Source organism: Nocardioides sp. AX2bis (assembly GCF_902506435.1).
In the GTDB taxonomy this organism is placed as follows: domain Bacteria; phylum Actinomycetota; class Actinomycetes; order Propionibacteriales; family Nocardioidaceae; genus Nocardioides.
Map to the genome: position 1 here is coordinate 1,816,244 of NZ_LR733215.1, position 57,671 is coordinate 1,873,914.

At 74.1% G+C, this 57,671-nt stretch carries 46 protein-coding genes (2 of these 46 running past the window's edge); 29 read left to right on the plus strand and 17 right to left on the minus strand.

Annotation, left to right across the window (positions count from 1 at the left end; translation table 11 throughout):
- Window positions 1-1,647: the 5' portion of a M4 family metallopeptidase gene (locus GV155_RS21035; protein WP_160007147.1), read on the minus strand. It extends 1,383 nt beyond the left edge of the window; the window shows 1,647 of its 3,030 coding nt (coding positions 1-1,647); it begins with the start codon at window positions 1,645-1,647; its stop codon lies off the left edge, out of view.
- 391 nt (window positions 1,648-2,038) lie between these two features.
- Between GV155_RS21035 and GV155_RS08695 the strand changes: the two genes are divergently transcribed.
- Together GV155_RS08695 and GV155_RS08700 are read left to right on the plus strand one after the other, a co-directional pair.
- Window positions 2,039-4,708 carry an FtsK/SpoIIIE family DNA translocase gene (locus GV155_RS08695; protein WP_201300112.1) on the plus strand — a complete coding sequence of 890 codons (2,670 nt, stop codon included), beginning with the start codon at window positions 2,039-2,041 and terminating at the stop codon, window positions 4,706-4,708.
- Window positions 4,705-6,474, plus strand: coding sequence for a helix-turn-helix domain-containing protein (locus GV155_RS08700; protein WP_160007149.1), 1,770 nt, complete (start codon window positions 4,705-4,707; stop codon window positions 6,472-6,474). Before GV155_RS08695 ends, GV155_RS08700 begins: the two co-directional genes overlap by 4 nt.
- Before the next feature lie 201 nt (window positions 6,475-6,675).
- Here GV155_RS08700 and GV155_RS08705 read toward each other — a convergent pair whose 3' ends face one another.
- Together GV155_RS08705 and GV155_RS08710 are read right to left on the minus strand one after the other, a co-directional pair.
- A complete protein-coding gene (locus GV155_RS08705; RefSeq protein WP_236554189.1) occupies window positions 6,676-7,398 on the minus strand; it encodes a response regulator in 723 nt (240 codons plus the stop codon).
- Window positions 7,395-9,041 (minus strand): sensor histidine kinase, encoded by a 1,647-nt coding sequence (locus tag GV155_RS08710; protein WP_201300113.1) that lies wholly within the window; start codon window positions 9,039-9,041, stop codon window positions 7,395-7,397. The genes GV155_RS08705 and GV155_RS08710 overlap by 4 nt, the downstream gene beginning before the upstream one ends.
- A 186-nt stretch (window positions 9,042-9,227) precedes the next feature.
- Between GV155_RS08710 and GV155_RS08715 the strand changes: the two genes are divergently transcribed.
- The 8 genes from GV155_RS08715 to GV155_RS08750 all read left to right on the plus strand — a co-directional run bounded on the left by GV155_RS08715 (window position 9,228) and on the right by GV155_RS08750 (window position 20,339).
- Window positions 9,228-10,262, plus strand: coding sequence for a Bug family tripartite tricarboxylate transporter substrate binding protein (locus tag GV155_RS08715; protein ID WP_160007153.1), 1,035 nt, complete (start codon window positions 9,228-9,230; stop codon window positions 10,260-10,262).
- Window positions 10,259-10,789, plus strand: coding sequence for a tripartite tricarboxylate transporter TctB family protein (locus GV155_RS08720; RefSeq protein ID WP_160007155.1), 531 nt, complete (start codon window positions 10,259-10,261; stop codon window positions 10,787-10,789). The genes GV155_RS08715 and GV155_RS08720 overlap by 4 nt, the downstream gene beginning before the upstream one ends.
- Window positions 10,789-12,339 (plus strand): tripartite tricarboxylate transporter permease, encoded by a 1,551-nt coding sequence (locus GV155_RS08725; RefSeq protein ID WP_160007157.1) that lies wholly within the window; start codon window positions 10,789-10,791, stop codon window positions 12,337-12,339. The genes GV155_RS08720 and GV155_RS08725 overlap by 1 nt, the downstream gene beginning before the upstream one ends.
- The gene (locus tag GV155_RS08730; RefSeq protein WP_160007159.1) at window positions 12,336-12,788 is read left to right on the plus strand and encodes a universal stress protein; all 453 of its coding nucleotides are present in this window, start codon (window positions 12,336-12,338) and stop codon (window positions 12,786-12,788) included. Before GV155_RS08725 ends, GV155_RS08730 begins: the two co-directional genes overlap by 4 nt.
- Window positions 12,789-12,862: 74 nt before the next feature.
- Window positions 12,863-14,308, plus strand: a complete 1,446-nt coding sequence (gene rimO / locus GV155_RS08735) for a 30S ribosomal protein S12 methylthiotransferase RimO (protein ID WP_160007161.1) — start codon at window positions 12,863-12,865, stop codon at window positions 14,306-14,308.
- A complete protein-coding gene (gene pgsA / locus GV155_RS08740) occupies window positions 14,305-14,931 on the plus strand; it encodes a CDP-diacylglycerol--glycerol-3-phosphate 3-phosphatidyltransferase (RefSeq protein WP_160007163.1) in 627 nt (208 codons plus the stop codon). Before rimO ends, pgsA begins: the two co-directional genes overlap by 4 nt.
- A 206-nt stretch (window positions 14,932-15,137) precedes the next feature.
- A complete protein-coding gene (locus GV155_RS08745; protein WP_160007165.1) occupies window positions 15,138-19,820 on the plus strand; it encodes an ExeM/NucH family extracellular endonuclease in 4,683 nt (1,560 codons plus the stop codon).
- Between the two features lie 186 nt (window positions 19,821-20,006).
- A complete protein-coding gene (locus GV155_RS08750; RefSeq protein WP_160007167.1) occupies window positions 20,007-20,339 on the plus strand; it encodes a helix-turn-helix domain-containing protein in 333 nt (110 codons plus the stop codon).
- A 119-nt stretch (window positions 20,340-20,458) separates the two neighbouring features.
- Here the strand turns inward: GV155_RS08750 and GV155_RS08755 are convergent, their stop codons facing one another.
- The 6 genes from GV155_RS08755 to GV155_RS08780 all read right to left on the minus strand — a co-directional run bounded on the left by GV155_RS08755 (window position 20,459) and on the right by GV155_RS08780 (window position 29,856).
- A complete protein-coding gene (locus GV155_RS08755; RefSeq protein ID WP_160007169.1) occupies window positions 20,459-21,166 on the minus strand; it encodes a hypothetical protein in 708 nt (235 codons plus the stop codon).
- A 359-nt stretch (window positions 21,167-21,525) separates the two neighbouring features.
- Complete coding sequence (locus GV155_RS08760; RefSeq protein ID WP_160007171.1) at window positions 21,526-22,329, minus strand: DNA-formamidopyrimidine glycosylase family protein; 804 nt, start codon at window positions 22,327-22,329, stop codon at window positions 21,526-21,528.
- Complete coding sequence (locus GV155_RS08765) at window positions 22,322-27,187, minus strand: Lhr family ATP-dependent helicase (protein WP_236554193.1); 4,866 nt, start codon at window positions 27,185-27,187, stop codon at window positions 22,322-22,324. Before GV155_RS08765 ends, GV155_RS08760 begins: the two co-directional genes overlap by 8 nt.
- 59 nt (window positions 27,188-27,246) lie before the next feature.
- On the minus strand, window positions 27,247-27,918 hold the full coding sequence (locus GV155_RS08770) for an NUDIX hydrolase (RefSeq protein ID WP_328820792.1): 672 nt from the start codon (window positions 27,916-27,918) through the stop codon (window positions 27,247-27,249).
- Entirely contained in the window at window positions 27,915-28,523 is a 609-nt protein-coding gene (locus GV155_RS08775) for an isochorismatase family protein (RefSeq protein WP_160007173.1), read from the minus strand. Before GV155_RS08775 ends, GV155_RS08770 begins: the two co-directional genes overlap by 4 nt.
- Window positions 28,524-28,533: 10 nt before the next feature.
- Window positions 28,534-29,856: a nicotinate phosphoribosyltransferase gene (locus tag GV155_RS08780; RefSeq protein ID WP_160007175.1), complete on the minus strand. Its 1,323-nt coding sequence runs from the start codon at window positions 29,854-29,856 to the stop codon at window positions 28,534-28,536.
- Between the two features lie 233 nt (window positions 29,857-30,089).
- Between GV155_RS08780 and GV155_RS08785 the strand changes: the two genes are divergently transcribed.
- From GV155_RS08785 to GV155_RS08800, 4 genes are read left to right on the plus strand one after another with little or no spacing between them, the layout of a single operon-like run.
- The gene (locus GV155_RS08785; protein ID WP_160007177.1) at window positions 30,090-30,284 is read left to right on the plus strand and encodes a DUF3046 domain-containing protein; all 195 of its coding nucleotides are present in this window, start codon (window positions 30,090-30,092) and stop codon (window positions 30,282-30,284) included.
- Window positions 30,281-31,591 (plus strand): MFS transporter, encoded by a 1,311-nt coding sequence (locus GV155_RS08790; protein ID WP_160007179.1) that lies wholly within the window; start codon window positions 30,281-30,283, stop codon window positions 31,589-31,591. The genes GV155_RS08785 and GV155_RS08790 overlap by 4 nt, the downstream gene beginning before the upstream one ends.
- The gene (locus tag GV155_RS08795) at window positions 31,588-32,436 is read left to right on the plus strand and encodes an S-methyl-5'-thioadenosine phosphorylase (RefSeq protein ID WP_160007181.1); all 849 of its coding nucleotides are present in this window, start codon (window positions 31,588-31,590) and stop codon (window positions 32,434-32,436) included. Before GV155_RS08790 ends, GV155_RS08795 begins: the two co-directional genes overlap by 4 nt.
- Complete coding sequence (locus GV155_RS08800; protein ID WP_160007183.1) at window positions 32,433-33,488, plus strand: NAD-dependent epimerase/dehydratase family protein; 1,056 nt, start codon at window positions 32,433-32,435, stop codon at window positions 33,486-33,488. Before GV155_RS08795 ends, GV155_RS08800 begins: the two co-directional genes overlap by 4 nt.
- A gap of 6 nt (window positions 33,489-33,494) precedes the next feature.
- Here the strand turns inward: GV155_RS08800 and GV155_RS08805 are convergent, their stop codons facing one another.
- Window positions 33,495-34,916, minus strand: a complete 1,422-nt coding sequence (locus GV155_RS08805; protein WP_236554195.1) for a hypothetical protein — start codon at window positions 34,914-34,916, stop codon at window positions 33,495-33,497.
- 144 nt (window positions 34,917-35,060) lie between these two features.
- On the opposite strand from GV155_RS08805, the gene GV155_RS08810 reads away from it, so the two are divergent.
- The 11 genes from GV155_RS08810 (at window position 35,061) to GV155_RS08860 (ending at window position 43,429) form a co-directional block, all read left to right on the plus strand.
- A complete protein-coding gene (locus GV155_RS08810; RefSeq protein ID WP_160007185.1) occupies window positions 35,061-35,717 on the plus strand; it encodes a glycosyltransferase family 2 protein in 657 nt (218 codons plus the stop codon).
- A complete protein-coding gene (locus tag GV155_RS08815; protein WP_201300114.1) occupies window positions 35,714-36,487 on the plus strand; it encodes a TIGR04282 family arsenosugar biosynthesis glycosyltransferase in 774 nt (257 codons plus the stop codon). The genes GV155_RS08810 and GV155_RS08815 overlap by 4 nt, the downstream gene beginning before the upstream one ends.
- Complete coding sequence (locus tag GV155_RS08820) at window positions 36,484-37,212, plus strand: class I SAM-dependent methyltransferase (protein ID WP_236554201.1); 729 nt, start codon at window positions 36,484-36,486, stop codon at window positions 37,210-37,212. The genes GV155_RS08815 and GV155_RS08820 overlap by 4 nt, the downstream gene beginning before the upstream one ends.
- Entirely contained in the window at window positions 37,209-38,378 is a 1,170-nt protein-coding gene (locus GV155_RS08825) for a molybdopterin-dependent oxidoreductase (protein WP_160007187.1), read from the plus strand. Before GV155_RS08820 ends, GV155_RS08825 begins: the two co-directional genes overlap by 4 nt.
- Window positions 38,375-38,836 (plus strand): hypothetical protein, encoded by a 462-nt coding sequence (locus GV155_RS08830; RefSeq protein ID WP_160007189.1) that lies wholly within the window; start codon window positions 38,375-38,377, stop codon window positions 38,834-38,836. The genes GV155_RS08825 and GV155_RS08830 overlap by 4 nt, the downstream gene beginning before the upstream one ends.
- Window positions 38,837-39,031: 195 nt before the next feature.
- The gene (gene recA / locus GV155_RS08835; RefSeq protein ID WP_160007191.1) at window positions 39,032-40,084 is read left to right on the plus strand and encodes a recombinase RecA; all 1,053 of its coding nucleotides are present in this window, start codon (window positions 39,032-39,034) and stop codon (window positions 40,082-40,084) included.
- Between the two features lie 76 nt (window positions 40,085-40,160).
- Window positions 40,161-40,826, plus strand: coding sequence for a regulatory protein RecX (locus GV155_RS08840; protein WP_236554203.1), 666 nt, complete (start codon window positions 40,161-40,163; stop codon window positions 40,824-40,826).
- A gap of 63 nt (window positions 40,827-40,889) precedes the next feature.
- A complete protein-coding gene (locus GV155_RS08845; protein ID WP_160007195.1) occupies window positions 40,890-41,375 on the plus strand; it encodes a phosphoribosyltransferase in 486 nt (161 codons plus the stop codon).
- A 31-nt stretch (window positions 41,376-41,406) separates the two neighbouring features.
- A complete protein-coding gene (locus tag GV155_RS08850) occupies window positions 41,407-42,276 on the plus strand; it encodes a polyphosphate kinase 2 family protein (protein ID WP_236554205.1) in 870 nt (289 codons plus the stop codon).
- A complete protein-coding gene (locus GV155_RS08855) occupies window positions 42,273-43,046 on the plus strand; it encodes a hypothetical protein (RefSeq protein ID WP_236554207.1) in 774 nt (257 codons plus the stop codon). Before GV155_RS08850 ends, GV155_RS08855 begins: the two co-directional genes overlap by 4 nt.
- Complete coding sequence (locus GV155_RS08860) at window positions 43,043-43,429, plus strand: DUF3037 domain-containing protein (RefSeq protein ID WP_160007199.1); 387 nt, start codon at window positions 43,043-43,045, stop codon at window positions 43,427-43,429. Before GV155_RS08855 ends, GV155_RS08860 begins: the two co-directional genes overlap by 4 nt.
- 72 nt (window positions 43,430-43,501) lie before the next feature.
- Here the strand turns inward: GV155_RS08860 and GV155_RS08865 are convergent, their stop codons facing one another.
- The 3 genes from GV155_RS08865 to GV155_RS08880 form a co-directional block, all read right to left on the minus strand.
- Window positions 43,502-44,245, minus strand: coding sequence for a sirohydrochlorin chelatase (locus GV155_RS08865; protein ID WP_160007201.1), 744 nt, complete (start codon window positions 44,243-44,245; stop codon window positions 43,502-43,504).
- A 67-nt stretch (window positions 44,246-44,312) separates the two neighbouring features.
- Window positions 44,313-45,059 carry a phosphoadenylyl-sulfate reductase gene (locus GV155_RS08870; protein ID WP_160007203.1) on the minus strand — a complete coding sequence of 249 codons (747 nt, stop codon included), beginning with the start codon at window positions 45,057-45,059 and terminating at the stop codon, window positions 44,313-44,315.
- A gap of 193 nt (window positions 45,060-45,252) precedes the next feature.
- Complete coding sequence (locus GV155_RS08880) at window positions 45,253-46,989, minus strand: nitrite/sulfite reductase (protein WP_160007207.1); 1,737 nt, start codon at window positions 46,987-46,989, stop codon at window positions 45,253-45,255.
- A 354-nt stretch (window positions 46,990-47,343) separates the two neighbouring features.
- Here GV155_RS08880 and GV155_RS08885 point away from each other — a divergent pair, with 354 nt between their 5' ends.
- On the plus strand, window positions 47,344-48,801 hold the full coding sequence (locus tag GV155_RS08885) for a glycine hydroxymethyltransferase (protein ID WP_160007209.1): 1,458 nt from the start codon (window positions 47,344-47,346) through the stop codon (window positions 48,799-48,801).
- A gap of 134 nt (window positions 48,802-48,935) precedes the next feature.
- Here GV155_RS08885 and GV155_RS08890 read toward each other — a convergent pair whose 3' ends face one another.
- Window positions 48,936-49,934 (minus strand): GNAT family N-acetyltransferase, encoded by a 999-nt coding sequence (locus GV155_RS08890; protein WP_160007211.1) that lies wholly within the window; start codon window positions 49,932-49,934, stop codon window positions 48,936-48,938.
- A 5-nt stretch (window positions 49,935-49,939) separates the two neighbouring features.
- Complete coding sequence (locus tag GV155_RS08895) at window positions 49,940-51,619, minus strand: acyl-CoA dehydrogenase family protein (protein ID WP_160007213.1); 1,680 nt, start codon at window positions 51,617-51,619, stop codon at window positions 49,940-49,942.
- A gap of 18 nt (window positions 51,620-51,637) precedes the next feature.
- Here GV155_RS08895 and GV155_RS08900 point away from each other — a divergent pair, with 18 nt between their 5' ends.
- Window positions 51,638-52,726: a YihY/virulence factor BrkB family protein gene (locus GV155_RS08900; protein ID WP_201300115.1), complete on the plus strand. Its 1,089-nt coding sequence runs from the start codon at window positions 51,638-51,640 to the stop codon at window positions 52,724-52,726.
- 78 nt (window positions 52,727-52,804) lie between these two features.
- Window positions 52,805-53,866 carry a potassium channel protein gene (locus GV155_RS08905; RefSeq protein WP_160011058.1) on the plus strand — a complete coding sequence of 354 codons (1,062 nt, stop codon included), beginning with the start codon at window positions 52,805-52,807 and terminating at the stop codon, window positions 53,864-53,866.
- A 215-nt stretch (window positions 53,867-54,081) separates the two neighbouring features.
- Here GV155_RS08905 and pgm read toward each other — a convergent pair whose 3' ends face one another.
- Together pgm and glgC are read right to left on the minus strand one after the other, a co-directional pair.
- A complete protein-coding gene (gene pgm / locus GV155_RS08910; RefSeq protein ID WP_160007215.1) occupies window positions 54,082-55,740 on the minus strand; it encodes a phosphoglucomutase (alpha-D-glucose-1,6-bisphosphate-dependent) in 1,659 nt (552 codons plus the stop codon).
- On the minus strand, window positions 55,737-57,023 hold the full coding sequence (gene glgC / locus GV155_RS08915) for a glucose-1-phosphate adenylyltransferase (RefSeq protein ID WP_160007217.1): 1,287 nt from the start codon (window positions 57,021-57,023) through the stop codon (window positions 55,737-55,739). Before glgC ends, pgm begins: the two co-directional genes overlap by 4 nt.
- 75 nt (window positions 57,024-57,098) lie before the next feature.
- Here glgC and glgA point away from each other — a divergent pair, with 75 nt between their 5' ends.
- A protein-coding gene (gene glgA, locus GV155_RS08920; protein WP_160007219.1) for a glycogen synthase crosses the window boundary here: on the plus strand, window positions 57,099-57,671 show its 5' end (the start). Its footprint extends 621 nt past the window's final position; the window shows 573 of its 1,194 coding nt (coding positions 1-573); the start codon lies at window positions 57,099-57,101; the stop codon falls past the right edge of the window.

The window sequence follows — 57,671 nt, forward strand, 5'->3', positions numbered from 1 at the left end:
GCCGTAGCAGGTGGGGCTCCACATGTCGCGGATCGCGCCGCCGAAGGCGGTGGACTTCTCACCCACGAGCCAGCGGAACGAGCTGGTGCGCTCGCCGCCGGCGTCCTTCATGGTCACGTTGACGGTCTCGCCGCCGGTGAGGGCGGTACGGATGGCCTCGCGGTCGGTGAGACCGATCGAGACGGTGGTGACCAGGGTCTGGTCGTCGCCGGACATCCCGATCGGGGCGTCGTCGCGGTTGCCGATGATCAGCGCGGCCGCGCCCTCCTCGGTGGCCATCTCGGCCTTCTCGGTGAAGGCGCACAGGCCGCGGTCGACCAGCACGACCTGGCCGGTGACGTCCTGGTCGTAGGGCGAGCAGCCGTCGAGGGCGGTCCCGCCGCCCGCCTCCACGGCGTCGGTGGGGGCGACGACGTCGCCGGTGATGCCCTGGGCGGTGAGCTGCTTGCCGAACGACGCGCCGCCGGTGAGGCAGTCACGGGCGATGGAGCTCGGCGAGTTGATCGTGAGCACCGGCTTGGCCGGCGAGTTGGTGGAGCACGTGTCGACCGGGCGCGGGGAGGTGATGTCACCCTCGCCCTCGTCCTCGCGACCGTTGATCAGGTCGAGGGTCTCGCCGAAGACGTCTGAGTAGCCCTCGTTGAGCGCACCCGGCTGCCACTGGTAGATCAGGCCGTGGGTGTACTCGGTGTAGGCGTGGCCCCACTCGTGGGACACGACGTCGTCGGAGGTGACGCCGTCGCAGTAGTTGGTCGTCGTGCCGTTCCAGTTCGCGTTCGGGCACGAGATGGCGGGGTCGTTGTTGATGGTGCGCATCGTCGCGCCGGCGCCGTCGTAGCTGTCACGGTCGAAGGCGTTCTTGAACAGCCAGTACGACTCGCCCGTGGAGCGGACGAGGTTCTCCTGGTCCTGGTTCAGGTCGCCCGGCAGCGGGTCGCCCTCCTCCCAGACCAGCTCCAGGTTGCGGTCCTGGTCGGCCTCGTAGAGCTCGCGCTCGAGCGCTCCGTGGATCAGGGAGTAGCGGTTGAGGATCTTGCCGGTCTGCGCGTCGACGAAGACCATGTCGCGCACGTTCGCGTCGTTGCCGACCTCGATCGAGTACGCCAGCTCGTTCTCGCCGCCGGCGACGCCCTGGGCCAGGCCCGAGCGGTAGACCAGCAGGGAGGGGTCCTTGGCCTCGATGCCGGCGACCGAGCCGGCCTTGCCCTCGTCGTCGGTGGGCGGCTGCGCCTTGACCATCGCGACCGCGGCCCGACCGGCCTCGGCGGCCGAGAGCGCCGGGTCGGTGCTGAGGCCCTCGACCGGCACGAGCTCGCCGTTGACGGCGGTGAGGTCGCCCTGGTCGTCGAGGTGCGCCTTGAGCATGGAGCCGAAGACGGGGACACCGTCGTACTCCTGGGTCCAGGTGACGACGGTGCCCAGCTTGTCGCGGGTGACGCCCTCGCGCACCAGCTGCTCGCTCGGGGCACCGAAGGCCGGGGCGAACTCGTCGACGTAGGCCTCGGCCTTGGCCACGGCCGAGACCGCGGAGTCGGCGGCCGTGCCGGGCAGCAGGTCGCTGCCGGCGCCGGCGGCGCGGATGAAGCTGATCTTGCCGGTGGCGCGCTCGTCCGAGACCCGGACCTGGCCGCTGGCGTCGTCCTGCATGCGCTGGACGAGCGTGCGGTCGGGTGCGGTCGGTGCCGCGGTGGCCGTGAGCGGCGACACCGCCGTGAGCCCTGCCCCGAGAACGGCGAGGGCCAAGCCCTGCCTGAGGATCTTCACGTGTTGTTCCCTCCGAGTGGGTGTGGTGTGCGGTCCGGGGTCGCCGTTCCGCCAGTCGCACCCTAAGGACGGGGGAGGGATTGGTCCATACCTCTGCGTAACAAGTCGGTGTCACCCCGACGTCACCAGCGCGTCGACGCGACGACACCGTCGCGTGGTCGCCCTGTGGGGCCTCCGTGGACGGATCGGTGGTCCCGGGACCGTCCGACCGGTCCCAAGACACGCACTCCTGTGGTCCGTGGGACGCATGTGACGCAGAACTAGGGTGTCGACCATGGCGACCCGTACGTCTTCCCCGCCGGGGTCGCGGAGCAAGAGCACGTCCTCGTCCACGTCGACCAGCACCAGCCGGTCCACGAGTGGCAAGGGCTCCTCGACTCCTCGTACCCGGAGCACGCGGAAGCCCCCCAGCCCCTCCTCCCGCTCGACCTCCCGCTCGACCCCGAAGAAGCGGCCCGCCCCCCGTGCGGTCCGCTCCGGACCGAGCCCGGTCGTGCGCGTGGCAGGCGTCGGGGCCCGCGGGGTCGCGGCCACCTGGAGCGCGGTGGCCGGCGGCGTCGGCGCCGCCGCCCGCGGGGTCGGTCACACCGCCCGCGACCTCGAGCCCGAGCACCGTCGCGACGGAGCCGGCCTCGTCCTGCTCGGCCTCGCGCTGGTCTCGGCCGCCGCGGTCTGGTTCGAGGTGCCCGGTGGCGCGATGGAGCTGGCCCGCACCCTGGTCACCGGCAGCGTCGGGCAGGTCGGCTGGCTGGTGCCGCTGGCCCTGGTCGTCGCCGGGTGGCGCGTCATGCGCGACCCGGTCCGCAACGGCCCCGCCGGCCGGCAGGTCATCGGCTGGTCGGCGCTGTCCTTCGGCGTGCTCGGCGTCGTCCACGTCGCCGCCGGCGACCCGCAGCCGCTGGCCGGCGACACCTCGCCGCTGCGCCAGGGCGGGGGAGCGGTCGGCTACGTCGTCGCCTCGCTCCTGCTCGACCTGCTCCGTACCCCGTTCGTCGTGGTGCCGGTGCTGCTGCTGCTCTGCTTCTTCGGCGTCCTGGTCATCACCGCCACGCCGGTCTACCGGGTGCCCGAGCGCCTCGCCGACCTGCGCGACCTCCTCCTGGGCCGCGGCCCGGTCGACGAGGACGGCCTCGACGACGGCGCCCCCACCCAGCCGATCCGCACCCGCCGGACGGCCGCCGAGATCGACCCCGACGCGGGCGACCCGCCGTACGACAGCCCGGTCCTCTCCGACCGCGAGATCCGCAAGCGGGCGAGAAAGGCCGCGCCCGCGGAGGACGCGCCCTACGACGTCGACGCGGACTCCGAGGACACCCAGCTCGGGATGCCGCCCACCCCGGACGAGGCGCCGGCGGCGCGCACCCCGCGCCGCCGCCCCGCGCCGGCTCCGGACCCCGAGCCCGAGCAGGCCGAGCTCGTCCCGCCGCCGCACGCCGACCTGCCGGCCCGCGTCGAGCAGCTCGCGCTGTCCGGCGACGTGGTCTACAGCCTGCCGACCAGCGAGGTCCTCAAGCCCGGCTCGGTCCACAAGGCCCGCTCCAAGGCCAGCGACGCGGTCGTCGACCGGCTGACCCAGGTCCTCGACGAGTTCGCGATCGACGCGCAGGTCACCGGCTACACCCGGGGCCCCACGGTGACGCGCTACGAGGTCGAGCTCGGCCCCGCGGTCAAGGTCGAGAAGGTCACCGCGCTGAGCAAGAACATCGCCTACGCCGTCGCCTCGGCCGACGTCCGGATCCTCAGCCCGATCCCGGGCAAGTCCGCGATCGGCATCGAGATCCCGAACCTGGACAAGGAGATTGTCTCGCTCGGCGACGTCCTGCGCTCCAACGTCGCCCGCAACGACCACCACCCGATGGTCGCCGGGCTCGGCAAGGACGTCGAGGGCGGCTTCGTGGTCGCCAACCTGGCCAAGATGCCGCACCTGCTGGTGGCCGGCGCGACCGGCTCGGGCAAGAGCTCCTTCATCAACTCGATGATCACCTCGGTGCTGATGCGCTCCACGCCCGACGAGGTCCGGATGATCATGGTCGACCCCAAGCGGGTCGAGCTGAACGCCTACGAGGGCGTGCCGCACCTGATCACCCCGATCATCACCAGCCCGAAGAAGGCCGCCGAGGCGCTGGCCTGGGTCGTGCGCGAGATGGACCTGCGCTACGACGACCTCGCCAACTTCGGGTTCCGCCACATCGACGACTTCAACAAGGCCGTGCGGGCCGGCAAGGTCGAGCTGCCCGCGGGCAGCGAGCGGGTGCTCGCGCCGTACCCGTACCTGTTGGTCATCGTCGACGAGCTGGCCGACCTGATGATGGTCGCCCCGCGCGACGTCGAGGACGCGGTCGTACGGATCACCCAGCTGGCCCGGGCCGCCGGCATCCACCTGGTGCTGGCCACCCAGCGCCCCTCGGTGGACGTCGTGACCGGCCTGATCAAGGCCAACGTGCCGTCGCGGCTCGCCTTCGCCACCTCGTCGCTGGCCGACAGCCGCGTCATCCTCGACCAGCCGGGGGCCGAGAAGCTCGTCGGCCAGGGTGACGGGCTGTTCCTGCCGATGGGCGCCTCCAAGCCCGCGCGCATCCAGGGTGCCTGGGTGACCGAGGCCGAGATCGCCCAGGTCGTGGCCCACTGCAAGACCCAGCTGCAGCCGACGTACCGCGAGGACGTCACCGTCCCCGCGGCCGCCAAGCGTGACCTCGACGACGACATCGGTGACGACCTGGACCTCGTGGTCCAGGCGATCGAGCTCGTCGTCTCCACGCAGTTCGGCTCGACCTCGATGCTCCAGCGCAAGCTGCGCGTGGGCTTCGCCAAGGCCGGGCGCCTGATGGACATCCTCGAGAGCCGCGGGGTGGTGGGCCCCAGCGAGGGGTCCAAGGCCCGCGACGTCTTGGTCAAGCCCGACGAGGTCGACGGCGTCATCGCCATCATCCAGGGGGAACAGTGAACGACGTGCAGCTGATCGAGTCCGGGGTCGAGGACGGCCAGGGCCGTGCCGAGGTCGAGGTGCGCCGCCGCGGCGCGGTCACCGGGGCGGTCGGCGTCGCCGGCTGCATGGTCGCCCTGGCCTGGCTGGCGCGGGCGATGGCCTCGGGCGCGCCGCTGGACTGGGCGCTGTGCCTGGCGATGGGCGCGGTCGGGATCGTGAACCTGCTCGCCTTCGTCGACGCCCGCACCCCGGTGCTCGTGGCCGACGACCAAGGCGTGCGGGTGCGCCGCGGGCAGACCTGGCACGGCCTCACCTGGGACCAGGTCGACCGCGTCGAGCACCGCCCCCGCCGAGGGCCCGCCCGCGACGGCTCGCTGTCCTTCGTGGGCGCCGCCGCTGACGACGACCCGCTCACGGTGCCGCTGAGCCTGACCACCCGCGTGGTCGGCACCGACGACCTGCCCGGGGCCCTGCGTGCGCTGGCCGACGGTGCGACCGAGGTGGTCGAGCCCGTCGCCGAGCCGGTCGAGCCGGTCGCGGTGCAGGTCGACGAGGAGCCGGACGAGCAGGACGTGGCCGAGCACGACCTGGTCCAGGAGGACGACGACCAGGACGACGTGCAGGACGAGGCCCGCGAGGGCCTGGCCGCACGGCTGCGACGCTGGGTCGACGAGCGTCGTCCGGTGCGCGCCGAGCGCGAGGACGAGGACGAGGTTGCGGAGGGTGCCGGCGCCGGGGACACGGGTCGCCCGGGTTCCCGACGCGACGACGCGGGGCTGCCGGCACCGACGCCGACCGTGGTCGCCAGCAGCACGCCGCTGCCGTGGCGCGACCTGTCCAGCGGCACCCGTGCCGACGTGGTGCTCGGCGCGGCTGCGCTGCGGCTCGACACCTCCGAGACCGACGACGAGGACGACCGCCCCCGTCTGCCCGAGGCCCGCGAGCTGCGTCGCGACGGCAGCGTGAACCTGGTCGAGGAGACCTCGGTGTGGGGCGACCGGGTCCGCCCGATCGCCAAGCCCGGCGAGGCCGTCGCCCCGCTGGTCCTCGACGACTACGCACCGCTGCCGGTCGTCGACCCGGTGATCGGGCCCGAGCTCGCCGCGGCCCGTACCCGGCTGGGCCTCAGCGTCGACCAGCTGGCCGACCGCACCCGGATCCGCCCCCACGTGATCGAGTCGATCGAGGTCGACGACTTCGCGCCCTGCGGCGGCGACTTCTACGCCAAGGGCCACCTGCGCACCCTGGCCCGCGTGCTCGGCACCGACTCGGCCCCGCTGCTGGCCACCTACGACGAGCGCTACGCCGACGCGCCGATCGACGCGCGCCGGGTCTTCGAGGCCGAGCTGGCCACCGGCGCCGGCGGCTCGATCCGCGGCACCCGCGGCGGCCCGAACTGGTCGGTCCTGGTCGCGGCGGCGATGACCCTGATCCTGGTCTGGTCGGTGGCCCGGCTGGTCGTCGACCGCCCGGCCGACCTGGCCCCCCCGACGCCCCGGCTCAACAACAGCGGTGGCGTCGACAACGGTGCGTCCACCGGCACGGGCGCGGCGGTGCCGGTCGAGCTGACCGCCGCCGGGGGCGGTGCCCAGGTCACCGTGCGGAGCGGCTCGCAGGTCGTCTTCGACGACCAGCTGGCCTTCATGCAGACCATCCAGCTCGACGTCGCCCCGCCCGTCCGCATCGGCTCCTCCGACGGCGGCCTGCTGGTCACCGTCGACGGCACCGAGGAGGGCCCCCTCGGCGCCACCGGTCAGCAGGCCGAGGACGTCTTCGTCCCCTGACCCGGGGTGTCCCCGGCTCACCGACCGCCCCGTGCGCCCCACCTGTCCCAGGAATCCCCGCCTGAGCGGTGATCCCCGGTGTTCGCGTGCCTTGCAAGGCGCGCGAAGTCCGGGAATCCCCGCCCGAGCGGGGATTCCTGGGGCTACTGGGACTGCCGGTGCTGTCGGGGCGGCGTACGGGTGCTGGCCCGGTCAGCCTGGTCAGGCGCGGCGGTAGCGCCGCTCGGGGCGGCCGCTGCCGCCGTACTGCAGCCGCACCAGCGCCTGGCCGTCGGCCACGAAGTGCTCGAGGTAGCGGCGGGCGCTGACGCGGGAGACGCCGACCAGCTCGGCGCACTCGGCGGCCGACCGTTCGGCGCCGTCGTCCAGGGCGGCCAGCACGGTGCCGGCGGTCTCGCGGCTCAGCCCCTTGGGCAGCGGGGCCGGGGTGGTCCGCGCACCCGGTCCGAACGCCGCGTCGATCTGCTCCTGCGCGGGGCGCGAGGACCCGTCGAGCGCGGCGCGGGCCGCCCGGAAGGCCTCGAGGCGCCACAGCAGGTCGTCGGCCTCGAACGGCTTGACCAGGTAGTGCGCCGCCCCGCCGGCCACCGCGGCGCGCACGGTGTCGGCCTCGCGGGCGGCGGTCACCATCACCACGCCCACGTCGTTGCCGGTCGCGCGCAGCCGGCGCAGCACCTCGATGCCGTCCACGTCCGGCAGGTGGACGTCCAGCAGCACCAGGTCGGGCGCGAGCCGCTCGACCTCGGCCAGCGCCGCCTCGCCGGTCGCGACGACGCCGACCACCCGGAACCCGGCGGCCCGCTCCACGAACCGGGTGTGGATCGAGGCGACCATGAAGTCGTCGTCGACCACCAGCACGCTCAGCTCGCGCCCGCTCGACGGTGGTGGCGTCGGCGGGGGCGGCGGTGCGGCGGGGGTGCTCACGGGGTGACGTCCTCGAGGTCGGGCAGGCGCGCGGCGAAGACCGCGCCGCCCGCATTGTGCACCGCGACGGTCCCGCCGCGCCGCCCGCAGACGACCTGCACCAGCGCCAGGCCGACACCGCGGCCGCCGGCCTCGGACGGCTTGGTGGAGAAGCCCCGGTGGAAGACCTGCTCGCGGTCGCCCTCGGCGACCCCGGGGCCGGAGTCGGCGACCTGGACGACCACCACGGCCGGGCCCTCCGCGCCTGCCTCTTCGCGCCGCAGCAGCACCTCGACACGCGCGTCGGGGGCGGAGGCGACGGCGTCGACGGCGTTGTCGACCAGGTTGCCCAGCACCGTGCCGACGTCGGCCGACAGGTCGGCGCCGAGCCGGGGGAGGGCGGTGGCGGGGTCGAGGACCAGCTCGACGCGGCGCTCGGCGGCCAGGCTGGTCTTGGCGATCAGCAGGGCCGCCACGGCCGGGTCGTCGACCCGGGCCAGGACCCGGTCGCTGATCTCGGCGCGACGCCGGTTCAGGGTGCCGAGGAAGGCGCCCAGCTCGTCGTAGGCCTCCAGCTGGACCAGCCCCGAGATCGTGTGCAGCTGGTTGCTGAACTCGTGCGTCTGCGCCCGCAGGGTCCCGGTCACGCTCTCGCGGGCGCTGAGCTCGCTGCGCAGCGCGAGCAGGTCCGTACGGTCGCGCAGCGTGGTGATCGTGCCGATCCGCCGCCCGCCCGCCTCGACCCGGTTGCGGTTGGTCACCAGGGTGCGCCCGTCGACCACCAGCACCACGTCGAGCAGGTCCCCGGTGCCGGCCAGCACCTCGCGTACCGGCGGGGACACGTCGAGGTCGGCCAGCGCACGGCCCTGCGCGTCCGGCGGCAGCCGCAGCAGGTCGCGGGCGCTGTCGCTGACCACGGTCAGCACCCCGTCGTCGTTCACCGCGACCACGCCCTCGCGGATCGAGGTCAGCAGCGCCTCGCGCTGGTCGGCCAGGGCCGCGATCTCGGCCGGCTCCAGGCCGCGGGTACGGCGCCGGATCAGGCGTGACAGCAGCAGGGACCCGGCGAGGCCGAGGGCCAGCCCGCTGCCGAGCACCACCAGCACGTCCGTCCGGGTGGCCGACAACCGCTCGGTCAGCGGGGGATAGGTCTCGGTCACGACCGCGATGCCGACCTGTCGCGGGGGGCGGCCGGGGCGGTCGGGGGTGAAGGCGCGTGCCCCGCCGTAGACCGGCACCGCAGCGGCGATGGTGCGCGCCCCGCGGTCCACGAGGTCGCCGGTCCAGGTGCTGCCGCGCGTCGACGACCCGTCGCCCAGGACGAGCGTGTCCCCCTCGCGGGTCGGGTCGGTCGAGGCGAGCACGACCCCGACCGGGTCGGTGAGGTAGACGGTGGTCGCGCCGACGTCGTCCTGGCGCTGGGTGACGTAGAAGGCCAGGGAGCCCGTGGGCAGGTCGCCACGGCCGCGGTCCCGCGCGGCCAGCGCGTCCTGGACGGCGGCGGTGTTGGCCAGCACGGCCGCGCCGGCGCGCAGCCGCGCGCCCCGGGTGTCACGGAAGTCGGCGTCGCTCTGGCGCACCGAGACCACGCTCGTGACCGCGACGACCAGCACCAGCACGACCAGCTGCAGCAGCAGGAACTGGCCGGCGAGGGTCCGGGGCACCGGCACGCGTAAGCGCTCCGGGCGCGCGCGCCGGTCCCGCCCACCGGCGGTCCCCTCCACCCGCTCACCGCGTGACCACAACGTCCACAACCTCCTTTGCTTGCCTAATCGTGACGGCCGCCACAGCGTGCGTGACGATCGACACGTCCACTCGCTGCACCACCGTGCACCACCTCCGGGAGAGACATGTTCCCTGCACCACCGTCCCGCCGCCCCGCCGGGCGCGCCGGCCGACCTGCGCGACGCCGGCTGCGCGGCGCGGCCGCCGCGCTGGCGGCGCTGGCCCTGCTGACCTCCGCCTGCGGGGTGACCCGCGGCGACGACAGCGCGGACCTCGAGATGTGGATCCCCAACAGCCCGGGCGGCGGCTACGACCAGACCGGCCGGGCCGCCGTCGGCGTCATGGAGCAGGAGGAGGTGACCGGGGGCGACTTCCAGGTCACCAACATCCTCGGCGCCGGTGGTGCCGCCGCGATGACGCAGCTGATGAGCCAGGAGGGCAACGAGCGGATCCTGATGACCATCGGTCTCGGCGTCGTCGGCTCGACCTACTCCTTCGCCGCCGACGCGCGGCCCCAGGACGCGACCGCGGTGGCGCAGCTGATCGAGGAGCAGGAGGGCGTGCTGGTCCCGGCCGAGTCGCCGTTCGAGACCATCGACGACCTCGTCGACGCCTGGGTCGCGGACCCGTCGTCGGTCGTCGTCGGTGGCGGTTCGTCGCCCGGCGGCCCCGACCACCTCTTCCCGATGCAGCTGGCCGAGACGATCGGCATCGACCCCAAGGAGGTCCGCTACGTCACCTACGACGGCGGCGGGCCCCTGACCAGCGCCCTGCTCGGCAACAAGATCCAGGTCGGCTTCTCCGGCCTGAGCGAGTTCGAGGGCCAGATCGCCGCGGGCGACCTCCGGGTGCTGGCCGTCTCGGGCGAGGAGCGCCTCGACGGCGAGGCCGTCAGCGACGTGCCCACCCTGACCGAGTCGGGCATCGACCTGGTCTTCATCAACTGGCGCGGCGTCCTCGCCCCGCCGGGCATCTCCGAGGAGCGCCGCGACGAGCTGATCGCGTACCTCACCGAGATGCACGACTCCCCGGAGTGGCAGCAGACCCTCGCCGACAACGGCTGGATCGACGCCTTCCGCACCGGGGACGACTTCGAAGCCTTCCTGCTGGAGCAGGACGAACGCGTCGCGTCGACGCTCGAGGAGCTGGACCTGCTGTGAGCACCCACACCGAGGAACCCCGTACGGGCCCCGCGCCCGAGCCCGCGGGCGGGGTGGACAAGGCGCAGTACGGCCTGGCCGCGCTGCTCGTCGTGGTCGGCCTCTACACCGTCTACGACGCCACCACGCTGCGCGTCGGCTTCGGCGACCCGGTCGGCCCGCGCGCCTTCCCGTACGTCGTCGGCACCGTCCTGGCCGTGCTCGGCGTCCTGCTGGCCCTGGCCACCGCCCGCGGCTCCCGCGGGGAGCTGGAGGGCGGCGAGGACGTCGACCTCGCGCAGGGCTCGGACTGGGTCACCGTCGCCAAGCTGGTGGGGGTCATCGCCTTCACCATCGCCACCGTCGACCTGCTCGGCTGGGCGATCACCGGCGCCGTGCTCTTCGCCGGCGGCGCCTGGGCGCTGGGCAGCCGCACGCTGGTGCGTGACGTCATCGTCGGCCTCGTCCTGGCCGTCGGCAGCTGGTACGCCTTCTACGTCGGCCTCGGCATCCCGCTGACGCCCGGTCTGCTGGACGGGGTGCTCTGATGGGTGACTTCGACCTCCTGCTCGGCGGTCTGGCGGCCGCGGCCACGCCGGAGAACCTGATGTTCGCCGCGATCGGGGTCCTGCTGGGCACCTTCGTCGGCGTCCTGCCCGGCATCGGCCCGGCCATGGCCGTGGCGCTGCTGCTGCCGGTCACCTTCGGCCTCGAGCCGACGCAGGCGTTCATCATGTTCGCCGGCATCTACTACGGCGGCATGTACGGCGGGTCGACCACCTCGATCCTGCTCAACACCCCCGGCGAGTCCGCTTCGGTGATGACCGCGCTCGAGGGCAACAAGATGGCCAAGAAGGGCCGAGCCGCGCAGGCCCTGGCCACCGCGGCCGTCGGCTCGTTCGTCGCCGGCACCATCGGCACCCTGCTGGTGGCCTTCTTCGCCCCGCCGCTGGCCAAGGTCGCCGTCGAGATCGGCGCCCCGTCGTACTTCGCGATCATGGTGCTGGCCCTGGTGATGACCACCGCGGTGCTCGGCTCCTCGGTCCTGCGCGGGTTCGTCGCGCTGTTCCTCGGCCTCACCATCGGGCTGGTCGGGCTCGACCCGAACACGGCCCAGGCCCGGATCAGCCTCGGCCAGGCCCAGCTCATCGACGGCCTCGACATCGTCGTGGTCGCGGTCGGCATCTTCGCCCTCGGCGAGGCCCTCTGGGTCGCGGCCCACCTGCGACGGACCCCGCTGCAGATCGTCCCGGTCGGGCGCCCCTTCATGGGCCGCGCGGACTGGGGCCGCTCGTGGAAGCCGTGGCTGCGCGGCACCGCGCTGGGGTTCCCGTTCGGCGCGATCCCCGCCGGCGGCGCCGAGCTGCCGACCTTCCTGTCGTACGTGACCGAGCGCAAGCTGGCCAAGAACGACGAGTTCGGCAAGGGCGCCATCGAGGGCGTCGCCGGTCCGGAGGCGGCCAACAACGCCTCGGCGGCCGGGATGTTCGTGCCGATGCTCGCCCTCGGCCTGCCGGTCACCGCGACCGCGTCGGTCATGCTCGCCGCCCTGCAGGGCTACGGCATCCAGCCCGGCCCGCAGCTGATGACCGACCAGGCCGACCTGGTCTGGACGCTGCTGGCCAGCCTCCTGATCGGCAACTTCCTGCTGCTGGTGCTGAACCTGCCGCTGGCGCCGGTCTGGGCGCGGCTGCTGCGGATCCCGCGTCCCCAGCTCTACGCCGGCATCCTGTTCTTCGCCTGCCTCGGCGCCTACGCCACCAACCTGGACCCGTTCGACATCGGTCTGCTGCTGGTCTTCGGCCTGCTCGGGCTGATGGTGCGTCGCTTCGGCCTGCCGGTCCTGCCGCTGATCCTCGGCGTCATCCTCGGCCCGCTGATGGAGGAGAAGCTGCGCGAGGCGCTCTCGCTCTCCGACGGCGCCTGGAGCGGGCTGCTCGCCGAGCCCCTCGGGATCGGCGTGTACGTCCTGATCGGTGTGCTGGTCGTCCTCCCGCCGCTGCTCAAGCGCCGGGCGGCCGCCCGCGGCACCACGCCGCTGGACCTGGCCCACCCGACCGACCCGACCGACCGTGACGAGGAGAGGGTGTCCCGATGAGCACCGACAACACGCAGCCCGGCACGACACCCGGCACGGCCCCCGGCCCGGTCGTGGTGGCCTGGACGCCCGACGAGTTCGGCGCCGTCGCCCTGGAGCACGGCCTGGCCGAGGCCGCCGACCGTGGCAGCCGCGTGGTCGTGGTCAACGCGACCAAGGGCGACGCGCTGGTCGACCCCCGCTACGCCTCCGACGAGGCGGTCGGCCGGCTCCGCGAGAGCGTCGCCGGCCAGGACGTGGAGGTCCGCCAGTCCACCGGGGCCGACGTCGCCGAGCAGGTGCTCGCGGTCGCCACCGAGGTCGGCGGGTCGCTGGTGGTGCTCGGGATGCGCAAGCGCACTCCGGTCGGCAAGCTGCTGATGGGCAGCGTGGCCCAGCGGGTCCTGCTCACCGCGGACTGCCCCGTGCTGGCGGTCAAGCCGGGCCAGTCGACCCCGGCACGCGGCTGAACGTCACACCGGGGGACCGGCCCGCGGGGCGTGGGTTCGGCCCCGGCGGGGTGGGCGCGCCATACTTGGCGACGATGACGACGCCCACCACCGCCCCCGCGGTCGCCCCTGACCCGCCGGCCGACGAGCAGGAGCTCCACGCCGTGGCCGTGGTGACCCTCGGCTGCGCGCGCAACGAGGTCGACTCCGAGGAGCTGGCCGGCCGCCTCACGCAGGGCGGGTTCCGGCTGGTCTCCGACCCCGCCGACGCCGACAGCGTCCTGGTCAACACCTGCGGTTTCGTCGAGGCCGCCAAGAAGGACTCCGTCGACACCCTGCTGCAGGCCGCGGACCTGAAGGAGAACGGCCGCCCGAGCACCGTCGTCGCGGTCGGCTGCCTGGCCGAGCGGTACGGCGCCGACCTCGCCGAGTCGCTCCCCGAGGCCGACGCGGTCCTCGGCTTCGACGACTACCCCGACATCGCTGCGCGCCTGCGCGGGATCGTGGCGGGGGAGCGGCCCGCCGCGCACGTCCCGGCCGACCGGCGCCGGCTGCTGCCGATCAGCCCCGTCGACCGGGCCGCCGCGGCCCCGGCCCGGGTCGAGCGCACCCGCCTGGAGACCGGCCCGCTGGCCTCGCTGAAGCTCGCCAGCGGCTGCGACCGGCGCTGCACCTTCTGCGCCATCCCGTCCTTCCGGGGCAGCTTCGTCAGCCGCCGGCCCAGCGACGTCCTCCACGACGCGCAGTGGCTGGCCGGCGAGGGCGCCCGCGAGCTGTTCCTGGTCTCGGAGAACTCCACCTCCTACGGCAAGGACCTCGGCGACCTGCGCCTGCTCGAGTCGCTGCTGCCGACGCTGGCCGCGACCGACGGTGTCGAGCGGGTGCGGGTCTCGTACCTCCAGCCCGCCGAGACCCGGCCCGGGCTGGTGGAGGCGATCGCGACCACGCCGGGCGTGGCGCCGTACTTCGACCTGTCCTTCCAGCACGCCAGCGCCACGGTCCTGCGCCGGATGCGACGCTTCGGCGACCCCGAGTCGTTCCTCGGGCTGCTCGAGCAGGTGCGTTCCCACGCGCCGCTGGCGGGGATCCGCTCCAACGTGATCGTCGGCTTCCCCGGCGAGACCGAGCAGGACCTCGAGACGCTCACCGACTTCCTGGTCGCCGCGCGCCTCGACGTCGTCGGCGTGTTCGGCTATTCCGACGAGGACGGCACCGAGGCCGAGTCCTTCACCGACAAGCACGACGAGGACGAGGTCGCCGCGAGGCTGGCCCACGTCACCGACCTGGTCGAGCAGCTCACGGCCCAGCGCGCCGAGGAGCGCCTCGGCGAGGTGGTCGAGGTGCTCGTCGAGCACGTGGCGGTCGAGGACGGCGAGCTCGTCGTCGAGGGCCGCGGCGCCCACCAGGGCCCCGAGGTCGACGGGCTCTGCCGCGTCGAGGACCACTCCGGCGACCTGCGCGTCGGCGACCTGGTCACCGGCACGGTCGTGGCCAGCGAGGGCGCCGACCTCGTCGTGGCCTCCGCGGGGACGGTGCGATGAGCACCACCACGCCCCAGGTCAGCAACTGGAACCTGCCCAACGCGCTGACGACGTTCCGGATCCTGATGGTGCCCTTCTTCGCCTGGGCGCTGCTCGTCGACGGCGGCGACTCCGTGCTGTGGCGCTGCGTGGCGTGGGTGCTGTTCGCGGTCGCGATGATCACCGACAAGATCGACGGCGACATCGCCCGGGCGCGCGGCCAGGTGACCGACTTCGGCAAGATCGCCGACCCGATCGCCGACAAGGCCCTGACCGGGATGGCCTTCATCGGGCTGTCCATCCTCGGCGACATCTGGTGGGCCGTCACCGTCGTGGTCCTGCTCCGCGAGTGGTCGGTGACGCTGCTGCGCCTCTCGGTGCTCAAGCGGGTGGTGATCGCCGCGGCCGACCTGGGCAAGTGGAAGACCACCTTCCAGGCGCTCGCCCTGGGCGGGCTCTGCCTGCCTCTGCGCGACACCGACCTGGCCGGCTGGCTCCAGACACCGGGCGAGGTCCTCTTCTACGCCTTCCAGGCCTGCCTCGTCGTGGCCGTCGCGCTCACGCTGTGGTCGGGCTACGAGTTCTTCCGCGGGGTCTGGCAGCAGCGCCACGAGCTCCGCGGGCCGCGCGCCGCAGCCCACTGAGCGGCCCACCGGGCGGCCGACCGGGCGGCCCACCGAGCGGCCCGGGCGGGTCAGTCGTTCACACAATCGTTGCCTAGATCGACGTTCCCGCGTGGTCCAGACCGGGTTAGGGTCCTAGCGCCTTCCCCCTCACCCTCTGGTCGACCGAAAGGTCTCTTTCTGTGTCCTCGCGCACCCCGCGTCACCCGAGTCGAAGGCGGGGGCTGGTGGCCTCGGTCACCGGGCTCAGCGTCGCCGTCTCGCCCCTCGTCCTGGGCCTCTCCTCACCGGCGGCGGCCAACCCGCTCGGTGACGACCTGGTCATCTCGGAGGTGTACGGCGGTGGCGGCAACTCCGGCGCCACCTTCACCCACGACTTCGTCGAGCTCTACAACCCCACCGACGCGGCGATCGACGTCGACGGGCTGTCGGTGCAGTACCGCAGCGGCACCAACAGCGGCGCCGGCGTCACGCCCCTGACCGGGGAGGTCGCCCCCGGCGGCTACTACCTGGTCCAGCAGGCCCAGGGCAGCGGCGGCAGCACGCCGCTGCCGTCGCCCGACGCCACCGGCACACAGGCCATGAGCGGCGGCTCCGGCATCGTCGCGCTCGTCGAGGGCACCGAGCCGGTCACGCTGAGCCCGACCGCCCCCACCGGCGGCTCGCTGGTCGACCTGGTCGGGTACGGCAGCGCGACGGTCTCCGAGGGCGACGTCGACGCCCCGGGCCTGACCAACACCACCTCGGCCTCGCGCGACGCCGACGGCACCGACACCGACGTCAACGGCGCCGACTTCACCGCCGGCGCGGTCGCGCCGGTCTCCTCGGGCGGCGAGCCCGAGCCCCCGCCGCCGGTCGGGGACGTCACGGTCGCCGAGATCCAGGGCACGGGCACGCAGAGCCCGCTGGTCGGGCGCGAGGTCACCACCTCCGGCGTCGTCACCGCGCTCTACGACGGCACCTACAACGGATTCTTCCTGCAGACCGCCGGCACCGGCGGCGCCACCGACGCCACGCCCGGCGCCTCCGACGCCGTCTTCGTCTACGGCGGACCGGACTTCGACGGGGCCGGGCTCGCGCTCGGCGACTCCGTCGAGGTCACCGGTCAGGTCGGCGAGTTCGGCGGCGCCACCCAGGTCACCGTCACCGCCGCCGGGATCGCGCCCGTGAGCCCGGCGCTGGCGCCGGTCACCCCGCTCGCCGCGGCGTACCCGACGACGACCGCGGACCGCGAGGCGCACGAGGGCGAGCTGCTCGCGCCCACCGACGACTTCACCGTCACCAACGTCTTCAGCACCAACCGGTACGCCGAGATCGGCCTGGCCACCGGCGACCGCCCGCTCATCCAGCCGACCGAGGTCGCCGACGCCGGCAGCCCCGAGGCCGACGCCGTGGCGGCCGACAACGCCGCCCGGGGCGTCGTCCTGGACGACGGCGCGAGCATCGACTTCCTTCCGTTCAACGGCGGCGACAACCAGGACGTCCCGCTGCCCTGGCTCTCGCAGCAGAACCCGGTCCGGGTCGGTGCGGCGGCCGAGCTGGTCGCCCCGGTCGTCCTGGACTACCGCAACAACACCTGGAAGCTGCAGCCCCAGGAGCAGGTGACCGACGAGGGCCGCGACGTCGCGACCTTCGAGAACACCCGCCCGGAGAACGCGGAGCCGGCCGACGTCGGCGGTGACCTGTCGATCGGCACGTTCAACGTGCTGAACTACTTCAACACCACCGGTGCCCAGTTCGAGTCCAACGGCGGCCGCTGCACCTACTACCTGGACCGCGACGACGACCCGGTCTCGGTCAACTCGTGCACGCCCGACGGCCCCCGCGGCGCGGCCGAGCTGGGCGACTTCCGTCGCCAGCAGGCCAAGATCGTCGAGGCGATCAACACCATGGACACCGACATCGTGTCCCTGGAGGAGATCGAGAACTCGGTCAAGCTCCTCAAGGAGACCGACCGCGACGACGCCGTCAAGGCGCTGGTGTCGGCCCTGAACACCGACGCCGGCACCCGCCGCTGGGCCTACGCGGCCTCGCCGGCCGCCGCCGACCTGCCGCCGTTGGCCGAGCAGGACGTCATCCGCAACGCGTTCATCTACGACCCGACCACGGTGCGCCCGGTGGGCGCGTCCGAGGTGCTCGTGGGCTCGGCGGCGTTCGCCTCCGCGCGCGAGCCGCTGGCCCAGGCCTTCAAGCCGGCCGGTGCCGGCCGGGCCGACGTGTTCGCGGTGATCGTGAACCACTTCAAGTCCAAGGGCTCCGGCACGCCGGACCCCGACGGGCAGGGAAACGCCAACGACGAGCGCGTGGCCCAGGCCGCGGCGCTGGCCGACTTCGCCAAGGAGTTCTCGGTCGACCGCGGCACCCGCAAGGTGTTCCTCACCGGTGACTTCAACTCCTACTCCGAGGAGGACCCGATCCAGCTCCTCGAGGGGGAGGGGTTCTCGAAGCTCGAGTCCGACACCCCGGGCGAGTACAGCTACAGCTTCAGCGGTCTGTCCGGCTCCCTGGACCACGTCCTGGCCAGCCCCGCCGCACGGCGGATGGTGACCGGGGTGGACATCTGGGAGACCAACGCCAACGAGTCGGTGGCCTTCCAGTACAGCCGTCGCAACTACAACGCGCGGCAGCTCTTCAGCCCCGACGTGTTCGCTGCCTCGGACCACAACCCCGAGGTCGTCGGGCTCAGCACCAGCCCGAGCAACGCCACCGAGGTGCAGCTGCTGACCACCAACGACTTCCACGGCCGTCTCCAGGCCGACGGGACCATCGCGGGTGCTGCGGTGCTCTCCGGGGCGGTCAAGCAGCTTCGCTCGGAGAACCCGAACACCGTGTTCGCCGCCGCCGGTGACCTGATCGGGGCGTCGACCTTCGCCTCCTTCATCGCCGAGGACAAGCCGACGATCGACTCGCTCAACGAGGCCGGCCTCGACGTCTCCGCGGTGGGCAACCACGAGTTCGACCAGGGCTACGACGACCTCACCGGTCGCGTGCTGGCGCCCGAGTCCGCCGAGAACCCCAACGGTGGCGCGGAGTGGGAGTACCTGGGCGCCAACGTCCGCTTCAAGGACGACGGCTCCCCGGCCCTGGACGGCACCTGGATCCAGGACTTCGGCGGCACCGAGATCGGCTTCGTCGGCGCGGTCACCGAGGACCTCCCGTCCCTGGTGTCCCCGACCGGCATCGAGCAGCTCGAGATCACCGACGTCGTCGACGAGACCAACGCGGCCGCGGCCGACCTCAAGGCCGAGGGTGCCGACGTCGTCGTGCTGCTCGTCCACGAGGGCGCGCCCGGGACCGACTGCACCACCTTCGACGACGACCCGTCCTCGAAGTGGGGCAGCATCGTGACCGGCGTCAACGACGACGTCGACGCGATCGTCTCCGGCCACACCCACCTGGCCTACGACTGCTCCCTGCCCGTCGAGGGCTGGGCCGACCGCGACGTCACCGAGCGTCCCGTCGTCTCGGCCGGCCAGTACGGCACCAACCTCAACCGGATCCGCTTCGAGGTCGACTCGTTCACCGGTCAGCTGCTGGACGTCGAGCAGGACCTCCTGCCGCTGGCCGGCAACTACCCGGCCGACCCGGCCGTGACGAAGATCGTCGCCGACGCGGTCGCCGAGGCCAAGGTGCTCGGCGCCGAGCAGCTCGGTGACATCACCGGCACCTTCAGCCGGGCCAAGCTGGCCGACGGCACCACCGACAACCGCGGTGGCGAGTCGACGCTGGGCAACCTGGTCGCCGAGATCCAGCAGTGGGCGACCGAGGCCGACAACCGGGGCGCCGCGCAGGTCGCGTTCATGAACCCCGGCGGTCTGCGGGCCGACCTCACCGGGCTGATCGAGCAGGGCTCGCCCCGCCCGGTCACCTACGAGCAGGCCGCCACGGTCCAGCCGTTCGCCAACACGCTGGTCAACCAGCAGATGACCGGTGCGCAGATCAAGGCGGCCCTGGAGCAGCAGTGGCAGCCCGACGGCGCGTCACGGCCGTTCCTGAAGCTCGGGATCTCGGAGGGGTTCACCTACACCTACGACCCCGAGGCCGCCCGCGGCGAGCACGTCCTGGACATGCGCCTGGACGGCGAGCCCGTCGACCTGGCGACGTCCTACTCGGTCACGGTCAACTCCTTCCTGGCCGGCGGGGGTGACGACTTCGCGGCCTTCCGCGAGGCCGCCGCGACCGGGAGCCCGCAGGACACCGGCGTGACCGACCTGCAGGCCACGGTGGACTTCCTCGAGGAGTTCGCGACCGAGCAGCCCCTGGCCGTGGACTACTCCCAGCGCGCGGTCGGCACCCAGCTGTCCGCCGCCGAGGTCGCCCCGGGCGACACGCTCACCCTCGACCTGTCGTCGCTGTCGATGACCGGCCGGGGCGACGTGACCGACGACGAGGTGACGGTGCTGCTCGACGGCACCGAGCTGGCCACCGCGCCGGTGGTCACGCAGCCGCAGACCGCGCTGCCCGGTTACGACGAGGTCGGCACCGCCACGGCGGAGGTGACCCTGCCCGACGCCGTCGAGGCCGGCACCGCCGAGCTGACGGTCGTCGGGGAGGAGACGGGCACCGAGGTGGTCGTCCCCGTGCAGGTCACCGGTGACGGGGGCGAGCCGGGTGACCCGGCCACGCCGACGATCGCGGTCGACCACCAGCCCAGGCCGGTGATCGCCGGGGAGACCCGGGCGCGTCTGTTCGTCGACGTCACCGCCGAGGGTGCCGAGGCGAGCGGCCAGGTCCGCGTCAAGGTCCAGGGCCGCACCGCGCGCCTGCTCGACCTCGACGAGACCGGCAGCGTCGTCACCCGGCTGGGCCGCTTCGGCCAGCCGGGCGCCAAGACGGTGCGGGTGGTCTACCTCGGGGACGAGGACGTCGCTCGCGGCGTCGTCGAGCACACCATCCGGGTGCGCCGCTAGAGCAGCGCCGCACAGCGGTAGGGAGCAACAGCAGGGGGTCGGCGTCCGCGCCGGCCCCCTGTGCCGTGCCCCGAGGGGGCCCGGGGGGTGAGCCGGGCGAGCAGGAAGAACGGGGGACCTTGTAGCGTTGAGTCCCACGAGCCGGTCACCGCAGCCCAGCCCGCCGACCACCGAGGGGAGAACGTCATGGTCTTGTTCCGCCGCTTCCTCGGCGACGTGCTGCGCGGACACCGCGTCGAGCAGGGGCTGACCCTGCGTCAGCTCTCGCAGGAGGCCCGCGTCAGCCTCGGCTACATCTCCGAGATCGAGCGCGGTCAGAAGGAGGCGTCGTCGGAGCTGCTGGCCTCGCTGTGCGGCGCGCTGGACCTGCCGCTCTCCGACGTCCTGCGCGACGTCTCCGACGCGATCGTGCTGGAGGAGGCCGCGACCCGGCCCGTGCCGCTGCCGGTCACCGTCAAGGTCCCGGTCCGCGTCCCCGCCCCGGGCACCGCGCCCGACGTGGTCGCCTCCGCCGCCTGACGCCGAGATGACGCTCGCGGACAGCCGAGATGACGGTTGCGGACAGCCGAGATGACGCTCGCGGCGCGTCGAGGTGACGCTCGCGGCGCGATGACTGCCGGGCGGAGTCCCTCCCGGCGTCACCGGTCGAGCCAGGCGAACCCGAGGCCGTAGCCCCGGTCGCTGCGGATGGTCGTCGAACACTCCGAGTCGATGATCGTCACCGCGCGGCGGGTGCCGGTCCGGTCCTCGACGACGGCGGTGTAGGTCTGGTCGGGGCTGCCCGCGCAGTCGACGACGCCCCCGGCGATCGCGTGCAGCCCGATCCGGGCGCGCTCGGCCTCCTCGACGGGCAGGTCCCGGATGCTCGGCTCGTCGTCCTCGGCGCCGCGCGGCCAGGTGCAGAGGATTCCGCGTACTGCCGGCAGCGGCATGACCATCGGGGCACGCCGACCGAGCAGGTAGCCGGTGTCGAACGAGGCTGACGGACCGTCGACGTCGACGCTGTCGGGCCTGCGCTGGTTCTCCGGGCAGACGAGCGGGAGGCCGCTGGTGGCGTCGCCGAACTGGTCGGCGTACTGGCGTCCGAACGCTGCCATCAACGTCCCGTACACCCCGAGCGCGTCGGGGCCGCCGACCCACGCTCCGCTGGTGGGCACCTGTCCGGCGCAGTCCGGGTCCGTGTGCCCGACGACGGTGGTGACGCCTCCGCCGGCGTACCCGAACTGGACCCGGTAGGTGCGGCCGTGGAACCTGCCGCAGCGGGCCGGTGCCGGGAGGTCTCGCTCGACGAGCTCGGTCAGGACGGCGAGGTCCTCCACGTGCGTGGTCAGGGCGTCGGACGGCACCTCGGCCGGCGCCGTACGTCCCTCGGGCCCGGGGCAGAACCTCGCCCAGAGCGGCGTGCCGTCGATGCTCTCCCGCGTCGCATCGGCGGTGTCAAGGCACGCGTCGGGAGCCGGGCCGCCGGACGAACGGGTCTCACGCGGAGGGGCAGGTTCTCGCCCGTCCGTCGCCCCGGTGACGGCGCACCCCGTCGACCAGCCGCCGGTCAGGGCCAGGACCAGGGCCACCCCCGTACGCCCCCACCTCGTCGTCGACACACCCCTGTGACGTCGCGAGGCGACGGGAGGTTCCCCCTGCCGCCGAGGTGTCCGGAAACGTCATCTCGACTGTCCGCAACCGTCATCTCGGCTGTCCGCGAGCGTCATCTCGGCTGGCAGCGCGGGCACCAGAAGGTGATCCGCTCGCGCCCGGCCGGGCCGAGCTCGCCGACCTCGATCCGGGTGCCGCAGCGCCGGCACGGCTGACCGCCGCGGGCGTAGACCCACATCGGCCGGCGCAGGTCGCCGGTGGTGGCCTGGGTCGCCCGCTCCTTGTTCATCACCAGCAGCCGGTGGCCCAGGTCGACCAGCCCGGCCGACCCGGGCGGGTCCGGCACCTGCGAGAACGGGGTGGTGGGGTCGAGGCCGCGCAGGAACAGGATCTCGGCGGCGTACATGTTGCCGATCCCGGCCACGCAGGTCTGGTCGAGCAGCGCCTCGTGCACCGAGCGCTCCGGGCCGGCGCGGAGGCGTCGTACGGCCTCGTCCCGGTCGGCCTCGCCCCAGCCCGGTCCCAGCAGGTCGGGCCCGACGTGGCCGACCACGCTGTCCTCGTCGGCGGTGGCCACCAGCTCGACGACGCCGAGGGAGAAGCCGACCGCGGTGACGGCGTCGGTGCCGAGCACGACGCGGGCCTGGTGCGCCGGGCGTCCCCACCGCTGTCCCGGGCGGAGGAGGTGCCAGGAGCCCTCCATCCGCAGGTGGGTGTGCAGGGTCCAGTCGCCGGAGTCGTGCCGCAGCCGGGTCAGCAGGTGCTTGCCGCGGGAGCGGGTACGCACGACGTGGGCGCCGACGAGGTCGACGGTGGCCAGCTGCGGCACCCGCAGGTCGGCGACCTCGAGCACCCGGCCCGTCAGCGCGCGGTGCAGCGACCGGGCGGTGCGCCAGACGGTGTCCCCCTCAGGCACGCAGCCGCAGCCCCTTCGGCGTGGCCACGAACCCGGCGCCGTCCAGCGCGGTGCGCAGCGGGGTGGTGCCGCGCCCGAGCAGCTGCTCGCCGTCGGCGCGCTCGACGGTGAGCCGGCCCAGCGACCCGCGGGTGGCGGCTGCGGCCAGGGCGGTGGCCGCGGGACCCAGCCGGCGGTCGTCGTCGGTCCAGGTCAGCAGGGTCCGTCCGCCGCGCTCGACGTAGAGCACGAGCTCGCCGTCGACGAGGACGACCAGCGCCCCGGCCTTGCGCCCGGGCCGGTGGCCCTTGCCGCCCTCGGCGTCGCCGCCCTCACCCGCGCCACCCTGGGCCTCGGCGTCGCGCTCGGGCCAGGGGAGGGCGGCGCCGTACGGGTTCGCGGGGTCGGTGGCAGCCAGCGCGACCGCGACGGGGGCCGCGTCGGGCCCGACCTCGCTGAAGGTGCGCAGCCGGTCGATCGCCCCGGCGGTGCCGAACTGGGCGGCGCCGAGGCCCTCGACGAAGTAGCCGCGGCGACAGCGGCCGGACTCCTCGAAGGTCGACAGCACGCGGTAGACCGCGGCGAAGCCGCCGATGATCCGCTCGTTGACCACGGCGCCCCGGATGACGACGCCGTGCCGGTCGAGCAGCCGCTCGGCGGTGCCGGCACCGCGGCGCACGACGTCGAGGTCGAGCTCGGGCAGCACCGACCACCGTCCGGCCGCCTGCGGGGGACCGGTGCGCGAGGGCATCGCGCGCCCGGCCGACCCGGCGCGGCGGGTGCGGGCCGGCGCCCGGCGGGTGCGGTGCGTGCCGGCGCTGCCGCGGGTCAGCGAGCGCAGCGGGGCCAGGGTGTCGTTGGTGACGCGGCCCGACCAGACCAGGCCCCACAGCGCGTCGGCCAGGGCGCCGTCGGCCGTCTTCGGCAGGACCTGGCCCACCGTGGTGGCCAGCTGGCGGAAGAACCAGGCGCCGCCGGGGGCCAGCGCGTCGAGGACGGCCTGCTGCAACTCGGTGGGCGGCTCGTCGTCGGGCTCGGGCAGGGTCAGCGCGGCCTGGTCGGCGAGGTGGAGCGAGACCCAGCCGTCGCTGCCGGGCAGCGTGCCGTGCCCGGCCCACACCAGCTCGCCGGTCGCGGTCAGCTCGTCGAGGAACGCCGGCTCGTAGTCGCGCACCCGCGCGGGCAGGACCAGGGACTCGAGCGCGGAGGCCGGCACGGGCGCCCCGGCCAGCTGCTCGACGACGGCGAGGACGCCGTCGACGCCGCGGTGGCGCCCGCCGGGCCCCTTGGTCGTCGTGACGCCCTGCCAGGCCGGCAGGAAGCGGCCCAGGGCGGCCGGGTCGACCGGCTCGACCTCCTGCCGCAGCCGGGCCAGGCTGCGCCGCCGCAGCCGGCGCAGCACCTCGGCGTCGCACCACTCCTGGCCGCTCGCGCCCGGCCGGAACTCGCCCTCGACGATCCGCCCCTGGCTGCCGAGCCGCTGGAGGGTGTGCCGGACCACGGCGGTGCCGAGCCCCAGCCGGGTCGCCACGTCCTCGACGGTGAACGGCCCGTGCGTACGGCCGTGGCGGGCGACCAGGTCGGCCAGCGGGTCCTCGACGGTCTCGGAGAACACGTCGGGCGTCCCGGGCGGCACGGGCACCCCGAGCCCGTCGCGCAGCCGGCCGACGTCCTCGACGGCTGCCCACCGGTCCTCCCCGCCCATCCGCACGGCCACCAGGCGCCGCTGCGTGCCGAGCGTGGCGGTCCACTCCTCGACGGCGTCGGCGACGTCGGGCCGGGTGCGCTCGCGCAGCTCGGCGGTCGAGAGCGGGCCGAGCACGCGGACCAGGTCGGCCACTCCCTCCGCGTCACGGATCCGGCGGTCCTCGGCCAGCCGCTGCAGCTCGGCCTCGACCTCGGTCAGCACCGCGGGGTCGAGCAGCTCGCGCAGCTCGGCACGGCCGAGCAGCTCGGCCAGCAGGCCCTGGTCCAGGGAGAGCGCGGCGGCGCGGCGCTCGGCGATGGGGGAGTCGCCCTCGTAGACGAACTGGGCGACGTAGCCGAACAGCAGGCTGCGGGCGTACGGCGACGGGCTGGTCGTCGAGGCCTCCACGACCGAGACCTCGCGCCGCTCGACCCGTCGCATCAGCGTGGTCAGCGCGGGGAGGTCGTAGACGTCCTGCAGGCACTCGCGGACGGCCTCGAGCACGATCGGGAACGACGGGTACTTGGAGGCCACCTCGAGCAGGGCGGCCGAGCGCTGCCGCTGCTGCCACAGCGGCGAGCGGCGGCCGGGGTCGCGCCGCGGCAGCAGCAGGGCGCGGGCCGCGCACTCCCGGAAGCGGGAGGCGAACAGCGAGGAGCCGCCGACCTCGGTGGTGACGACCTGCTCGATCTCCTCGGGGTCGAAGACCACGACCTCGCCCGTGGGCGGCTCGGCCTCGGTGTCGGGGATGCGCACGACGATGCCGTCGTCGGAGGCCACGGCCTGGCCGTCCACGCCGTACCGCTCGCGGAGCCGGGCGTTGATGGCCAGCGCCCACGGTGCGTGGACCGGGGTGCCGTAGGGGGAGTGGAGGACCAGGCGCCAGTCGCCGAGCTCGTCGCGGAAGCGCTCGACGAGCAGCGTGGTGTCCGAGGGCAGCACCGACGTCGCGTCGAGCTGCTCGTGGAGGTACGTCACCAGGTTGCCGGCGGCGAACTCGTCGAGACCGTCGGCGCGGGCCCGCTCGACCGCCTTCTCCCGCGGCATCGAGCCCAGCTCCCGGGTGTAGCCGCCGACGGCCTCGCCCAGCTCGGCCGGGCGGCCCAGGGAGTCGCCGCGCCAGAACGGCAGCCGGCCGGGGACGCCGGGGGCGGGGCTGACCAGCACCCGGTCGTGCGTGATGTCCTCGATCCGCCAGCTGGTCGCGCCGAGCGCGAAGACGTCGCCGACGCGGGACTCGTAGACCATCTCCTCGTCGAGCTCCCCGACGCGGCGCCCGGGGCCCTCGCCGCCGGCGAGGAAGACACCGAAGAGCCCGCGGTCGGGGATGGTGCCGCCCGAGGTGACGGCCAGCCGCTGCGCGCCGGGGCGCCCGGTGAGCGTGCCGGCGACGCGGTCCCAGACCACGCGCGGACGCAGCTCCGCGAACTCGTCGCTGGGGTAGCGGCCGCTGAGCAGGTCCAGGGTGCCGTCGAAGGCGGAGCGGGGCAGGCCGGCGAAGGGGGCGCTGCGCTTGACCAGCGCGAAGAGCTCCTCCACGTCGACGGCCTCGAGCGCCGTCATCGCGACGACCTGCTGGGCCAGCACGTCGAGCGGGTTGGTCGGCACCCGCAGCGCCTCGATCCCGCCGCTGCGCATCCGCTGCACCGACACCGCGGTCTGCACGAGGTCGCCGCGGTGCTTGGGGAAGAGCACCCCGCGGGAGACCTCGCCGACCTGGTGGCCGGCGCGACCGACGCGCTGCAGGGCGCTGGCCACGCTGGGCGGCGACTCGATCTGGATGACGAGGTCGACCGCGCCCATGTCGATGCCGAGCTCGAGGCTGCTGGTGGCGACCACCGCGGGCAGGCGGCCGCGCTTGAGGTCGTCCTCGATCAGCGAGCGCTGCTCCTTGGACACGGACCCGTGGTGGGCCTTGGCGATCACGACCGGGGTCTTCTCGTCGGCCGCCGAGCGGGGGGAGGCCGACGAGCCGGCCTGGCCCATCAGCTGGGCGGGCGTGCGCGGACCGTCGCCGCCACCGGCGTCGGGGTCGTCCGGGTCGAGCCCGGCGCGCTCGGAGGCGATCTCGTTGAGCCGGGCGGTCAGCCGCTCGGCCAGGCGTCGGGAGTTGGCGAAGACGATCGTCGAGGTGTGCTTCTCGATCAGGTCGACCACGGCGTCCTCGACGTGGGGCCAGATCGAGGTCGAGCGCTCGGGGCGGCGGTCGGCGGTGTCGCCGAAGAAGTCGTCGGCGAAGGGGTCCAGGTCGGCGCCGTCCGGGGCGTCGGTGCCCTCGGCCAGCCCCACCACGTCGGGCTCGGCGAGCGCGATCGCGCCCCCGGGCGGGTCCGGCACGAAGGGCGAGGCGCCGGCTGCGGACCCGCCGCCGGTGCGCGCCGCCGCACCGGCACCGACCGTCTCACGGGCCGGCGTCTCGAGCGGGACGTACGCCTCGGGGTTGGTCATGTCCTCGACCGGGACCACCACCGTCAGGTCCCACCGCTTCTCGGCCGGCGGGGCCACGATCTCGACCGGGGCCGCGCCGCCCAGGAACCGGGCGACCTCCTCCAGCGGCCGCACCGTCGCCGAGAGGCCGACGCGCTGCGCGGGCTTCTCGAGCAGCGCGTCGAGGCGCTCCAACGACAGCGCCAGGTGCGCGCCGCGCTTGCTGCCGGCCACGGCGTGCACCTCGTCGAGGATCACGGTCTCGACCCCGCGCAGGGTCTCGCGGGCGGCGCTGGTGAGCATCAGGAACAGCGACTCGGGCGTGGTGATCAGGATGTCGGGCGGGGCCGTGGAGAGCTTGCGGCGGTCCGTGGCGCTGGTGTCGCCGGAGCGGACCCCGACGTGGACGTCCTGCACCTCGGTGCCGAGCCGGTGCGCGGTGTGGCGGATGCCGGTCAGCGGGGCGCGCAGGTTGCGCTCGACGTCGACACCCAGGGCCTTGAGCGGGGAGATGTAGAGGACGCGGCAGCGGTGCGCCTTCTCCTCCGGCGGTGGGCTGGTCATCAGCCGGTCCAGGGACCACAGGAACGCCGAGAGCGTCTTGCCCGACCCGGTCGGCGCGACGACCAGGGCGTTCCGGCCCTGGCCGATCGCGGCCCAGGCGCCGGCCTGCGCCGGCGTGGGGGCGGCGAAGGCGGCCTCGAACCAGGTCCGCGACGGCGCGCTGAAGCCGGCCAGCGCGGTGTCGGGGGTCGGCTCGCTCACCGGGTCAGTCTTGCCGACGCCGCCGACACCCCTGCGGGTCCCGGCCGTACGGCGGCCCCTCAGCCGGCGGGACGCACCAGCGGCGGCTGCACGTCGCGGCCGCTGCCGCGGCGGTAGAGCATCGACCCGCCGTCGTCGGAGGTGGCCTCGACCGGCTCGACGAAGCCGGCGGTGCCGAGCACCTTGCGCCGGAAGGTCCCGAGGTCGGGCGGGGCGCCCCACACCGCGGCGTAGACCCGCCGCAGCTCGGGCAGGGTGAACGGCTCGTGCACGAACTGCAGGGCGAGCGTCGTGTACTCCAGCTTCGCCCGCACCCGCTCCACGGCGTCGGCGAGGACCTCGGCGTGGTCGAAGGCGAGCGTTGGGACGTCCTCGACGGCCCACCAGCGCGCGCCGGCGGCGTCCGAGCCGGCGACCGGCTCGGGCAGGTCGGGCGCGAGCACGACGTGGGCCACCGAGAGGACCCGGCCGCGGGGGTCGCGGTCGGGGGCGGAGTACGTCCGCAGCTGCTCGAGGTGCCCCGCGAACCGCTCGACGCCGGTCTCCTCCCGCAGCTCGCGCCAGGCCGCCTCCTCGGCGTCCTCGCCGGCCTCGAGGAAGCCGCCGGGCAGCGCCCACCTGCCGGCGTACGGCTCCGAGCCCCGCTCGACCAGCAGCACGGCGAGCGCGCCGTCGCGGATGGTCAGCACCGCCAGGTCGACGGCGACCGAGACCTGCTCCGGGCCGCTCACGCCGCGCTCCACGGTCCGGTGACGGCGCCGGCGGCGACCATCTCGTCGAGCGCGGCACCGGTGGTCCCCGGGGCCACCCCGGCGTGCAGGCCGTCGAGCAGGCGCACCCCGAACCCCGCGCGGCGGGCGTCGAGGACGGTGGCCCGCACGCAGTGGTCGGTGGCGATCCCGACGACGTCGACGTCGCCCACGCCGGCCTCACGCAGCAGGTCCGCGAGGTGCCGGCCGTCGTCGTCGACGGCCTCGAAGGCGGAGTACGCCGGCTCGCCGACGCCCTTGCGCAGGTGCACGTCGACCGCGGCCGTGTCGAGCCCGGGCGCGTAGTCGCTGCCGCCCTCGTCGCGCAGGCAGTGCGCGGGCCAGGTGTCGACGAAGTCGGGGTCGGTGCCGGGCTCGGCGAAGTGGCCGCCGTTGGTGCCGTGCGGCTCGTGCCAGTCACGGGAGGCCGCGACCAGGGCGTAGGCGTCGCGGTGCTCGGCGAGGTGGCGCGTCACCGCCTCGGCGACGGCGTGGCCGCCCTCGACGCCGAGCGAGCCGCCCTCGACGAAGTCGACCTGGACGTCGACGACGACCAGGGCCCGCGGACCGGCGGATGGGGTGTCCATGGTTCCTCCTTCAGTGGGTGACGGGGGTGGCCTCGAGGTACGCCGGCCCGGCCGTCACGCGGCGGGCCGCGGCCGGCAGCGTGGCCAGCGAGGCGGCGGCGTGGCGGCGTACGTCCTCGAGGTCGGGGCGGTGCACCACGTCGCCGCCGCGCACCACGGGCACCTGCACGGCGCGCGCGCCGTCGGGCAGGGCGCGGTCGTCGGTGGCGTAGCGCTCGGCGACCAGCAGGCCGTCGGCGTCGTGCTCGCGCCAGGCGGTCTTGCGGCCGCCGACCGAGGCCTTGGAGGCCGATTTCTTGGCGACCGGGCGCAGCGGGGCGTCCGCGCCGGGGCCGTCGCCGACCGCGACCAGCTTGTAGACCAGGCCGGCGGTGGGGTGCCCGGAGCCGGTGACCAGCCGCGTGCCGACGCCGTACCCGTCGATCGGGGCGTCGCCGAGCGCGGTGATGACGAACTCGTCGAGGTCGCTGGTGACCGTGACGCGGGTGCCGGTGGCGCCGAGCTCGTCGAGCAGCGCGCGGGCGCGCACGGACTCCTCGGCGAGGTCGCCGGAGTCGATGCGGACCGCGCCGAGCCCGGGTCCGGCCACCTCGACGGCGGTCCGGATGCCCTGGGCGATGTCGTAGGTGTCGACCAGCAGCGTGGTGCCGACCCCCTGGGCCTCGACCTGGCTGCGGAACGCCTCGGCCTCGGTCGCGTGGGCCAGGGTGAAGGCGTGCGCGGCGGTGCCCACGGTGGGCACGCCGTGCAGGCGGCCGGCGGCGAGGTTGCTGGTGGAGGAGAAGCCGGCGAGGTACGCCGCGCGCGCCGCCGCCACCGCGGCCTGCTCGTGCGCGCGCCGCGAGCCCATCTCGACCAGCGGCCGCCCGCCCGCCGCGTCGACCATCCGGGCGGCCGCGCTGGCCACGGCGCTGTCGTGGTTGAGCACCGAGAGCGCCAGCGTCTCGAGCACGACGCACTCGCCGAGGGTGCCGCTGACGGTGAGCACCGGGCTGCCGGGGAAGTAGAGGTCGCCCTCGCGGTAGGCGTCGACGTCGCCGGTGAACCGGAACCCGCGCAGGTAGTCGGCACCGGCCGCGTTGACCACGCCCTGCTCCTCCAGCCAGGCGACGTCGTCCTCGCCGAAGCGGAAGTCCTCGATCATCGGCAGCAGCCGGCCGAGCCCCGCGACCATCCCGTAGCGGCGCCCCTCGGGCAGCCGCCGCCCGAAGCACTCGAAGACCGCCCGGTCCTCCACCGTGCCCTCGGTGACCCAGGACGAGAGCATCGTCAGCTCGTAGCGGTCGGTCAGGTACGCCGGGGACAGCGTGGTGGGCGTCGCGGACAGCGCCATCGGTCCTCCATCTCGGGGGTGGCACGAACCTAGGACGACCGGGTGGGGCGGCGCGAGCCGGGGGCGTGGCGGCGCGCCCCAGGAGTCCCGCCCGCACCAGGAATCCCCGCTCGGGCGGGGATTCCCCGACTCCGCGTGCCCTGCAAGGCGCGCGAAGTCCGGGAAACGCCCACCCAGTCCGCAGGGACCGACCCACCCGCCCCGTCTCGCGCCGGCGTGAGACGCTGCGGCAGGTGAGGTACACCGAGTTCTGGGACCGTCTCGAGCAGGCGCTCGGGCCGGTCTACTTCAAGGTCTGGGCCGACCAGCAGGTCATCGGCGAGCTGGACGGGCGGACGCCGAAGCAGGCGCTCGACGCCGGCGAGGACCCCCGTCGGGTCTGGCGGGCCGTCTGGGCCGTGCTCGAGCTGCCCGACCGCGACCGATGACCGCGCCCCTCGCGCCCGACAGCCGGGAACACGCCGTGCCGTCCGCCGAGGAGCTGACCCGCGCCCAGACCCGCACCCTGCGGGTCCTCGTGCTCGCCCAGGCCCTCGGGGCCGTCGGCATCACGATCGGCATCGCCACCGCCTCGCTGCTCGCGCGCGACCTGTCGGGCCGCGACAGCCTGGCCGGGCTCGCGCAGACCTTCCAGGTGCTCGGCGCCGCGGTCGCCTCCTGGCTGCTGGCTCGCGTCATGTCGCGCCGCGGGCGCCGGGTCGGCCTGGTGTCCGGCTGGCTCCTCGGCGCCGCTGGTGGCGCGGTCGTCGTCGTGGCCGGCGCCGCCGGATCGATGCTGCTGCTGCTGGCCGGCGCCGTGCTGCTCGGCTCGGCCACCGCCGCCAACAGCGGGGCCCGGTACGCCGCCACCGACCTCGCCGTCGCCGACCGGCGGGCCCGCTCGCTGGCCGTGGTCGTGTGGGCGACCACCATCGGCGCCGTCGCCGGGCCCAACCTGACCGGCCCCGCCGCCGGCCTGGCCACGGCGCTGGGCCTGCCCGCGCTCACCGGGCCGTTCCTGGTCGCCACCGCCGGGATGCTGGTCGCGGCCCTCGTGATCGGCGTCCTGCTGCGCCCCGACCCGCTGCTGACGGCCCGCGCGGCGGCCGGACCGCCGACCGGTCCGCCCACCGGCACGTCCTGGTCGCGGGTCCGCGCCGCGGTGGCCGAGACACCGGCGCTCGGCTGGGCGGTGGCCGGCCTCGCCGGTGCGCACGCCGCGATGGTCGCGGTGATGGTGATGACCCCGCTCCACATGGAGCACGGCGGCTCCGACCTGCGGGTCATCGGCCTGGTGATCAGCATCCACGTCCTCGGCATGTTCGCCTTCGCCCCGGTCGTCGGCTGGCTCGCCGACCGCCTCGGTCGTCCCCGGGTGCTCGGCGCCGGGGGAGCGGTCCTGCTGCTCGCGCTCGCCCTGTGCGGCGCGGCGCCCGAGGGCGGGTCCGCCCGGATCACCGCCGGGCTGTTCCTGCTCGGCCTCGGGTGGTCGCTGGCCACGGTCGCGGCCTCCACCCTGGTCGCCGACCTCGCGCCGCTCGAGGTCCGCACCGACGTCCAGGGCGCCTCCGACCTGCTGATGAACGTCGCCGCCGCGGCGGCCGGCGGCCTGGCCGGGGTCGTGGTCGGCGTCGCGGGCTACCCCGCCCTCGCGCTGGGGGCGGTGCTGCTGGCCGGGCTGGTGCTGCTGGCGGCCGTACGCACCGCGGCCCACCCCGACCGCGACCGCGACGGGCTGGCAGAGTTGCCCGGGTGAGCACGACACCCGCGCAGCCCGACGCCCCCGAGGCCCCCGTCGCCGAGATCGCCGTCATCGGCGGCACCGGCTTCTACTCCTTCCTCGACGACCCGGTCGAGCACGCGGTGACCACGCCGTACGGCGACCCGTCGGCGCCGATCTCGGTCGGCACGGTCGCCGGCCGCTCGGTCGCCTTCGTCCCTCGCCACGGGCCGCACCACGACCACCCGCCGCACGGGATCCCGTACCGCGCGAACGCGTGGGCGCTGCGTTCGCTCGGCGTGCGCCAGGTCCTCGCGCCGTGCGCGGTCGGCGGGCTGCGCCACGAGGTCGCCCCCGGTGACGTGGTCGTCCCGGACCAGCTCGTCGACCGCACCTTCCGGCGCGTGGGCTCGTTCGTGGAGTCCGGCGCGGTCCACCTGCCGTTCGCGGACCCGTACTGCGCCCGGCTCTCCGGCGCGATCAGCACCGCCGCGCCCGACGTGAAGACCGGCGGGACCATGGTCGTCGTCGAGGGGCCGAGGTTCTCCACGCGCGCCGAGTCCAAGAGCTACGCGGACCAGGGCTGGACCCTGATCAACATGACCGGCGCCCCCGAGGCGGCGCTGGCCCGTGAGATGGGCATGTGCTACTCGGCGATCGCCCTGGTCACCGACATGGACGCCGGTGCCGAGAGCGGCGACGGGGTCGGCCAGGAGGAGGTCTTCGCGCTGTTCAAGGCCAACCTCGAGCGGCTCACCGGCCTGCTCTCCGACGTCATCGCCACCGCGCCCGACCCGACCGGCTGCACCTGCTCGAGCTGGTCCGACGGGCTCGAGCTCACCTACGACGTCCCTGGCACCGGATCGGCGGCCCGCGCATGAAGGTCCTGCTCACCGGTTCGGCCGGTTTCATCGGCGGCGCCATCGACGACGCGCTGACCGCCCGCGGCGACGAGGTCGTCCGCGTCGACTGGATGCTGCCCAACGCCCACGGCGCCGGCGCCGCGCTGCCCGCCGACACCCACCGTCTCGACGTCCGCGACGCCGCCACCAGCCGCGAGTGGGCCGAGCTGCTCCGTGGGGTCGACGTGGTGTGCCACCAGTCCGCCCTGGTCGGCGCCGGCGTCACCGTCGCCGACCTCCCGGCCTACGCCGGTCACAACGACCTCGGCACCGCCGCGCTGATGGCCGCCATGGCCGAGCACGGCCTGACCCGGCTGGTGCAGGCCTCCTCGATGGTGGTCTACGGCGAGGGTCGCTACACCTGCCCCGAGCACGGCGACCAGCCCCCCGGCTCGCGCAGCGTGGAGGCGCTGGAGTCGGGCGACGTCGAGAACCACTGCCCGCGCTGCGACCGGGTGCTCGGCTGGGACGTCGTCGACGAGGACGCGCGCCTGGAGCCCCGCAGCGCCTACGCCGCGAGCAAGCTCGCCCAGGAGCACTACGCCATCTCGTGGACCCGCCAGGCCGCCTCGGCCGCGGTGTCCCTGCGCTACCACAACGTGTACGGCCCGCGGATGCCCAAGGACACCCCGTACTCCGGGGTGGCGGCGATGTTCCGCTCCTCGCTGGAGCGCGGCGAGGCGCCGAAGGTCTACGAGGACGGCGGGCAGATGCGCGACTTCGTGCACGTCGCCGACGTGGCCCGCTGCAACCTGGCCGCGATCGACGCCGTCGTGGCCGCCGACACCGGGACCCACGTCGCCTACAACGTCTGCTCGGGGCAGCCGGTCTCGATCCTCGACGTGGCGCGCACCGTCGCCGCGGGCACGGGCGTGGGCATCGACCCCGAGGTGACCGGTGGCTACCGGCTCGGCGACGTGCGGCACATCGTGGCCTCGCCGCGGCGCGCGAGCGAGGAGCTCGGCTTCACCGCCGAGGTCAGCCCCGAGGTGGGCCTGCGGGAGTTCGCGACCGCGCCGCTGCGCGACTGACGGTCCTCACCAGCTGGTGTAGAGCAGGTGCTGCACCAGCAGCGCGCAGACCAGCTGCAGCGCCAGCCCGGCGCTGCGCCAGCGGGCTGGCAGCAGGGCCAGCGAGAGCAGCATCCACGGCATGAACGGCAGCCAGATCCGCTCGACCTCGGCCTTGCTCATGCCCGACACGTCCGCGACCGCGATGGTGGCCAGCGCCGCGGCCGCCAGCCCGGCGACGACGCGGTCGGGCGTCGCGGCCAGCGCCGTACGCGCCCGCCGCGTCACGCCGAGCTGCGCCAGGCGGGCGACCCCGGCGCCGAGGAGGGGGCCCGTGGCGAAGACCAGCGCGGCCAGGTTGCCCCAGACCCAGTAGCTCGCCTGCCGCTCCCCGCCGAGGCCGTCGAAGTAGCGCTCGTGCAGCACCGGGTACGCCTCCCACCACGCGAACCCGCCGGCCGCCATCAGCAGCACCGGCACCAGGGCGGCCACCACCGCGACCGGCAGCGGCAGCCAGGACCGCGCCAGGAACAGGATGGTGACCGCCAGCAGCCCCAGCAGCGGCAGGCCGTACGACAGCAGCACGCAGCAGCCGAGCAGCAGCCCGGCCAGCACCGACCAGGCCACGACCACGCCCGTCGAGCGGCCGCGGTCGCGCGCCGTCGCGCCCAGGGCCAGCGCCGCGAGCCCCCACGCGGCGACGGCGGCGAACAGTGCGTCGGCCGAGACCGCCATGTACACGGCGGAGGGCGCAAGCACGAGCAGGGGAGCGACCCGGCGGGCGGCCGCCTCGGCGCCGAGCGCCCGCAGCGCCACCAGGACCGCGACGGCGGTGGTCGCGGCGAGGACGGTGACCACCAGGGCGGCGGCCAGGTCGCCGCCCAGGCCGATCCGCACCAGGCCGACGAAGAACAGCAGCGCCAGCGGCGGGTGCCCCGCGACGTGCACCACCCAGTTGTCCGGGTGCGCGTAGGGGATCCGGTCGACGTACTCGTCCAGCATCACCGGGACGCTGTCGACCTCCCGCGCGGTCGGGAGGTACTCGTACGGGTTGCCCAGCACCCGGGTCAGCCCGTCCGGACCGTCGACGAGGGCCAGCGAGACCATCCAGGCCAGACCGGCCGCGAACGAGACCACCAGCAGGGTCCGCCACGGCAGCCGGGCGGCGAGGCCGGCGGCGTACCGCCAGGCCAGCAGGGCCAGCACCACCGCCGGCAGCGTGCCGATCCCGACCTTGACGTCGACGAAGCCGTGGGTCGGCGGGGTGCCCCGGTCGTCGTCGCGGGCCAGCACGTCCCACCCGGTCAGCGGGGGGACGACGGTGGCGGCGACCACCAGCACCAGGACCACGGCGAGGCCGACCCACGGCCAGCGGTCGGCGGGCGTCTCGGCCACCGTGGCACCGGGTCCCGGGGTGGCGGCGGGACGTGTCATGGAGGGTGTCGCCATGGCGCCGAGGGTACGGAAAGCACCCTCGCCGGACGTGGGCGGACGGACCCGGACGTTGTCAGAGGGGTGCGCGTGCTCACGCAACCCGGCGTTTCCACGCCGTCTGATTCCAGTTCGCTGGGTCCCAAGCCCTAGGGTCGTCTCGTGACGACGTGCGACCTGGTGCTCCCGTGCCGCGACGAGGGCCCGGCCCTGCGGGCGCTGCTGCCGCGCATCCCGGCCGACTTCGCCGTCGTCGTGTCCGACAACGGCTCCCGTGACGGGACCGCCGAGATCGCCCGCGGGCTCGGCGCCCTGGTGGTCTCCGAGTCCCGCCCGGGGTACGGCGCGGCCGTCCACACCGGCCTGCTGGCCGCCACCCACGAGTACGTCGCGTTCATGGACGGCGACGGCTCGTTCGACCCCGCCGAGCTGCTGCCCCTGCTCGAGGACGTCCGCTCCGGACGTGCCGACCTCGCAGTGGGCCGCCGCCGGCCCGTCCGCTCGGGCGTGTGGCCGTGGCACGCCCGCGTCGGCAACGCGCTGATCGTGGCCTGGCTGCGCCGGCGCATCAAGATGGACGCCCACGACATCGCGCCCATGCGGGTCTGCCGCCGGCAGGCGCTGCTCGACCTCGACGTGCAGGACCGCCGCTTCGGCTACCCGGTGGAGATGCTGCAGAAGGCCACGCTGGCCGGCTGGCGCGTCAGCGAGCGCGACGTGGGCTACCACCCGCGCGCCGAGGGCACGAAGTCGAAGGTGTCCGGCTCGGTCAAGGGCACCGTCCGCACCGCCCGCGACTTCTGGCGGGTGCTCGCGTGAGCGCGCAGACCGGTCCCGGGGACCGCGCGGACGCGGCCGGTGACCACGCGGCCGGTGACCCGGCGTCGTTCCGGGTGCTGGTGATGGCCAAGGCGCCGGTCGCCGGCCGGGTCAAGACCCGCCTCGGCGCCGACGTCGGTCACGACGCCGCCGCGCGCGTCGCCTCCGCCGCCCTGCTCGACACCCTCGAGGCCGCCACCGCCGCCGCCGGCGCGGAGGGCTGCCACCTCGCCCTCGACGGCGACCTCGACTCCGCGGTCGGCGCCGACGCGCTGCGTGCCGCCCTGGTCGGCTGGACCGTCACGCCGCAGCGCGGCGACGGCCTCGCCGAGCGCCTCGTCGCCGCCCACGCCGACGCCGGCCCCGGCGTGGTCGTGCAGGTCGGCATGGACACCCCCCACGCGAACGCCGACCTGCTGGCCGCCGCCGCCGCCCCGCTGCAGGCCGACGAGCCGGCGTACGACGCCGTGCTCGGCCCGGCCGACGACGGCGGCTGGTGGGTGCTGGCACGCCGCGACCCCGCGGTGGCCGCCGTCCTCGCGGGCGTCGAGATGTCCACCGACCGCACCGGGGCCGACACCCGCGACGCCCTCGTCGGCGCCGGGTGGCGCGTGGGCACCACCGTCATGCTGCGCGACGTCGACGAGGTCGACGACGCCGACGCCGTGGCCGCCCTGGCCCCCGGCAGCCACTTCGCCACGGCCTGGTCCGCGGCGCACGTCACCACCCCGGGCCCGGGCCCGGGCGCCGTCGAGGAGGACCCCGCATGAGCGAGGAGCACCTGTCAGCCGAGCTCAGCGAGGACCCGTTCTCCCCCCTGGAGCCGCCCGCCGGCGTCCTGGAGGCCCTCGACGACGACGGGCAGGCCTCCTTCACCACCGTCTTCTCCCACGCCCTGCGCGGCGAGCCCTGCCACGTGGTCGGCCTCGGCCCCGAGCCGCAGCACCTGCCGATGGCCGACTGGACCCGTGAGGCCGACGCCCTCGACCAGTCGCTGATCTCGCAGTGCGTGGGCTCCACCCTGGACATCGGCTGCGGCCCGGGACGGCTCAGCGCCGCGCTGGCCGAGAACGGGCACGTCGTGCTCGGCATCGACGTCGTCCACGAGGCCGTCGGCCAGACCCGTCAGCGCGGCGTCGCCGCCCTGCGCCGTGACGTCTTCGACCGGCTGCCCGGCGAGGGCCGCTGGCGCTCGGCGCTGCTGGCCGACGGCAACGTCGGCATCGGCGGGGACCCCGAGGCCCTGCTCAAGCGGGTCCGGCAGCTGCTCGACCCGACCGGCCGCGTGGTCGTCGAGGTCGCCTCGCCCGGCATCCCGTTCACCACGCACTGGGCGGCCCTCGAGTGCGCCGGCACCCGCAGCCGCCCCTTCCGCTGGTCGGTCGTCGGCATCGACGACATCGGCGAGATCGCCGCGGCCGTCGGCTTCGGCGTCGCCTCCACCCACCGCCACGGTGAGGACCGCTGGTCGGTCGTGCTGGAAGAACCGAGATGAGCCGCACGCTCCCGGTCCCCACCGAGGAGCGATTCACCAGCCGCCTGCGCAGCCCCGCCGTGGCCGCGCGGATCGGCCTGCTGCTCGCGATCACCTTCACCACCTGCTTCGTCACCGGGCTGATCAGCCACTACGCCCAGAACGTCGACCACCCCGTCCCGTTCCCCACCAGCCCGGCCTGGGGCTACCGGTTCACCCAGGGCCTGCACGTCATCAGCGGGTACGCCGCCGTGCCGCTGCTGCTGGTCAAGCTCTGGACGGTCTTCCCCAAGCTGTTCCAGGCCGTCCCGCTCGGCGACCTGCGCCGCCTGGTGCTGCACGGCCTCGAGCGCGCCTCGATCGCGGCGCTGGTCGGCGCGGCGCTGTTCCAGCTGGTCTCCGGGATCATGAACGCGGCCCAGTGGTACCCCTGGTCCTTCTCGTTCCGGCCCAGCCACTACGCGATGGCGTGGGTCGCCATCGGTGCGCTGCTGGTCCACGTGGCCGTGAAGCTGCCGGTGATCCGCGACGCCCTGCTGGGCGACGTCGAGGACACGACCCACGACCGGCCCTCGGCCACCCGGGAGGGCGCGCTGAGCCGTCGTGGGCTGCTGCGCACCACCTGGGTCGCCACCGGCGTCGCGGTCCTGGCCACCGCGGGCGGCAGCGTCGCCTGGCTGCGCCAGGTCTCGGTCCTCGCCGTCCGCACCGGCGACGGCCCGCAGGGCATCCCGATCAACCGCTCGGCCGAGGCCGCCGGTGTCACCCCCGAGGCGGTGGCCACCGGCGCGTACGCCCTCGAGCTCGTCAACGGGGCCACCTCCCGCACCCTGGACCGCGCCGACCTCGAGGCGATGACGCAGCACACCGAGGAGCTGCCGATCGCCTGCGTCGAGGGGTGGAGCGCGACGGCCACCTGGACCGGCGTCCGCGTCTCGGAGCTGATGGCCCTGGTCGACGCGCCCGACGGGTCCGACGTCGTCGTCACCTCGTTGCAGCGCTTCGGCGCGTTCTCCACCACGATGATGCAGGGCGGGTTCGTCGAGGACGACCGGACGCTGCTGGCGCTGGGGCTCAACGGCGAGGAGCTGTCCCTCGACCACGGGTTCCCCTGCCGGGTCATCGCGCCGAACCGGCCCGGGGTGCTGCAGACCAAGTGGGTCACCCGGCTCGAGGTGTCGACGTGAGCGGCGGTGGCGTGGGTGCCGGGCGCGTGGGTGCCGGTGGCGTGGGTGCCGGGCGGCTCGTCGTGGGCGGCTTCGGCGTGCTCGTGGGCCTGTACGGCGCGTGGCTGCTGCTCTCGCGCCAGGAGCTCTCCCAGGTCCTCGACGTGGCCGTGTGGACCGTGGCGGCGCTGCTGCTGCACGACGTCGTGATCAGCGGGCTCGAGCTGGCGCTGGGCGCCGCGGCGCAGCGGGTGCTGCCGTGGACGGTCTCCGGACCGGTCGCCGGCGGCTTCCTGGTGCTCGGCTCGGTGACGCTGCTGGCGGTGCCGGTGCTGGGCCGTTTCGGGGCCCGCGAGGACAACCCGACGCTGCTGGACCGCGACTACACCACCGGGTGGCTGGTGCTCGCCGCCCTCGTCGTGGTGGCCGTGGTGCTGGCGGTGCTGCGCCGTCGGCGACACGCGGGGGACACGCGGTAGCACCTCCGCGCGTCGAACAGGTGTTCGGGCTAGGTTGTGTCCACAGGCGGGCGGACGAGCGTCGTCGTCCCCAGGCCCGGCGTCAGGTCAGGACCGTTGTCGGCGGGTCGCCCTAACGTCGTCGACAGCACTTCACGAACCCCACACACGCACTGACCACGGGCCTGACCGGCCCGCTGAGGACGGAGACTGACCATGGCTGGCGGAGACCGCGACAAGGCGCTGGACACGGCGCTGCTCAACATCGAGAAGCAGTTCGGCAAGGGCTCGGTGATGCGCCTGGGTGACGAGACGCGCGCCCCCCTCGAGGTGATCCCCACCGGGTCGATCGCGCTGGACGTGGCGCTGGGCCTCGGTGGCCTGCCCCGCGGCCGCGTCGTCGAGATCTACGGCCCGGAGTCCTCGGGAAAGACCACGGTCGCCCTGCACGCGGTGGCCAACGCCCAGCGCGCCGGCGGCATCGTGGCCTTCATCGACGCCGAGCACGCCCTCGACCCCGACTACGCCAAGAACCTCGGCGTCGACACCGACGCGCTGCTGGTCTCGCAGCCCGACTCCGGTGAGCAGGCGCTTGAGATCGCCGACATGCTGGTGCGCTCCGGCGCGCTCGACCTGATCGTCATCGACTCCGTCGCGGCGCTGGTGCCCCGGGCCGAGATCGAGGGCGAGATGGGCGACAGCCACGTCGGCCTCCAGGCCCGCCTGATGAGCCAGGCGCTGCGCAAGATGACCGGCGCGCTGAACTCGTCCGGCACGACCGCGATCTTCATCAACCAGCTGCGCGAGAAGATCGGCGTCATGTTCGGCTCGCCCGAGACCACCACCGGTGGTCGGGCGCTGAAGTTCTACTCCTCGGTGCGCCTCGACGTGCGTCGCATCGAGACGCTCAAGGACGGCACCGACATGGTCGGCAACCGGACCCGCTGCAAGGTCGTCAAGAACAAGGTCGCGCCGCCGTTCAAGCAGGCCGAGTTCGACATCATGTACGGCAAGGGCATCTCCCGCGAGGGCGGCCTGATCGACGTGGGCGTCGAGGCGGGCCTCGTCCGCAAGGCCGGTGCCTGGTACACCTACGAGGGCGACCAGCTGGGCCAGGGCAAGGAGAACGCGCGGACCTTCCTGCGCGACAACCCCGACCTCGCCAACGAGCTCGAGAAGAAGATCCTGGAGAAGCTGGGGGTCGGCCCGCAGGTCGACGCCGAGGCCTCCGAGCTGTCGGACGAGCCCATCGGGATCAATGACTTCTGAGTCGGACCCTGCCGCTCCGGATCCCTGGCGCGGCGACGTCGCCGACGGCGTCGCCGCGTGGACCCGGGGTCGGGCGGTGCCCAAGCCGGAGCGGGCCGACCGCCCCACGCGACCGGGTCGGTCGGGCAGCCGGCAGGGCAGCCGGTCGGGCAGCCGGCAGGGCACCAGGTCCGGCAGCAGGTCCGGCAGCAGGTCGGGCTCGACCGGGCGGGGTCCGTCGGCGGAACGCCCGCCGGAGCCGGACGCCGATCCCGAGCAGACCGCGCGCACGATCCTGCTCGACCAGCTGGTCGGACGGGCCCGCAGCCGCCGGGAGCTGGCCGACAAGCTGGCCGCCAAGGGCGTCGAGGACGACGTCGCCGCCCGGGTGCTTGACCGGTTCACCGACGTGGGTCTGGTCGACGACGCCGCCTTCGCCGCCACCTGGGTCCAGCAGCGTCAGTCGGGCAAGGGCCTGGCCCGCCGGGCGCTCGCGCAGGAGCTGCGCCGCAAGGGCGTCGAGGACGAGGTCGCCCGGGAGGCGCTCGACGAGGTCGACCCCGAGCAGGAGCGCGAGGCCGCGCGCCTGCTGGTGCGCAAGAAGATGCGCACCCTGACCCGCGTCGACCAGACCACCGCCACCCGGCGGCTGGTCGGGATGCTGGCCCGCAAGGGCTACGGCGCCGGCATGGCCTGGTCGGTGGTCCGCGAGGAGCTCGACGCCGACGAGGACACCTTCCCCGAGGCACCGGACGACCTGTAGGCCCCGGCTTCTCCACCGCGTCACGAAACACGGGCGACACAGTGGCGGGGCACCATCGTCGTCGTGGACGAGCGCGAGGTACTGACCTGGGAGACCTTCGGCCGGTGCGTGCCGGAGCTGGCGGGCCAGGTGGTCGACGACGGCTACCGGCCGGACCTGGTGCTGAGCGTGGCCCGCGGCGGCCTCGCGCTGGGCATGGGCCTCGGGTACGCGCTGGGCGTCAAGGCCTGCGCCATGCTCAACGTCGAGTTCTACACCGGGGTCGACGCGCACCTCGACGAGCCGGTGGTGCTGAGCCCCGGGCCGTCGCCGGCCGACCTGGCCGGTCGTCGCGTGCTGGTCGCCGACGACGTGGCCGACACCGGCCGAACGCTGGCGGCCGTCCGCGACCTCTGCCTGCCCCACGCCGCCGAGGTCCGGGTGGCGGTGCTCTACGACAAGCCCGGCTCGCTGGTGCGCCCCGACTACTCCTGGCGGCGCACCGACCGGTGGATCGACTTCCCGTGGTCCTCGGCCGAGGCCGCGGTCAGCGGCTCCGTGCCCGCCTGAGCCCGCGACCTCGATGGGCCATGATGGCCCGGTGAGCACCTACAGCACGACCACCGCCTCCGACCTCGCCGCCGCGCTCCGCGTGCCCCCGGGAGCGGTCGACCTCGCCGCGTGGCCCACCGACGCCACGCCGGGCTTCGACGGCGACAAGGCCGAGGGCAAGCGCCTGCTGGGCGAGCTGGGCGACCCGCTGGGCGACCTGCAGGAGCGGCTCTTCGCCGAGGGCGTCTCCGGGTCGGGGGAGCGGGCGGTGCTGCTGGTCCTCCAGGGCATGGACACCTCCGGCAAGGGCGGGGTCGTGCGCAACACCGTCGGCCTGGTGGACCCCCAGGGCGTCCGGATCACCTCGTTCAAGGCGCCGACGCCCGAGGAGCTCGAGCACGACTTCCTGTGGCGCATCCGCCAGGCCGTGCCCGGCCCCGGGAAGATCGGGGTGTTCGACCGCAGCCACTACGAGGACGTCCTGATCGGGAGGGTCCGCGCGCTGGTCGACCAGGCGGAGCTGGAGCGTCGCTACGACGCGATCAACGACTTCGAGCAGGAGCTGGTCGCCTCGGGGATCCACGTCCTGAAGGTGATGCTGCACGTCTCGCGTGCCACTCAGCGGGAGCGGCTGCTGGCCCGCCTGGACGACCCCACCAAGCACTGGAAGTTCCAGCCCGGCGACATCGACGACCGCGGCCTGTGGGACGACTACCAGCGCGCGTACGAGATCGCCCTGGAGCGCACCAGCACCGAGATCGCGCCGTGGCACGTGGTGCCGGCCGACCGCAAGTGGTTCCGCAACCTCGCCGTGGGCCGGCTGCTGCTCGGCGAGCTCGAGCGGATGGCGCCCCAGTGGCCCGCGGCCGACTTCGACGTCGAGGACCAGCGCGCACGGCTGCAGGCGGAGACGGAGTGAGCCGACCGCTGGAGACGGTCCGCGTCACCCGCTACGTCACCCCGCTGCGCGAGGGCGGCAGCCTGCCCGGGGTCGTGGAGGGCTCGGACCTCGGCACCTACGTCTGCAAGTTCCGCGGCGCGGGCCAAGGGGTCCGCGTGCTGGTCGCCGAGGTCGTCGTCGGTGCGCTGGCCCGCCGGGTCGGCCTGCGTACGCCCCGCCTGGTCGCCCTCGACCTGACGCGCGAGATCGCGCGGTACGAGGCCGACGAGGAGGTCCAGGACCTGCTGACCGCCAGCGTCGGGCTGAACCTCGGCATCGACTTCCTGCCCGGGGCCTTCGGCTACGACGGCGACCCGCCCGGCGACCCGCTCGACCCGGCCGTGGTGCTGTGGCTCGACGCGTTCACCGCGAACGTCGACCGGTCCTGGCGCAACCCGAACCTGCTGGTCTGGCACGACGACCTCTGGGTGATCGACCACGGCGCCGCGCTCTACTTCCACCACGCCTGGGCCGGCGGCGTCACCGAGCCCGCCCGGTTCGCCGCCCAGCGCTGGGACGCCGCCGACCACGTCCTCGGCGCCTGGGCCGACCGGCTCGGCGAGGCCGAGGCCCGCATCGCCCCGCTGCTCGACGAGCAGGCCCTCGTCGACGCGCTGGCCGAGGTGCCCGACGCCTGGCTCGAGCCGGTCCCGGGCGCAGAGACACCGGCCGCGCTGCGCGAGGCGTACGTCGCCTTCCTCACCGCCCGGCTCCGCACGCGGCAGTGGCTCCCGGGGACCGACGCGTGAGCGCCCCCGAGCTGTCCTACCAGTACGTCGTCCTGCGCTGCGTCCCGCGCGCGGATCGCGAGGAGTTCGTCAACGTCGGGGTCGCGCTGTACTGCCAGGGCGCCGACTACCTGGCCGCGAAGGGGTGCCTCGACCGCGCCCGCCTGACCGCGCTCTGGCCCGGCCTCGACCTCGACCGCGTGCTGGAGTCGATGGCGTTCGTGGAGGCCGTCGCGGCCGGCGACCCGCGCGCCGGCGCGGTCGCGGCCCAACCGCTCACCCTGCGGTTCGGCTTCCTCAAGGCGCCGCGGAGCACGGTCCTCCAGCCGGGCCCGGTGCACGGAGGCACGACGCCCGACCCGGCGGCCGCCCTTGCGGACCTGGTCGCCCGCACCTGCGAGTGAGGGCATGACAGCAGCGGATCGCTGTCATCAGGTGGCAGTGATCCGCTGCTGTGACGGCGTGCCCGGACCGGGTCAGACGGGGACGAGCTCCACGGCGCCGACGGCGTACCGCGCCAGCACGCCGCGGGCGACCTCCGGGTGGGCGCCGAGCGGCTCGGAGATCGCGACCGCGCCGGCCTCGAGGGCCAGCTCGGTGGCGCGGGAGGTCAGGGCCCCCGGGGCGAGGAAGAGCGAGCCGACCGCGATGTGGCGGCGGCCCTCGCCGCGGAAGGCACGCACGGCCTCGCCGGTGGCCGGCGGGGCGGTGGTGGCGTACGCCGCGGTGACGGGCAGGTGGTGACGTGCGCCCCACATCCGGGCCAGGCGCGCCACGGTCTGGTTGGCCAGGGCGTCGCCGGAGCCCTCGCCGGCCAGGACGAGCGCGTCGAGCTCCCGCACGCGGTGCACCCGCAGCGCGTCACGCAGGCGCTCGTCGAGCACGCCCAGGAAGCTGGGGGAGACCCCGAGCACCTCGGAGGCGCTGATCCGCAGGCCGGGGTGACGCTCGCCGGCGGCGCGGACGGCGCTGAGGACGTCGCCGCTCGCGGACCCCTCGTTGGTCAGCAGCAGCGGCACCACGACGACCTCGTCGTGCCCGGCCCGGGCCAGCCGGTCCACCACGGTGTCGAAGGACGGCCGGGCCCGCTCGAGGAAGGCGACCTCGACGCGCAGGTCGGGCCGGAGCGCGCGCACCTCGGCCACGAGGGCGGTGATGGTGGCGACGGCCTCGGGGTCGCGCCCACCGGGCGCGAGGGCGACGAGCGCGGGTGCGGACATCAGGCGTACCTCCTCGGAGGACGGCTCGTGGTGCGGGTGGAGCAGGCAGGGGTGCGAGCAGCAGCGGTCACGTGTGGATGCCGCACTCGGTCTTGGAGGTGCCGGCCCAGCGGCCGCTGCGCGGGTCGTCGCCCGGGGCGACGCGGCGGGTGCAGGGGGCGCAGCCGATCGAGGGGTACCCGTCGTAGACCAGCGGGTTGACCAGCACGTTGTTGTCGAGGACGTACTGCTCGACCTGCTCGTCGCTCCAGCGCGCGAGCGGCGAGACCTTGACCTTGCCCTTCTTGGCGTCCCAGCCCAGGACCGGCGCGATCACGCGGTTCTTGGTCTCGGCGCGGCGCAGGCCGGTGGCCCAGGCCTCGTAACCCGCGAGGGCCTCGGCGAGGGGCGCGACCTTGCGCAGCGCGCAGCACTGGTCCGGGTCGGTCTTGTAGAGGTCCTTGCCCCAGGCGGCGTCCTGCTCGGCCACGCTCTGCACCGGCGTGATGGAGAGCAGGTTGACCGGCAGGGTGGCGGCCACGGCGTCGCGGGTGCCGATTGTCTCGGCGAAGTGGTAGCCGGTGTCGAGGAAGACCACGTCGATGCCCGGCACCACGCTGGAGACCAGGTGCGAGAGCACCGCGTCGGCCATCGAGGAGGTCACGCAGAACTTCTCGCCGAAAGTGGCCGCGGCCCACTCGATGATCGTCTCGGCCGGGGCCAGCTCCAGCTCGGCGCCCCAGTGGGACACCAGCTCGCGCAGCTCCTCGGGGGAACGGTCGCCGGCGGTGGCGCCGCGGAAGCTGCGGGCGGCGTCGGTGGTGGCGGTGGTCATGGGGTGCTCCTCCGGTCGCGCTCGGCCGCCACGGACGCGGGGGGCGCGACCTGACCGAGCATCTTCAAGGAGAAGGCACGAAGGCACGACCGGCATTCCCACGCACCGTGACCGGCGCTGCCGTCGGTCGGTTCGTGCGGCCAGAGGTCCTCGTCACCGCAGTAGGGGCAGTGGTACGGCACCCCGCGGCCGGTCACCGTGCACCGCCGGGCTCCGCGGACTCGAGCGACTTCTCGCCGCGCAGCAGGTCCTCCTCGGCCCGGGCGACCCAGGTCGCGAAGTCCTCGCCGTCGTCGGCCCGGTCGACCAGGTAGTTGCCGACCACGGTGGTGACGTAGTCGCCGAGACCGGCGCTGGTGACCTTGTGGGCGCGCAGCTTGCGACCGAAGTTCGCGTTCAGGCCCAGCGCACCGCCGAGGTGCACCTGGAAGCCCTCGACCTGCTCGCCGTCGTGCATGACGAGCTGGCCCTTCAGGCCGATGTCGCCGACCTGGGTGCGCGCGCAGGCGTTCGGGCAGCCGTTGACGTTGACGGTGATCGGCACGTCGAGGTCGGGCAGGCGCTGCTCGAGCTCGTCGACCAGGTCGCGGGCGCGGTCCTTGGTGTCGACGATGGCCAGCTTGCAGAACTCGATGCCGGTGCAGGCCATCGTGTTGCGCCGCCAGTTCGACGGCCGGGCCTGCAGCCCGATGGCGTCCAGGCGCGCCACGAGGGGCTCGACCTGGTCGGCGTCGACGCCGATCACGACGATCTTCTGGTACGGCGTGAGCCGCGCACCGGCGGCGCCGTGCGCCTCGATGGCGTCGGCCAGCTCGACCAGCATCGACCCGGACACGCGCCCGGCGGTCGGGGCCAGGCCGACGTAGAAACGGCCGTCCTTCTGCTCGTGCACGCCGATGTGGTCGCGGTGCCCGGTGGGCGTCTCGGGGGAGGGGCAGTCGACCAGCTCGCGGCCGAGGTACTCCTTCTCGAGCACCTCGCGGAACTTCTCCACGCCCCAGTCGGCGACCAGGAACTTCAGCCGCGCCCGCGAGCGCAGCCGGCGGTAGCCGTAGTCGCGGAAGATCGACGCCACGCCCTCCCAGGCGTCGGCGACCTCGTCCAGCGGGATCCACACGCCCATCCGGGCGGCCAGCTTCGGGTTGGTCGACAGCCCGCCACCGACCCACAGGTCGAAGCCGGGGCCGTGCTCGGGGTGGACGGTGCCGACGAAGGAGATGTCGTTGGTCTCCGGCGACACGTCGTGGCCGGGGTGCCCGGTCAGCGCGGTCTTGAACTTCCGGGGGAAGTTGGAGAAGGCCGGGTCGCCGATGAAGCGGCGCTTGATCTCGTCCAGCGCCGCGGTGCCGTCGATGATCTCGTCCTTCGACACACCGGCGACCGGCGAGCCGAGGAAGGGGCGCGGGGAGTCGCCGCAGGCCTCGAGGCTGCTCAGCCCGGCGGCGTCGAGCCGCTCCCAGATCGCCGGGACGTCCTCGATCCGGATCCAGTGGTACTGGATGTTCTCGCGGTCGGTCACGTCGGCGGTGCCGCGCGCGAAGTCGACGCCGATGGTGCCCAGCGCGCGGACGGCCGCGTGGTCGAGCAGCGCACCGTCGGAGCGCACACGGAGCATGAAGTAGGAGTCGTCGAGCTCCTCCTCCGGCACGGTCGCGGTCTTGCCGCCGTCGAAACCGGGGGCGCGCTGGGTGTAGAGGCCCATCCAGCGGAAGCGTCCGCGCAGGTCGGCGGGGTCGATCGAGGCGAACCCGCGCTTGGAGTAGGTGTAGAGGATCCGGTCCCGCACGTTCAGCGGGTCGTCGTCCTTCTTGGACTGCTCGTTCTTGTTCAGCGGCTCGGTGTAGCCGAGCGCCCACTGACCCTCGGCGCGCTTGGGGCGCGGGATCTCGGTGTGGGCGGCCTTCTCGGCCTGGAAGCGCATGTCAGCCATGGGGGAGCGGTCCTTCTCGTGGGGCTCGGGCGGGGCGCCGGCGCGGTGGGGCCGGGTACGGGTCGCTCAGCGAGTCCGACAGAGACAGCTGCGGGTGCGCCCGAGGTCCACGTGGCGGCGTACCACGAGGTGGAGGGGTGTCCCGACGGTCATCACGTCAGTCAGTCTCACCTTGTGGACCACGCCCCCACAAACGCCGATCCCATGTGGTGAGACGCGTGTCCGGTGGTCGAGACGCTGACCTGCGTCTCCCGGGGGTGGTGAGGTGCACGTCACAGCCGCCGCCCGGCGCCGCCGAAGACCCGTGGCCGCGCGGAGGGGGCCTCCGCGCACCTCCGGTCCTAGGCTGGCCCCATGAACGCCGCGGACCAGGCCCACCAGACCAGCCTCGCCTCCAGCGCCTACCGGCAGGCCCTCGAGGTCATCTCCGCCGTCGAGCCGCGCATCGCGCAGGCCACGGCCGCCGAGCTCGCCGACCAGCGCGGCTCGCTGAAGCTCATCGCCAGCGAGAACTACGCCTCGCCGGCCGTGCTGCTCACCATGGGCACCTGGCTGTCGGACAAGTACGCCGAGGGCACCGTGGGCCACCGCTTCTACGCCGGCTGCCAGAACGTCGACACGGTCGAGTCGATCGCGGCCGAGCACGCCCGCGAGCTGTTCGGCGCCGAGTACGCCTACGTCCAGCCGCACTCCGGCATCGACGCCAACCTGGTCGCGTTCTGGTCGATCCTGGCCCACCGCGTCGAGGCCCCGGCCCTGGCCGAGCTGGGCGCGAAGAACGTGAACGAGCTCTCCGACGCCGACTGGGAGACCCTGCGTCGCACCCTCGGCGACCAGCGCCTGCTCGGGATGAGCCTGGACGCCGGCGGGCACCTGACCCACGGCTTCCGCCCCAACATCAGCGGCAAGATGTTCCACCAGCAGCAGTACGGCACCGACCCGACCACGGGCCTGCTCGACTACGACGCCCTGGCCGCCAAGGCCCGCGAGTTCAAGCCGCTGATCCTCGTCGCCGGCTACTCCGCCTACCCGCGCCGGGTGAACTTCGCCAAGGTCCGCGAGATCGCCGACGAGGTCGGCGCCACGCTGATGGTCGACATGGCTCACTTCTCCGGCCTGGTCGCCGGCAAGGTGTTCACCGGCGAGGAGGACCCCGTCCCCTACGCGCACGTGGTCACCTCCACCACGCACAAGTCGCTGCGCGGACCGCGCGGCGGCATCGTGCTGGCCACCGAGGAGTACGCCCCCAGCGTCGACCGCGGCTGCCCGATGGTCCTCGGCGGCCCGCTGGCCCACGTGATGGCCGCCAAGGCCGTCGCCTTCGCCGAGGCCCGCCAGGACTCGTTCCGCACCTACGCCCAGGCCGTGGCCGACAACGCCCAGTCCCTGGCCGAGGGGTTCCTGACCCGCGGCGCCGACCTGGTCACCGGCGGCACCGACAACCACCTGGTGCTGCTCGACGTCAGCAGGTACGGCCTCACCGGCCGCCAGGCCGAGACCGCGCTGCTCGACGCCGGCGTGGTCACCAACCGCAACTCGGTCCCGGCCGACGCCAACGGCCCCTGGTACACCTCCGGCATCCGCCTCGGCACCCCGGCGCTGACCACCCGCGGCTTCGGCCACGACGAGTTCGACCGGACCGCCGAGCTGATCACGATGGTGCTGGAGAACACCCAGCCCGGCACCACCAAGGCCGGCGGGCCCTCCAAGGCGGCCTACGTCCTGGCCGACGGCATCGCCGACAAGGTCAAGGACGCCTCCGCCGAGATGCTCGACAAGCACCCGCTGTACCCGGGCCTCGAGCTGTCCTGACGTAGCCGGGGACCCGCCGACGGCGGGTCGCCGGTCGTCGTACGTAGTGATCGCGGGTGGCGACCCGGCCGGCGCGACATCGCCCCAGGTCAGCGGGTTGCGCGCCGTTGAATGCCGGTCGCGGACGGCGATCACTACGCAGGAAGCACCACCGCCGGGCTCGCCCCGGACGTCTGCAGCAGCACCTCGGACTCGACCGGGACGAACCCGAGCCCGTCGTTGATCGACCGCATCCACACGTTGGCGTCGTCGCTGCTGGTCCGGACACGCGTCGCGCCGCCGTGGGCCTGCGCCGTGCGCAGCGAGGCGACCTTGACGGCCCGTCCGAGCCCGCGCCCGCGGTGCTCGGCCCGGACGACCGTCCCCTCGACCTGCGCTGGACGGGCCTGGTCGGCGGCGACCAGCAGGCAGGTCCACGCGACGACGTCGCCGCGGCCGTCCTGCGCGAGCGACTCGATCACCGTCCGACCCTGGGCCCGCCAGAGGCCGACCTCGGCCGCGTACTGCTCGGGCGAGACCGGTGTCGGCTCCCACCCGAGGTCACCGTGCGGCGCCTCGGCGTCGACCAGCCCCATCAGCTCACCGACCTGCGCGCGCAGGCGGTCGGGGACGCCGTCGACGAAGGTCGCCACCGTGTAACCGGGCGCTGCGGGCGCAGTCGGCAGCACTGACCGGTGCAGGTCCAGCTCGACGACGGTCTCCGTCGTGGCCTGCGCGTAGCCCAACGGCGTCGCGAAACCCTGGACCAGCCGGTCCAGCGCCTCCGCCGTGGGCCGGTAGGCACTGGCCACGAAGCGGCGCACGCCAGCGGGCGCCTCTGCCTCCACGGCGCGCACGAGCGCGGACCCGACACCGTGGTGCTGCTCCTCGGGCAGGACCGACACGGCGACCCAGCAGGTGTCCGGGGTGTCGGCGGCGACCTGACCTGCCCCGAGGCCCACCAGACGGTCCGCCTCGACGGCACCGACGAGGCGCCGGGTCCAGCCACCCTCCGCGCGCCAGGCGGCCACCCGGGCTGCCTCGCCGAGCGGCACCCACCCCGGCCGCGCCCGAGCCGTCGCGGCGCACTCCACCGCGTAGGCCTCAGCGAGCGCCGCGTCGTCGCCGAGGTCGAGGCGCCGGAACCGCACCACCGCGCTCAGCCGACCGGGACCGTGGGCGTGGTGCGCTCGACCAGGGCCCGCAGGTCCCCGCCCTCCATCGCGCCGTAGACCCCGTCGTGCGGCGAGGCCAGGCGGGAGGCGCAGAACGCGTCGGCCACCTCGGGCGGAGCATGCCGCACCAGCAGCGAGCCCTGGAGCAGCAGCGCCATCCGTCCGGCCAGGCGGCGTGCGGAGCGCTCCATCGAGGCCGGGTCGGCCATCAGCGAGCCGAGCAGCGCCAGGGTGTCCTCGAGCGCGCGGTCGAGGCGGGCGTCGCCGCCGCGGGCCAGGCCGACCTCGGTGATCCAGGCGTCGAGCGCCTCCGGCTCCCGGCCGAGCGCGCGCAGGACGTCGAGGGCGTTGACGTTGCCCGAGCCCTCCCAGACCGAGTTCAGCGGCGCCTCGCGGTAGAGCAGCGGCATCCCGGACTCCTCGACGTAGCCGTTGCCGCCCAGGCACTCCAGGGCCTCGGCCACCATCCCGGGCGTGCGCTTGCAGACCCAGAACTTCGCCAGCGGCAGGGCCAGCCGGCGCAGCGCAGCCTCGTGCGGGTCGGGGGCGCCGTCGACGGCGGCCGCCAGGCGCAGCGCCAGGGCGGTCGCGGCCTCGGACTCCAGCGCCAGGTCGGCCACGACGTTCTGCATCAGCGGCTGGTCGGCCAGCCGGCGGCCGAAGGCGGCGCGGTGCGCGACGTGCCAGGACGCCTCCGCCACCGCACGCCGCATCAGCGACGCCGAGCCGAGCACGCAGTCGAGCCGGGTCGCGGCGACCATCTCGATGATGGTGCGCACCCCCCGGCCCTCGTCGCCGAGCCGCTGCGCGACGGTGCCGTCCAGCTCGAGCTCGGCCGAGGCGTTGGAGCGGTTGCCGAGCTTGTCCTTGAGGCGCACCACGTCCAGCTGGTTGCGGGTGCCGTCGGGCAGCACCCGCGGCACCACGAAGCAGGTCACCCCGCCCTCGGCCTGGGCCAGCACGAGGAACACGTCGTTCATCGGCGCGGAGGTGAACCACTTGTGCCCGTGCAGCGTGTACTCCCCGTCGGTGCCGGTCGGGCGTGCCTCGGTCAGGTTCGCCCGCACGTCCGAGCCGCCCTGCTTCTCGGTCATCCCCATGCCGGCCAGCGCCCCGCGCTTGCCGGCCGGCGCGCGCAGGCCGGGGTCGTACGACGTCGAGGCCAGCAGCGGCGTCCACTCCTTGGCGACCGCGTCGTCGGCGCGCAGCGCGGGCACCGCGGCGTACGTCATCGACACCGGGCAGCCGTGGCCCGGCTCGGTCTGCGACCAGGCCAGGAACCCCGCCGCGCGCCGGACGTGGGCGTGCGGGTCGTCGGACTCCCACGGCGCCGCCGCCAGCCCGTGCCCGACCGCGCGCCCCATCAGCCAGTGCCATGACGGGTGGAACTCGACCTCGTCGACCCGGGTGCCGTAGCGGTCGTACGGCACCAGCCGCGGCGGGTGCTCGTTGGCCAGCCGGCCGTGCTCGCGCGCCTCGGCCGACCCGGCCTCGCGCCCCAGCGGGAGCAGCCCGGCCAGCGTGGCCTCGTCCGCGTGGCGGAGGACGGCCTCGCTCAGCGCGGCGTCACCGCCCACGACGTCGTGCCCGGCCAGCGGCGGGGCCTGGTTGGTCGCGACGCGGTGCGCGGCGCGCCCGTCGGCTGGGCTGTTCGCAGGAGCCATGGACGTAACCTAGGCGCCATGGTCGCGCCCACCGAGCGGCATCCGCCGCCGGCGAGCGCTCCGGCCGCGGCCGCCCCCCAGCCCGCGGCGCCCGACCCCGCGCCCGAGCCGGACCACCCCGCCGAGGCGCCGGAGCAGCGCCGGCCCGGCACGGCCGCGCTGGCGCCGTACGTCGCGCTGCTCGGCCGCCGCCTGCACCCGCTCTGGCGGATCGTGGTCACCACCGTCGCCTCCTGCCTGCGCAACCGGGTCACCGGGCTGGCGGCCGAGGCCGCGTTCTTCGCGGTGCTCTCGGTGCCGCCGCTGGTGTTCGCGCTGGCCGGCGCGGTGGGCTACGTGACCGAGCGGTTCACCCCGGCGCAGGTCGAGGAGATCCGGGCGGCGGTGATCGACCTGTCCTCGCGGTTCCTCACCGAGCCGGCCGTCGGCAAGGTGATCGACCCGACCATCGACTCGGTGCTCGAGGGGGGCCGCTTCGACGTGATCTCACTGGGCTTCGTGCTCGCGCTGTGGTCCGGCTCGCGGGCGCTCAACGTCTTCGTCGACACCATCACGATCATGCACGGCCTCGGGGGGCAGCGGGGGATCGTAGCCACCCGCGCCCTGTCGTTCTTCCTCTACATCCTGGCGATGATGATCGGGATCGTGGCGCTGCCGCTGGTGGTGGCCGGGCCGCAGATGGTCGGCCGGGTGCTGCCCGACGGGCTCGACCCGCTGCTGGGCTTCTACTGGCCGTTGGTCGTGGTGCTGTGCGTGTGCTTCCTGGCCACGCTCTACCACGTGTCGGTGCCGGTGCGGACGCACTGGCGGTTCAACCTCCCGGGCGCCTGCTTCTCGCTGGTCGCGTGGATCGTGGGCTCGTACGTCCTGCGGTGGGTGCTCACGGTGACCTCGGACGACTCGGCCTCGATCTACGGCCCGCTGGCGGCGCCGATCGCGGTCCTGCTGTGGCTCTACGTGGTGGCGATCGCGGTGCTGATCGGGGCCGCGGTCAACGCCGCGTTCGACGAGGTGTTCCCGCAGCAGAGCACCGTGCGCGCCCGGTCGGCGCTGAGCGCCCGGTGGCGCGACCGCGTCGGCGGCGGCTCCGCGCGGGACGTGGGCTAGGTTCACGGCGTGCAGGAGCCGACCGAGCAGAGCGACGCCGGGCGCGCCCCCTTCAGCGCCGGCTCCGACGTCGGGGCGATGCGGCGGGGCAAGGTCAGCCTCCCCGAGCGCACGATCAGCCCGGTCTGGGCGCTCGGTCGCCGGCTGCTGCTGGCGCTGGCGATCCTGGTCGGCACCGTCCTGCTGGTCTACTTCGACCGCGCGGGCTACAACGACAACGCCGACGGCAGCGTCGACTTCCTGGACTCGATCTACTACACGACCGTCACGCTCAGCACGACCGGCTACGGCGACATCGCCCCGGTCTCGCCGACCGCACGGATGGTCAACGCGTTCGTGATCACCCCCGCCCGCATCGCCTTCCTGGTCCTGCTGATCGGCACGACCCTGGAGGTGCTGGCCTCGCAGGGCCGCGAGGCCCTGCGCATCTCTCGCTGGAGGAAGCACATGGGCCACCACGTCGTCGTCGTCGGCTACGGAACCAAGGGCCGCAGCGCGGTCGACACTCTGGTCAGCAACGGTGTGGAGCGGGACAGCTTCGTGATCGTCGACCCCAGCTCGGTCGCGCTGGCCGACGCGCACGCCGACGGGCTGGCGGTCGTCACCGGCGACGCCACCCGGCGCGAGGTGCTGCGCCGATCCGGGGTCGCCACCGCCGACCAGGTCATCATCACCACCGGTCGTGACGACTCCAACGTGCTGGCCGCGCTGACGGTGCGCCAGCTCAACCCCGACGCCTACATCATCGCCTCCGTCACCGAGCAGGAGAACGCCCCGTTGATGCGTCAGTCGGGCGCCAACTCGGTGATCACCTCCTCCGACGCCGTCGGCCGGCTGCTCGGCCTGTCGTCGCTGTCGCCGACCCTGGGCTCGGTGATGGAGGACCTGCTGACCTACGGCGACGGCCTCGAGGTGGCCGAGCGGGAGCTGCTGGTCGGCGAGGTCGGCGCACAGCCGCAGTCGCTGCCGGACCAGGTGATCGCGGTCGTCCGCGACGAGAAGGTCTTCCGCTACTTCGACCCCACGGTCACCCAGCTGGCCCGCGGCGACCGGCTGGTCGTGGTCCGACCGGCGAAGGAGAAGCCGTGGGCGGCCCGGCCCGGGACCCACAACGAGGACTTCGCCTCCGACGAGGACTGAGTCCCACCTGTCGGGCCTGCTCGCAGGAGAGCTGCTCCGGACATGAAGAGACCGAGCCGCTGGCGTCTCGGGTCACCAGCGGCTCGGTCACGACCAACAGTAGAGGGCCGACGGTGGCTACGGCAGCCCTTGTCCCCAGGTCGGGCCGATCCGGAACCATCTGAGGACCTAGGTCCTCTCCGGGTCGGGCCCCTGGGCCCAACCAGGCGGCCAGATCAGCCGCCGAGCGCCGCCGAGACCACCTCGCGCGCCGCGGCCTGGACCTCCGCGAGGTGCTCGGGCCCCCGGAACGACTCGGCGTAGATCTTGTAGACGTCCTCGGTGCCCGACGGGCGGGCCGCGAACCAGGCCGAGTCGGTGGTCACCTTGAGCCCGCCGATCGCCGCTCCGTTGCCGGGCGCCTCGGTGAGCTTGGCGGTGATCGGCTCCCCGGCCAGCTCGGTGGCCGACACGTCGTCGGGGGAGAGGGCGGCCAGCTTGGCCTTCTGGTCCCGGTCGGCGGCGGCGTCGACCCGGGCGTACGCCGGCTCCCCGTGTCGCGCGGTCAGCTCGGCGTAGTGCTGGCTGGGTGTCCTCCCCGTCGTGGCCAGGATCTCGGAGGCCAGCAGGGCCAGCAGGATGCCGTCCTTGTCGGTGGTCCAGGTCGAGCCGTCGCGGCGCAGGAACGACGCGCCGGCCGACTCCTCGCCGCCGAAGCCGAAGGACCCGTCGACCAGGCCGGGCACGAACCACTTGAAGCCGACCGGCACCTCGACCAGCGGCCGGCCGAGGTCCTCGGCGACCCGGTCGATCATCGAGGACGACACCAGGGTCTTGCCGATCCGTGCGGTGGTCGGCCAGTCCGGGCGGGCGCCGCCGAAGAGGTGCCCGATCGCGACGGCCAGGAAGTGGTTGGGGTTCATCAGGCCGCCGTCGGGCGTGACGATGCCGTGCCGGTCGGCGTCGGCGTCGTTGCCGGTGGCGAGGTCGTACTCGTCCTTGCGCCCGATCAGGGAGGCCATCGCGGACGGCGAGGAGCAGTCCATCCGGATCTTGCCGTCCCAGTCCAGCGTCATGAAGCGCCAGGTCGGGTCGACCAGCGGGTTCACCACGGTCAGGTCGAGGCGGTGCCGCTCGGCGATCTCGCCCCAGTAGTGCACGGCCGCGCCGCCCAGCGGGTCGGCTCCGACGTGCAGCCCGGCCTCCCGCACGGCGTCGAGGTCGAGCACCGACGGCAGGTCGTCGACGTACGTGCCGAGGAAGTCGTAGCGGTGCACCTGACCGCGGGCGCGGCTGATCGGGACCCGGCGCACGCCCGCCAGCCCGGCGCGCACCAGCTCGTTGGCGCGCGCGGCGATCACCTTGGTGGCGTCGGAGTCGGCCGGACCGCCGTGGGGCGGGTTGTACTTGAACCCGCCGTCGGCCGGCGGGTTGTGCGAGGGCGTCACCACGATGCCGTCGGCCAGCCCGGAGCCCGGTCGGCCGCCGGCGAGGTCCTTGCCGGCGTTGGCGCGCAGGATCGCGTGGGAGACCGCGGGGGTGGGCGTGTAGCCGTCCCGGTCGTCGACCATCACGGTCACGTCGTTGGCCACCAGCACCTCGACCGCGGTGGTCCAGGCGGGGGTGGACAGGGCGTGGGTGTCGGCGCCGACGAAGAGCGGCCCGTCGTACCCCTGCTCGCGGCGGTAGTCGCAGATCGCCTGCGTGGTGGCGGCGATGTGGGCGTCGTTGAACGCCTTGCGCAGGCTGCTGCCGCGGTGGCCGCTGGTGCCGAAGACGACCTGCTGGTCGGGGTCGTCGGGGTCCGGCTCCTCGGTGTAGTACGCCGTCACCAGCGCGGCGACGTCGACGAGGTCCTCGGGGCGGGCGAGGGTGCCCGCGCGGTCGCTGCTCACGCCTGCTCCTGCTCCGTGGTGGGGGCGTCGGGCGCCGCCTCGGGCACGACCTGGTCCTTGGCCAGCACGGTCAGGCCGTCCTGGACCACGAAACCGCGGGCGAGGTCCTCCTCGTGGTCCACCCCGATCCGGGCGCCCGGCGGCACCCAGACGTTCTTGTCGATGATCGCGTTGCGCACGACCGCGCCCGCGCCGACGCGCACGCCCGGCAGCAGCACGGAGTCGCTGACCTCGGCGCCGGTGTCGACGTAGCAGCCGGGGGAGAGCACCGCGTTGTTCACGCTGCCGCCGGTGACCAGGGTGCCGGGGGAGAGGATCGAGTTGTAGGCCGTGACCTGGGCGCCGCCCTCGCCGGCGACGAGCTTGGCCGGCGGCTGCGGGCCGTAGCTGGTGTAGATCGGCCAGTCGGAGTTGTAGAGGTTGAAGACCGGCAGCGGGGCGACGAGGTCCATGTGCGCGGCGTAGTAGGACTCCATCGTCCCGACGTCGCGCCAGTAGCCGCGGTCGCGGTCGGTCGAGCCGGGGACGTCGTTGTCCTGGTAGTCGTAGACGCCGGCCTCGTTGCGGGCCACGAACCACGGGACGATGTCGCCGCCCATGTCGTGGGAGGTGTCGGCGTCGGCGTCGCGGGTCACGGCCTCGCGCAGCGCCTCGGCGTCGAAGACGTAGTTGCCCATCGAGGCCAGCACCTCGTGCGGGGCGTCGGGCAGGCCCTGGGGGTCGGTCGGCTTCTCGCGGAAGGCCGAGATCCGCGACGGCGACTCGGGGTCGACCTCGATCACGCCGAACTGGTCGGCCAGCTCGATCGGCTGCCGGATCGCCGCGACCGTGCAGGCCGCGCCGGAGGCGACGTGCTGGTCGACCATCTGGGCGAAGTCCATCCGGTAGACGTGGTCGGCGCCGACCACGACCACGATGTCGGGCTTCTCGTCGTTGAGCAGGTTCAGCGACTGGTAGATCGCGTCGGCGCTGCCGAGGTACCACCGCTTGCCGACGCGCTGCTGCGCCGGGACGGGCGTGACGTAGTTGCCCAGCAGGGTCGACATCCGCCAGGTGGTGGTGACGTGACGGTCGAGGCTGTGGCTCTTGTACTGGGTGAGCACGACGACCTTGAGGTAGCCCGAGTTCACGACGTTCGACAGGGCGAAGTCGATCAGGCGGTAGATGCCGCCGAACGGCACGGCCGGCTTGGCGCGGTCGGCGGTCAACGGCATCAGCCGCTTGCCCTCGCCCCCGGCGAGCACGATCGTGAGCACGTTGCGGCGCTTCCACACTGAAGTCATGGGGAGAACCTAGACCGCGTGACGCATGGTGCGGGAGGGGTGCCGACCGCTGGTCTTGGCAGTAGGTTCGCGCGCATGCGCATCGACGTCTGCTCCCGTGAGTACCCGCCCGAGGTCTACGGAGGGGCGGGGGTGCACGTCGACGAGCTCGTCAAGGCGCTGCGGTCCCGTGGGGACGTGGACGCGCGGGTGCACTGCTTCGGCGCGCCGCGCCAGGAGGCCGGCACAACGGCGTACGCGGACCCGCCCGGGCTGGCGTCGGCCAACGCCGCGATCCGCACGCTCGGGGTCGACCTGGAGATGGTCGCCGGCTGCGAGGGGACCGACCTGGTCCACACCCACACCTGGTACGCCAACATGGCCGGCCACCTGGCCTCCCTGCTGCACGGCGTGCCGCACGTGGTGAGCGCGCACAGCCTGGAGCCGATGCGGCCGTGGAAGGCCGAGCAGCTCGGCGGCGGGTACGCCGTGTCGAGCTGGGCCGAGCGGACCGCCTACGAGGCCGCGGCCGGCGTCATCGCCGTCAGTGCGGCGATGCGCGACGACGTACTGCGCAGCTACCCCGACGTCGACCCGGGCAGGGTGCACGTGGTCCACAACGGCATCGACACCACGTCCTGGTCGCCGGTGGTCGACCCCGACCGGGTG

Coding starts and splice junctions, on each gene's coding strand:
- GV155_RS08905 (WP_160011058.1), top strand. CDS start 52,805: ATGCGGCGGGGCAAGGTCAGCCTCCCCGAGCGCACGATCAGCCCGGTC.
- GV155_RS08775 (WP_160007173.1), bottom strand. CDS start 28,523: ATGGACACCCCATCCGCCGGTCCGCGGGCCCTGGTCGTCGTCGACGTC.
- GV155_RS08725 (WP_160007157.1), top strand. CDS start 10,789: ATGGGTGACTTCGACCTCCTGCTCGGCGGTCTGGCGGCCGCGGCCACG.
- GV155_RS08870 (WP_160007203.1), bottom strand. CDS start 45,059: ATGACCACCGCCACCACCGACGCCGCCCGCAGCTTCCGCGGCGCCACC.
- rimO (WP_160007161.1), top strand. CDS start 12,863: ATGACGACGCCCACCACCGCCCCCGCGGTCGCCCCTGACCCGCCGGCC.
- GV155_RS08750 (WP_160007167.1), top strand. CDS start 20,007: ATGGTCTTGTTCCGCCGCTTCCTCGGCGACGTGCTGCGCGGACACCGC.
- glgC (WP_160007217.1), bottom strand. CDS start 57,023: ATGACTTCAGTGTGGAAGCGCCGCAACGTGCTCACGATCGTGCTCGCC.
- GV155_RS08900 (WP_201300115.1), top strand. CDS start 51,638: ATGGTCGCGCCCACCGAGCGGCATCCGCCGCCGGCGAGCGCTCCGGCC.
- recA (WP_160007191.1), top strand. CDS start 39,032: ATGGCTGGCGGAGACCGCGACAAGGCGCTGGACACGGCGCTGCTCAAC.
- GV155_RS08800 (WP_160007183.1), top strand. CDS start 32,433: ATGAAGGTCCTGCTCACCGGTTCGGCCGGTTTCATCGGCGGCGCCATC.
- GV155_RS08820 (WP_236554201.1), top strand. CDS start 36,484: ATGAGCGAGGAGCACCTGTCAGCCGAGCTCAGCGAGGACCCGTTCTCC.
- GV155_RS08885 (WP_160007209.1), top strand. CDS start 47,344: ATGAACGCCGCGGACCAGGCCCACCAGACCAGCCTCGCCTCCAGCGCC.
- GV155_RS08715 (WP_160007153.1), top strand. CDS start 9,228: ATGTTCCCTGCACCACCGTCCCGCCGCCCCGCCGGGCGCGCCGGCCGA.
- GV155_RS08865 (WP_160007201.1), bottom strand. CDS start 44,245: ATGTCCGCACCCGCGCTCGTCGCCCTCGCGCCCGGTGGGCGCGACCCC.
- GV155_RS08790 (WP_160007179.1), top strand. CDS start 30,281: ATGACCGCGCCCCTCGCGCCCGACAGCCGGGAACACGCCGTGCCGTCC.
- GV155_RS08880 (WP_160007207.1), bottom strand. CDS start 46,989: ATGGCTGACATGCGCTTCCAGGCCGAGAAGGCCGCCCACACCGAGATC.
- GV155_RS08780 (WP_160007175.1), bottom strand. CDS start 29,856: ATGGCGCTGTCCGCGACGCCCACCACGCTGTCCCCGGCGTACCTGACC.
- GV155_RS08825 (WP_160007187.1), top strand. CDS start 37,209: ATGAGCCGCACGCTCCCGGTCCCCACCGAGGAGCGATTCACCAGCCGC.
- GV155_RS08695 (WP_201300112.1), top strand. CDS start 2,039: ATGGCGACCCGTACGTCTTCCCCGCCGGGGTCGCGGAGCAAGAGCACG.
- GV155_RS08730 (WP_160007159.1), top strand. CDS start 12,336: ATGAGCACCGACAACACGCAGCCCGGCACGACACCCGGCACGGCCCCC.
- pgsA (WP_160007163.1), top strand. CDS start 14,305: ATGAGCACCACCACGCCCCAGGTCAGCAACTGGAACCTGCCCAACGCG.
- GV155_RS08895 (WP_160007213.1), bottom strand. CDS start 51,619: ATGGCTCCTGCGAACAGCCCAGCCGACGGGCGCGCCGCGCACCGCGTC.
- GV155_RS08805 (WP_236554195.1), bottom strand. CDS start 34,916: ATGGCGACACCCTCCATGACACGTCCCGCCGCCACCCCGGGACCCGGT.